Genomic DNA, 55,670 nt, shown 5'->3' with positions numbered 1-55,670 from the left:
ACCACAGCGCCAGCCGGTTGGACGCCCGCGCACGCATCAGCGACAACGTGAACTGGCGGACCGTCCAGTTCCTGCTGGAGAACGGGGTCTTCCTGCTGATCGGCCTCGAAGTGCGGAGCCTGCTCCAGAACATCGACGAGTCCCTGCTGACGGTCGAGCAGACCATCCTCATCGGGCTCCTCACCACCCTCGCCCTGATCGTGCTGCGCTTCCTCTGGGTCTTCCCGCTCGTGCTGCTCATGCGCCGCCTCCCGAGCCGGGCCGAGCGCCGCGCCGGGCAGCTGCGCCGCGGGCTCGGCCGGCTCCGGCAGGTGAAACCCCTCGATGCGCGGCAGGAACGGCGCAGGCGCGTCCTCACCCGGCTCTACCGGCGGCGGACGGCGGACCTCGAACTCGAACGACGGGAGGGGTTCGGCTGGAAGGGTGCCACCGTGCTGGGCTGGTCCGGTATGCGCGGCGTGGTGACGCTGGCGGCGGCGCAGTCCCTGCCGGAGTCCTTCGCCTATCGGGAGCAGCTCGTCCTGATCGCCTTCACCGTCGCCGTCGTCACCCTGCTGGTGCAGGGCGGCACCCTGCCCCTGCTCATCCGGGTCCTGAAGATCGAGGGGGTCGACGCCGACACCGACCGCAAGGAGTCGGCCACCCTCTTCGACGAACTGCGCACCGAGGGACTGCTCGTGCTCGACGATCCGCAGGCGATCCTCGGCGGGGACGCCCCGGTGAGCGAGGACGTACTGGACCGCGTCCGGGCGGACACCGGGAGGCGCTCGGAGGTCGAGTGGGAGAGGGCCCGGCTGCCCGAGCAGAAGCTCGCGCGCTCACCGCACCGCCAGTACCGCGATCTGCGGCTGGCCGTGCTGGCTGCCGAACGGCAGGCGCTGCTCACGGCCAGGGCGCGCGGCACCTACTCCTCACGGGTGCTGGCGAGGGCCCAGCGCGTGCTCGACGTCGAGGAGACACGTCTGCGCCCGCGGGGCGCCACGTCCTGACCCGGGGCGCCGGGACGCGCGGTGCGGGTGCTCCGCTCCGACGGTGACGCAAGCGGCACCGGCACGACGGCGGTAGCCGCGCGCCCGTCAGCCGCGGCCCAGGAGCTGCGCCTCCATGGCCGCGGTCGACCGCCGGAGGGCGCCGACGACGGCGGCGATCGCCGGCTGCCGCAGCGCGTCCGCCCGCACCACGAGCCAGTAGTCGAGCTCCTCCGCGACTTCGTGGGGGAGGAGCCGCACGAGGTCGGCGTGCCGGTCGGCCATGAAGCAGGGCAGCAGGCCGAGCCCGGCACCGGCCCGGGTGGCCTCGACGTGGACGAAGACGTTGGTGGAGCTCAGGGCGTCGCGCATGGCGGGCAGGAGCCGCCGGGGCGCGTCGAGGCTGTCCACCTGCAGCATCGCGTCGATGAAGTACACGAGCTGGTGCTGCGTGGCCTCCTCGAGTGTGGCCGGCGCCCCGTACGCCTCGAGGTAGTCGCGGGACGCGTACAGCCCGAGGACGTAGGCGCCCAGCCGCTCCGCCTCCGCCCGGTGCACCTGCGGCTCGCCGACCACCACCTCGAAGTCCAGGCCCGTCCGGGTCTGCGAGGCGCGGCGTGTGGCCGTGACGATCTCGATGCGCAGCAGGGGGTTCGCGGCCCGGAGCCGCGCGAAGGCGGGAGCGGCGATGAACGCACTGAACCCGTCCGTGGCACTCATCCGCACCACGCCCGAGAGCGCGCCGTCGTCGTCGCCCAGCCGCGCGACCGCCTCCGCGACCGCGGCTGCCGCGTCCGCCGCACGCCGGCCCAGGTCCGTCAGCTCCCAGCCGCCGCTGCCGCGGGAGAGGACGCGCCCACCGAGTGCCTTCTCGAGGGCCGCGATCCGCCGGGACACCGTGGTGTGGTTCAGTCCCAGCGACTCACCGGCCGTGGTGAAGCGCCCGCTCTGGGCAACGGCGAGCAGGACCACGAGATCCTGGGCGTTGGGCTCCGGCATATCTGCAGTATTGCAGAGCACCGGTGCCGATCTGGTCATTGGCGGGCAGGAAAGCCGCAGGGATACTCGAGAAGAACCAGCCCGGGCCCGCAGTGGGCCGACACCCGTGTCAGCGTCGACAGAGGAGAACCCATGAGCGTCAATCAGCGCGCGAATCCGCCCCGGACCGAGAAGCCCGACGAGGAATCCGGCCTCAAACGGATCGTCGCCGCCGCCATGGTCGGCACCGTCGTGGAGTGGTACGAGTTCTTCCTGTACGCCACGGCGGCGAGCCTGGTCTTCGGGACGTTCTTCTTCCCCAACGCCGGCTCCGAACTCGACGGCATCATCGCGGCGTTCCTCACGTACGCCGTCGGCTTCGTGGCCCGACCGCTCGGCGGGATCGTCTTCGGGCAGATCGGCGACAAGCTCGGACGCAAGCACACGCTCCAGCTCACGATCATCCTCGTGGGCGTCGCCACCTTCCTCATGGGCTGCCTCCCCGGGTTCAACAGCATCGGCTACTGGGCCCCGGCACTGCTGGTGATCCTGCGCTTCATCCAGGGCTTCGCGGTCGGCGGGGAGTGGGGCGGCGCCGTGCTCCTCGTCGCCGAGCACAGCCCCAACCGGTCCCGCGGATTCTGGTCCAGCTGGCCCCAGGCGGCCGTCCCGGTGGGCAATCTCCTGGCCACGCTCGTCCTGCTCGGCATGAGCTGGATCCTGCCGCAGGACGAGTTCCTCAGCTGGGGCTGGCGCGTGGCCTTCTGGGTGTCCGCGATCATCGTGGTGATCGGATACTACATCCGGACGCACGTCAGCGAGGCGCCCATCTTCCTCGAGGCCCGCGAGAAGATCGAGTCCGAGAAGGCGGTCAGCTACGGCGTCCTCGAAGTGGTCAAGCGCTACCCGAAGGGTGTCCTCGGGGCCATGGGCCTGCGGTTCGCGGAGAACATCCTCTACTACATCATCGTCAGCTTCACGATCGTCTACCTCAAGACCGTGCACCAGTACGACACCTCGCAGCTCCTCCTGGCGCTCCTGATCGCACACGTGGTCCACTTCGCCGTCATCCCGCAGGTCGGCCGGCTCTCGGATTCGATCGGCCGCAAGCCGGTCTATCTCATCGGGGTGGTCCTCGGTGCCACGTGGGCGTTCTTCGCCTTCCCCATGTTCGACACCCTGAACCCCGTCCTGATCATCCTGGCGGTCACGATCGGCCTCGTGTTCCACGCCTTCATGTACGCGGGCCAGCCGGCCATCATGGCGGAGATGTTCCCCACCCGGATGCGCTACTCCGGCGTCTCCCTCGGCTACCAGGTCACCTCGATCCTCGCGGGATCCCTCGCGCCGATCATCGCGACGGCCCTCCTGCAGGAGTACGGCAGCTGGGTGCCCGTGGCCATCTATCTCGTGATCGCCTGCGGCATCACCCTCGTCGCGGTCCTGACCCTGAAGGAGACGCGCGGGGTGTCCCTGCGCGACATCGATGCCGCGGACGCGCGCCGGCACGGACTGGACGAGCCGGTCGCCGGGCAGGCCGCGAAATGAGCACGACGGAGGCGCAGCCGGCCCCCGTCCTGGCGGCCGGGCCCTTGTCCGGCCGTCGGGCCGTGGTGACGGGCGGGGCGGGCGGCATCGGCGCGGCCTGCGCCCGCGCGCTCGCCGGACGGGGAGCGCACGTGGTGGTCGCGGACCGGGACGAGGCCGGCGCCGGAGACCTCGCCGCCGATCTCGGCGGCGACGCCTGGGCGGTCGACCTCCTCGACACGCGGGCGCTCGAGACGCTGACCCTCGAGGCGGACATCCTCGTGAACAACGCCGGGATCCAGACCGTCAGCCCCCTCGAGGAGTTCGACCCGGAGGACTTCCGCCGGATCCAGCGGCTGATGGTCGAGGCACCGTTCCTGTTGATCCGCGCAGCCCTCCCGGGCATGTACGCGCGGGGCTTCGGCCGGATCATCAACGTCTCGTCCGTCCATGGGCTGCGCGCCTCACCGTTCAAGGCCGCCTACGTCACGGCCAAGCACGGCCTCGAGGGCCTCTCCAAGGTCACGGCCCTGGAGGGCGGCGCCCGCGGCGTCACGAGCAACTGCGTGAACCCCGGCTACGTCCGCACGCCGCTGGTCGAGCACCAGCTCGCGGACCAGGCGCGCGTCCACGGCATCAGCGAGGAGGAGGTCCTCGGGCAGATCATGCTCACCGAGTCCGCGATCAAGCGGCTCGTGGAACCGGAGGAGGTCGCCTCGCTCGTCGCGTGGCTGGCGGGCGACGACGCCGGGATGGTCACCGGGTCCTCCTACGTCATGGACGGCGGCTGGTCCGCCCGCTGACACCCGGTCCACAGAACGGCGACGACGGCGGTCCCCCGACCGCCGTCGTCGCTCGTGCCCTGTGGCTGCACCCGTCCGGTGGGCATGTCCGATCACGCCCACTGAACCGGTGCGCCCCGTGGGCGCATCGGTAGCAGGCGGGACCGGGGGTCAGACGCCGAGGATCTCCTCGATCGGGCCGATGCCGAAGAACACCACGAACGCCGCGGCCACGGCCCACATCAGCGGGTGTACCTCGCGGCCGCGGCCCTGGATGGCGCGGATCAGCACGAACGCGATGAAGCCCGCGCCGAGACCGTTCGCGATCGAGTACGTGAACGGCATCAGGGTGAAGGTGAGGAACGCCGGGATGGCGATGCCCCAGTCGTCGAAGTCGATGCGTCCCACCTGGGCGACCATCATGAAGCCCACCACCACGAGGGCCGGTGCCACGGCCTCGAACGGCACCAGGCTGATGAGCGGCGTGAAGAACATCGCGAGGAGGAACAGCAGGCCGGTCACGACGTTCGCGAGGCCCGTCCGCGCCCCCTCGCCGATGCCCGCGCCGGACTCGACGTAGATCTGGTTGGACGAGACGGACCCGGCGCCGCCGGCCACGGCCCCGAGGGCATCGATCACGAGGACGCGGTTCACGCCGGGGATGTCGCCCTTGGCGTCGACGAGCTTCGCCTCGTTCGCCAGGCCCACCATGGTCCCCATCGCGTCGAAGAAGATGCTCAGGAGGATGGTGAAGGTCAGCAGCACCGCGGCGGTCGCGCCGAGATGCGTGAAGGCGCCGAAGAGGCTCACATTGCCGACGAGGCTGAGGTCGGGGATGCCGACCCACGAGCCGGACGGGAGTTCCGGGACCACGAGCGACCAGCCGGCCGGGTTCGGCTCCGCGCCCGGCGTGAAGCTGGCGCCGACGTCGAAGACGGCTTCGAGGACGACGGCGAGTATCGTCGCGGCGAGCACGCCGATGAGGATGGCCCCGCGGACCTTCCGGACCACCAGGGCGATCGTGAGGATCAGGCCGAAGACGAACACGAGGGTGGGCCACCCGATGAGGACGCCGCCGAAGCCGAGGCCCACGGGCACGGTGGTGTTCGCGACGTCGGGGATGCGGCGCACGAAGCCCGCGTTGACGAGGCCGATCAGCGCGATGAACAGGCCGATGCCCACCACGATCGCAGTCTTCAGGCTCCCGGGGACGGCGTTGAAGACGGCCGTCCGGAAGCCGGTCAGGACCAGCACCAGCATGGTGAGGCCCGCGAGCATGACCAGGCCCATGATGTCCGGCCAGGTCAGGCCGGGGTTCGTGGCCACGGTGATGGCCACGAACGCGTTGACGCCGAGCCCGGTGGCGAGCGCGAAGGGGTACTTCGCCCAGGCGCCCATGACGATGGTCAGGATGCCGGCGACGAGCGCGGTCACCGCGGCGACGCGCTCCACGCCGAGCTCGGTGCCCGACGAATCGGCGCCGGCGAGGATGAGCGGGTTGAGCACCACGATGTAACTCATGGCGAAGAAGGTGGCGAGTCCTCCCCGGATCTCACGGGAGGCGGACGACCCCCGCTCGCTGATATGGAAATAGCGGTCCAGCACGGAACCGGTTTTGAGCATGGGAGGTCCTAGGGGGAAGGAGTGGGTCGGGAAGATTCTATCCCGGGGGTCCCGTCGGGTCCCGATCGTGACGGACGGCGGCGGCGTTCCGGGCCCCAGCGCACCATCAGGGACTCGACGTAGGGTGGACGCATGGCTGCCTACCTCCCCCCGACGCCCCGATCCTCGGCGCCCGCCCGCGGTCGCCGCCGTCGTGCCGACCGGACCCTCCGCGCGCTCCTGCCGACGCTCCTGCTTGCGCTCGCCGTGCTCCTGGGTGCCGGCGGTGCCGCGAGCGCCCACGACGAACTGACCGGGACCAATCCCGCCGAGGGGGCGACGGTGGACGTGCTGCCGCCGAGCCTGGAACTCGCCTTCTCGAGCGTCCCGTCCGGGATCGGCGCGCAGATCCAGGTCCTGGACGAATCCGGGGTGGACTGGGCGGACGGCCCTGCGGAGATCGTCGACCGGTCGGCCAGCCAGCCGCTGCGCGCGGGCGCCCCGGCCGGCGAGTACACCGTCAACTGGCGCGTGGTCAGCTCGGACTCCCACCCCATCGAGGGTTCCTTCGCCTTCACCACGCAGGAGGGCGGGACGACGGCCCCGGACAGCGCGAGCACGGCCGGTCCCCTCGAGGTCCAGGACGATCAGGCCGTCGAGACGCAGCAGGCCGGCGTGAGCGACTTCCCCTGGAGCATCGTCGGCATGATCGCCGCGCTCGTGGTCATCGCCGTCGTGCTCGCGCTTACGGCGCGGAAGCGGCTCGGCGCCGGCCGGTAGGCGCTCCCGCCACCGGCGGGGACGCGGTCAACAGCGGGGAGGCCGCCGCGCGCGGCGCGACGCGATCCAGGGCGGGCGACCCCTGCTCCCCGATGGCGTCACCGACCAGCTTCGCCTGGCGGACGATCTCCCGCGTGGAGGGCGTCAGGAGTTCGCCGACCCCCACGAGGTGCAGCCCGATCGCGCGCAGCGTGTCCTTGACGTCGCGGCCGATCGCGATGTCCATCGAGCGGAGGAACCGGCGCAGCTCGTTCTGCGGGAACTTCGTGAGGACCACGTGGTCGGCCAGGAGGACCCCGTCCGCCGTCTGGACCGCCCACTTCTTGCGTTCCGCCGGAGCCTTGATGAGCTGGGGGTGGCCGATGATGCAAAGCTGCTCGGCCACGGTGCTCTGGCGGACGTCGATGCGGTGGGCGGTGGCGTAGCCGCGCAGGAGCCGCATCAGCTCGGTGCGCTCCGAGAGCGACGCGGCGTCCGCCATGACAGTGCGCATGGGCCCGGAGTCGGAGCACTCGAGGCTTTCCACGACGATCGCGTCGATGCCGCGGCGGCTGAGTTCGCTGGCGACGGCGAGGCCCGGCAGTCCGGAGCCGATGACCACCGTGCTCGTCCGCTCGGCCGCGGCGGGCGCGGACGCAGGCCGGGCCGGGTCGGGCGGCATGGAATCCACCGGGGTCACCTCCACACGAAGCAGGAATTCCGTACGCCTCGTCCGGGCCGTACGGACTCCCGGCCGCCAACGGGTCGGCCAGGAGCACTGCGTGCGGGGCGTGCTGCCAGGCAGGGCCCCGCGACGAATCATCGCAGCCTATATAACATTTGGGGCCGTGAATAGACCGATCATCGGTGGTGCGCTACAAATGGGGGACCGGCCGCTTTCGGCGGTCCGAGGCGCGACCGATGGAGGCCTGCCGTGAACAGTGAGAACACAGAAGGCCCGGAGCACGGGCTGGTCCGGCACGGGATCGTCGTCGGTGTGGACGGCTCCGACCAGAGCATCTGCGCGCTGCTGTGGGCCGCGCGCGAGGCCGGGCGGCGCAGCGCACCGCTGTACGTGGTGACTGCCTACACGGTGCCGGTCTTCGCGGCGTCGAGCATGGACGCCGGGTATGCCACCGTGGACGACGAGGTCATCCGCGAGAGCGCGCAGGCCGTCCTCGACGAGGCCCTGACCCGACTGGAGGGCATGGCGCTGGAGGTCTACCCGCGCATCGAGACCGGTGACGCCGCCGGCGTGCTCCTCGATCTCTCCGAGGAGGCCGAGCTGATGGTGGTGGGCTCGCGCGGCCGGGGCGGGTTCGTCGGCCGGCTGCTCGGCTCCGTGAGCAGCGCCCTTCCGGCGCACGCCAAATGCCCGACGGCGGTCATCCCCGTCCGCACCGGTGCCCGCCTCGGCCACCCGGAGCTCGGCAGGAAGCCGGGACGGGACAGGGACAGGGACAGGGACGCTCCGGCCGCCGTGGAGCCCGTGGTGGTGGTCGGTGTGGACGGATCGGAGCAGGCGCGTACGGCCTCGCTCGCCGCCGCCGAGGAAGCCCGGTCCCGCGGACTGCCCCTGCGCGTCATCTGCTCCGTGGCGCCGTTCAACGGCTCACTCGCCTGGGTTCCGGCGCCGGTGGACCGGAAGGCGCTGCACGCGGACCTCGCCGTGCAGCTGGCCGCCGGTCGTGACTGGCTGCAGAGCCACTACCCGGACGTCGTCATCACGGTGGACCTCGTGGACGGGCCGCCCGCCGAGGTGCTCATCGAGGCGTCGGCCACCTCGGAACTGCTGGTGGTGGGCACGCGCGGCAGGGGAGGCTTCGCCGGCATGCTCCTGGGCTCCACGAGCCAGGGCGTCCTGCACCACGCCCGCGGACCCGTGCTGGTCGTCCCCGACCGGGCGGACCCGCGGCTCGAGGACCGCAGTTCCTTCGGCCCGATGGTCCCGCAGGCCGGCTGACCGGCCTTTCCCGCCCGTTCGGCGCGTCAGCCCCACCCGAGCTGGTGGAGCCGGTCGTCGTCGATCCCGAAGTGGTGGGCGATCTCGTGGACGACGGTCACCAGGATCTCCTCGACGAGCTCCTCACGGGAGTCGCACAGGCGCATCAGGGGGCCGCGGAAGATGCTGATGCGGTCGGGCAGCGACCCCGCGTCCCACCAGGAGTCCCGTTCGGTGAGCGGCGTGCCCTCGTACAGGCCCAGCAGCTCGGTGTCCGAGGGCTCGCCCGGGTGCGGCTCGTACTCCTCCACCACGAAGATCACCACGTTGGTCATGGCGCGCGCGAGGTCGTCGGGGATGCGGTCGATGGCGTCGTCGACGGCGTCCTCGAAGTCCTCACGCGAGATCTCGAACGGCACGCCCCGATCGTACCCACTCCGTCGGGTGCCGGTGATTTTGTGGAAACGGGATGGAGCATCTATAGTTCTATAGGTCCACGGCAGGGAATGATCCACCGGAAATGCTCGCTCTCCGGGGGGTCGCAGGAACCCGGGTCGTAGTTCAGGCCCCCATCGTCTAGTGGCCTAGGACACCGCCCTTTCACGGCGGCGACACGGGTTCGAATCCCGTTGGGGGTACGCAGGAGATGCCCTCACGGGCGGTCAACCGGGACGAAAAGTGCTGGTAGGCTGGAACTCTTGCAAAAGCAGCAAGGAAAGTTAGCAAGGCCCTGTAGCGCAGTTGGTTAGCGCGCCGCCCTGTCACGGCGGAGGTCGCGGGTTCAAGTCCCGTCAGGGTCGCTCAGGCGGCCGGATCCCCCCGGGGAAGCCGGCCGGGCTGGAGACGGTGATCATCCGCAGGATGGTTCCAAGGCTCTGTAGCTCAGTTGGTAGAGCGTTCGACTGAAAATCGAAAGGTCACCGGATCGACGCCGGTCGGAGCCACCGCTGAAACCCCGCAGTTCCCCACGGAACGCGGGGTTTTCTCGTCTGTGCTCCTCCCAGCCAACGCCGGGGTTCCGCCCGTAGCATTGCGGCGGGTCGGATCGCCCGGGTCACCGCGGTGGACCTCCGGCATCGCATCGAGACGAAAGGGCGCCCGTGAGATTCCTGCCTCCCGCTGCCGGGCTGTGCATCATCGCGCTGGCCCTCGCCGGGTGCGGTCAGGGCGCGCCGGCACCCACCGAGACGATGCTCACGATGCCCGCCCGGCCTTCCCCGCCGGACGCCACCGGCGCCTCCCCCGACGGCCTGGCCGGAGCCCGGCAGGAGACGGCGGCCCCCGGGGCCTCCCACCACTGCGTCGTCGTCGCCGGCGGCATGACCACGGCCATGCTCGCGCCGCTGACGCTGCTCGACGGATCGGAGCCGGGCGAGTTGCAGGCCCTCGAGCAACAGATCCTCGACCTCCGCGACAAGGTGCCCGAGGATCTGCGCGACGACTTCACCACGCTCGCGCTCTCCGTCGAAGCGCCGCCCCGGGGATCGGGTACCTTCGACGAGGAGGCGTTCCGGCATGCCATGATCCCGGTCCAGGACTGGCTCGGGCAGCACTGCACGGAGTCCTGACGGGGCGGTCCGAGCGGGCGATCGAGGCAGGCCGGCCGGGCCGTGGCTTAGGCTGGGGCAGAAGCGAAAGGGGCGTTCCTGCGATGATCGACCAACCCATGGGCGGGCCACTGGCCGTCCCACAGAATGCGCCGGCCGGAAGGACCGTGATCGGCGACGCCGCGGCGGTGAAGATCGCCGCGATCGCGGCCCGGGCGGTCCCGGGCGTCCACGCGCTGGGTGCCGGCAGCGGACGCGCCCTGGGGGCCATCCGCGACGCCGTCGGCGCCAACGATCTCTCCCACGGCGTCAAGGTGGAGGTCGGGCAGACGCAGCTCGCCGTCGACATCAGCCTCGTCGCCTCCTACGGGTTCGCCCTGAACGCGCTCGCCGACGCCGTCCGCGCCGCCGTGTACGAGGCCCTGACCGAGCTCGTCGGCCTCGAGGTCATCGAGGTGAACGTCGAGATCCTGGACGTTCACCTGCCGCTGCCGACGGAGTCGAAGACCGCGGGGCGCGTCGACCCCACGGGTTCCACCCAGATCCAGCCGATGGCCGAGTGAGGCACCCATGAAACCCACTGTCGTCGGTATGGCCGTCGGAGCCGTGCTCGCCTTCGCCGCGCTCATCTTCGGCTTCTGGGGCTTCCTCCTCACATTCGTCCTGGTGCTCTGCGGCGCCGTCGTGGGGCGGGTCATCGAGGGCAAGCTCGATCTGCGCGGCGTCCTCGACGCCCTGTCCGGCCGCCGCTCCTCGTCGTGACCGCCGAGCCCGTTCCCGGGCGCCTCCCGACGCACATCCAGCCGAAGGTTCCCGGGCGTCCTCCCGCAGGCTTCGTCGCCGGCCACAACCGGATCACCACGGAGGCCCTCACCAGCACTGCGCGGGCTGTTGCCGGCGAGGTGTTCGGGGTTCCACCGGCCCAGGTCCGGGCGTCCTTCTCGGACGACCGGGGCCTCCTCGCACTCCTCCTCGCCCTGCCCCTACCCGTGCCGCCGCTGACCCGCGTGGTGCGGGAGCCCGACGTCGTCGGCACCTTCGGCGGCCCGCTGTGGGCACGCGCGGACGCCGCGCGGTCCCCGATCCTCGAGCGGGTCCAGGAGCTCACGGGGACCCGGCTGAGCCGCGTCGACCTCCGCATCATCGGCAGCACCGTCACCAGGGGGGCGAGGGTCCTGTGAGCGTCGACCTGCCCGACCGCCCGACGCCGTCGAGCACGGCGCGCCTCGTGCGCCGGGAGCTGCACTCCTCCCGCGCCGCGGCGTCGGTGTTGACCGCTGCCGTGCTGATCGTGGGCTGCCTCGTCCTGCTGTTCGAGGCCGTCCTGCAGGCCGTGGGGGACGAGCCGTTCCTGCTCGACCTGGACGCCGCGGCGGCATGGCTCGGGGCCCTGCCCGCCGGCGTGCCCGCCTCGCTGCTCGGGGCGGGCTCCGTGCTGCTGCTCGTCGTCGGTCTGCTGCTGGTCCTGCTCGCGGTCCTGCCGGGCAGGCGGGCCCGCTACGCGATCCCCGACGGGCGCGCGGCCGTCGTCGTCGACGCCGAGGTCGTGGCCTCCTCCCTCGCCCGCCGGGCGCGGATCGCCGCGGGGGTGGGGGCCGAGCAGGTCCTCGTCACGGTGGGCCGCACCTCGGTCAGGGTCCAGGTCCGCCCGACGTCCGGCATCCCGGTCGACGCCGACGCCGTCCGCGCGGCGGTCGCGGACGATCTCCACCGCTCGGGTGTGACCCCCGAACCGCGGATCGCCGTCGTCGTCACGGACTCCGGGGTGATCGGGCAGTGAACACGACACCGCGGTGGCTCAACCGCATGGTGCTCGCCGTCGTCGGGCTCCTCGCCGCTGCGGCGGGGGCCGCCGGGCTCGCACTCCTGACCCTGCCCGCCGTCGCCTCCTGGTGGGCCGCCACGGCGCCGGGAGTCGGCGAGGCGCTCGACGGCGCCCGGACGCGCACCACGCTCGAGGGCCAGGCGGACACCTGGCTGTGGCTGGCGCTGGCGGCGGTCCTGCTGCTGCTGATCGTGCTCCTCGTCCTCTGGATCACGGCCCAGGGCAGGGGGCGCACGGGCATCTTCGCGTCCACGGCGGACGTCCGCCGCCCCGGGACGGGTGACGCCGGCGCCGATGCCACCGGCGCCGCCGGGACGGTGACGATCACCGCCGCCGCCGCCGAGCAGACGCTCAAGGCCGCGCTCCTGGAGCGGCCCGATCTCGCAGCCGCCTCCGTCAGCACCTGGCTGGTGCGGGGCGTACCGGGCCTGCATGTCCGGGTGTTCCCCCGCAAGGGCGTCCCCGCGTACGCTGTCGCCGCGGACCTCTCCCGTCTCGTGGAGGCCCTCGACGCGGTCACCGGATACCGCACGCCGGTGCTCATCAGCATTCGATCCGGTGCGCGGGTCCGGATCACGCGAGCGGACCGCGTCGCGTGAAGCAGGTCACATTTCTGTATCAGAACCCCCTGAGGCGCCCGGGATGCTTGTGGCGCATGATGTAAGCGCTTACTGTTGCGATACCAATCAGTGAGGCGGAACATCCTCGGGCCCGGCGCGTCCAGCTGCAAGCCCGCACGTAGACGTACCGCCAGACAAAGGAGTCTGTTTCAATGGCGAATATTCGCTCACGGAAATTCGTGCTGCCCGTTGCAGCACTCAGTGTTTCCCTCCTCGCGCTCGCCGGCTGTGGTTCGGAAGGGTCGGACAGCGCGGGAGGATCGGGTGACGCGGACTGCGCCGCCTACGAGTCCTACGGGACCTTCGACAACGCCGAGGTGAGTGTCTACGCGACGATCGTCGACATCGAGGCGGAGCGGCTCGAGAACTCCTGGGCGGATTTCGCCGAGTGCACCGGCATCGAGGTGGCGTACGAGGGCTCCAAGGAGTTCGAGACGCAGGTCGGCGTCAGGGCCCAGGGCGGTACCGCCCCCGACCTCGCGATCTTCCCGCAGCCCGGACTGCTCGCAGCCCAGGCGCAGGGCGGATTCCTCAAGCCTGCGCCCCAGGAGGTCTCGGACCTCGTCGACGAGGGATGGTCCGAGGACTGGAAGAACTACGGCACGGTGGACGGCACCTTCTACGCAGCCCCCATGCTCGCCAACGTGAAGGGCTACGTCTGGTACGTGCCGGCCACGTTCGAGGAGAAGGGCTGGGAAGTCCCCACCACCTGGGACGAGATGACCGAGCTGTCCGAGAAGATCGCCGGCGAGGGGGACATGAAGCCCTGGTGTGCCGGGTTCGAGTCCGGTGAGGCCACCGGTTGGCCGGGCACCGACTGGGTCGAGGACGCCGTCCTGCGCGAACACGGCCCCGAGGTGTACGACCAGTGGGTCGCGCACGAGATCCCGTTCAACGATCCCAGGATCGTCGACTCCTTCGACCGCGTCGGGGACATCCTGAAGAACGACAAGTACGTCAACGGCGGCTTCGGCGATGTCCGCTCCATCCTCTCGACACCGTTCGCCGAGGCCGGCCAGCCCGTGCTCGATGGCACGTGCGCGATGCACCACCAGGCGTCCTTCCAGGCCGTGAACTGGCCCGAAGGGACCAACGTCGCCGAGGACGGCGACGTCTGGGCCTTCATGACCCCACCGATCGACGCGTCCCAGGGCACGGCCATCACCGGTGGCGGGGAACTGATCGGCGCGTACGCCGACCGGCCCGAGGTGCAGGCCCTGCAGACGTACCTGGCGAGCGCCGAGTTCGCCAACGCCCGCGTCTCCCAGGGTGGTGCGATCAGCGCGAACAAGGGACTGGATCCCGAGGTCGCGCAGTCGGACCTGGACCGCCAGTCCATCGAACTGCTGCAGGACCCCGAGACGGTGTTCCGCTTCGACGCATCCGACCTGATGCCGGGTGCCGTCGGCGCCAACTCCTTCTGGAGCGGCATCGTGAACTGGATCAACGGTTCCTCCACCGAGGAAGTCACGCAGACCGTCGAGGACAGCTGGCCCTCCTCCTAGGCAGGTAGCCGCGGGCACCCCGGACAGCCGGGTGCCCGCGGACCGTCGACGGAACGGGAGGACCGCCCCACGGTCCTCCCGTTCCGCCGCCTCCCCATTCACTTACAAAAGGCACGCCAGGAGGCTGGGCTGTGGAAGATATTGCAGACAAAGGTTTACAGGTGGTGGTGGGCCTCGCCGTCTTCGCCGCCATCATCGGGCTCATCATGCTGGTGGTGGACCGGGCGCCCAAGTCCGGACGCGAGAAGATCCAGATCGCCGGCTTCCTCGCGCCGGCCCTGCTCCTGCTCGCCGTCGGGCTCGTGTTCCCCGCCCTCCAGACGTCCTACCTCTCCCTGACCGGCCGCAACGGCGAATTCGTCGGCCTCGACAACTTCGTGTGGATGTTCACCCAGCCGGAGGCCCTGGTCACGCTGCGCAACACCGTCATCTGGGTGATCCTCGTCCCTCTGCTCGCCTCCGCGATCGGCCTCGCCTACGCGGTCTTCATCGACCGGGCCCGCGGGGAGAGGGCGCTCAAGGCACTCGTGTTCATGCCCATGGCGATCTCCTTCGTCGGGGCCGGCATCATCTGGCGGTTCGTCTACGCCTACAAGGGCCCGGAGCAGGATCAGATCGGCCTGTTCAACCAGATCCTGGTGTGGTTCGGCCAGGAGCCGAAGCAGTTCCTCCTCGATGCTCCGACGAACACGTTCTTCCTGATCGCTGTCATGATCTGGATCCAGACCGGCTTCGCCATGGTGGTGCTCTCGGCCGCCATCAAGGGCATCCCGACGGAGATCGTCGAAGCCGCCCGGCTCGACGGCGCCAGCGCGTGGCAGCAGTTCCGCAACGTCACCATCCCCACCATCCGCGGCTCGCTGATCGTCGTCGTCACGACCATCACCATCGGGACGCTGAAGGTCTTCGACATCGTGCGGACGATGACCGCGGGGCAGTACGAGACCTCCGTGGTCGCCAACGAGATGTACACCCAGGCATTCCGGGCGGGTGAGCCGGGCCGCGGCGCCGCTCTGGCCCTGATCCTCTTCCTGATGGTGCTGCCGGTGGTCGTCTACAACGCCCGGCTTCTCCGCAAGCAGAAGGAAATCCGATGAGCACTGTCCCCCTCGAGAACAAGGACCTCCTCCCGGACGTCAAGGACGACGCCACCCAGGGCCGCCCCACCATGCAGAAGCGCGTCAAGCAGAAGCTGACGTCGAGGCGTGCCACGGCCGCGGCCGTCATCATCGCCGTGCTCTGGACCATCCCCACCTTCGGCCTGCTCATCTCGTCGTTCCGGCCCGAGGACAACATCAAGGGCAACGGCTGGTGGAACGTCTTCTCGGACCGCCAGTTCACGCTGGAGAACTACGCGGATGTCCTGAGCCCCGGCGGCAGCCAGTCGCCCAACCTGCTGTCCTACTTCGTCAACTCGCTCGCGATCGTGATCCCCGGGACCATCTTCACGCTGGTCCTCGGCTCCATGGCGGCCTACATGTTCGCCTGGGGGCGTTTCCGCGGCAAGGACTCCCTCTTCATCTTCGTGTTCGCCCTGCAGATCGTCCCGCTCCAGATGGCGCTCATCCCGCTGCTGCAGCTCTTCACGAAGGTCCTGACGATCGGCGACTTCCAGCTGCTGCCCAGCGGAACCTACGCCCAGCTGTGGGTCGCCCACACGATCTTCGGACTGCCCCTGGCGATCTTCCTCCTGCACAACTTCATCGCGGAGATCCCCGGCGAGGTCATCGAGGCCGCGCGGGTGGACGGCGCCGGGCACAGCACCATCTTCTGGCGCATCATCATCCCCCTCGCGACCCCCGCCCTGGCCTCCTTCGGCATCTTCCAGTTCCTCTGGCTGTGGAACGACCTTCTGGTGGCCCTCGTCTTCTCCGGCGGCGGCGCGGACGTGGCCCCGATCACGCAGCGTCTCGCCGAGCTCCAGGGCTCCCGCGGCGGCGAATGGCAGCGACTGACGGCCGGGGCGTTCGTCTCGATGATCATCCCCCTCGCCGTGTTCTTCGGGCTCCAGCGGTACTTCGTGCGGGGCCTGCTCGCCGGTGGCCTGAAGGGCTGACCGTGACGAGCATCGACGACGTCGCGGCGTCCCTCGGGGTCTCGACGGCGACGGTCTCCCGTGCGCTGCGCGGGCTGCCGGGCGTCGCCGAGGACACCCGGGCGCGGGTCACCTCGGCGGCGAAGCGGCTCGGCTACGTCCCGTCGTCGGCCGCCTCCGGCCTCGCGTCGGGCCGCACCATGGCCATGGGCGTCCTCGTCCCCGTGATCGACCGCTGGTACTTCTCGGCCGTGCTCGAGGGCGTGGACCGTCAGCTGCGCGCCGCGGGGTACGACCTCATCCTCTTCAGCCTCGGCGGTGCGGGCGTGAACCGGGACCGGGTGTTCCACCGCTCCATCCTCCGCAAGCGCATCGACGCCCTGCTGGTCATGTGCATGCACCTCACCGAGGAGGAGCGCACCGCCGTCCAGGAGCTGGACTACCCGAACATCGTGGTGGGCGGCGCGGTCGAGGGTGTCCGGCATGTAGGGATCGACGACGCCCGTGCCGTCCGCGACGCCGTGGAGCACCTGATCGGGCTCGGCCATACGCGCATCGCCCACATGCGGGGCGGCGGGTCCTTCGACATCGACTTCGAGGTGCCGCGCCTCCGCGAGCAGGCCTTCCAGCAGACCATGACGGACCACGGGCTGAGTGTGCGCGAGGACTGGTCCGCGTTCGGCGACTTCCGCTTCGCCACGTCCCGGGCGTCGGCGCTGGAGCTGCTCGCCGATCCGGCGGACCGGCCGACGGCGGTGTTCTGCTCCTCCGACGAGATGGCGTTCGGTGTGCTGAAGGCTGCGGCGGAGCTCGGCGTCTCCGTACCGGGGGAGCTGTCCGTGATCGGCATCGACGACCACGAGTTCTCCGAACCCATGGGCCTGACGACCATCCGGCAGGATCCCGAGGATCAGGGCGCGTTCGCGGCGGACCTCCTGCTCGGGGAGCTGCTGCGCAACGAGCCGGCGGACTACCCGCCGTCGCGGCCCCACGCGCTCGTGGAGCGGGCGACGACCGCGCCGGTCAGGGCCTGAGGCGCCCCGACCACTCTGTGGAGCGGGGCTTCCGGCACGCGTTTCGCCGCGGAAGGGCGTGTTGCAGCAGAACACGCCGCGTCAGAGGCCCCTTCGACGCGAAACGCACGCACGACGCCGCACGCGCATCGCCCGCGCGGTCAGGAGGCGCGGGCGAGCTGGCGGATCGGGATCCACCGTGATGCGAGGCGCCGGTACGAGGCGGCGGCACCCATCATGTCGGCTTCGGCCAGGCTCTCGATCCCGAGGCGCACGTCCATCGGGGAGTCGTCCGGGAACACGCGGTCGGCGACCGGCCCGTAGTCGACCTCGACGACGGCGTCCCGCCGGAAGATCTCCAGCCATTCGACGATCTCCGTGAGTTCGTCCAGCAGGTCCATCTCCGGGGCACCGACCGCCAGCTGGGCGATCGAGCGGCGCCCGCGGTCGATGCAGTCCCCGATCCGCGCCGTGATCCGCACGGTGCTGACCCGCCCGTCGTCCTCGACGACCTCCGTGAGGTCGTCCTCGTGGATCAGGGCGAACCAGGCGAAGGGCACGCCCCAGGTGGCCGACCGCGTGTAGAGCCTCGCGACGGAGTCCGCGAAGGTGTCCGGGTCCAGCCGGGCCTGGTGCGCCTCACGGGCGATCTCCGGCACGAGGACGTCGATCAGGGGCCCGCGCAGGCTCTGGTCCAGGGACTCCGCGGCGAGCGTGGTCCGGACGGCCAGCTGGTTGGGGCAGTAGTAGGGCGTCGTCGTGCCGTTCAGGCTCGGGAAGTGGGTGACGCGCACGAGGTCCGCCTCGTGATGCGGGAAGGGGTCCGAGACGGTGCGCAGGATGCGCCGGAGCGACTGCTCGTGCTCGAGCTCCTCCGTCAGTTCCCGTTCGCGGGCCCGCTGTTCGAGGATCGCGAGCTGCTGGGCGTCCGAGAAGGCGTCGAGGGGTTCGTAGACCCGCAGGTAGGAGACGTACGGGAACGGCCGGAGGACCTGGCCCAGTCGGCTCACGGTCCGCTGAGTTCCACGATCACGGGCGCGTGATCGGAGGCGCCCTTGCCCTTGCGCTCCTCCCGGTCCACGAAGGCGTCCGTCGTGCGGGCGGCCAGGGCGGGGGAGCCGAGCACGAAGTCGATGCGCATGCCCTCCTTCTTCGGGAAGCGGAGCTGCTTGTAGTCCCAGTAGGTGTACAGGCCGGGCCCGGGGGTGAAGGGCCGGGCGAGGTCGGCGAAGCCGGAGTCGAGGAACGCCTGGAACGCGGCGCGCTCGGCCGGGCTGACGTGGGTGTAGCCGCCGTCGACGAACAGGTCGATGTCCCAGACGTCGTCGTCCTGGGGTGCGATGTTCCAGTCGCCCATCAGGGCGATCTGCGCATCGGGGTCCTCGGTGATCCACTGCTGCGCGTGGCCGCGGAGCGTGTTCAGCCAGTCGATCTTGTACGGCATGTGCGGGTCGTCGAGGGCGCGACCGTTCGGGACGTACAGGCTCCAGACCCGCACCCCACCGCACGTCGCCGCGATCGCACGGGCCTCCTGCACCTCGTCCGCGCCGGGTTTGCCGAAGGCGGGCTGGCCGGGGAAGGTGCGTTCGACGTCGTCGAGCCCCACGCGGGAGGCGATCGCGACGCCGTTCCACTGGCTGATGCCGAAGTGCGCCACCTCGAAGCCGCTGTTCTCGAACAACTCCCAGGGGAAGTTCTCGTCCTTGCACTTCGTCTCCTGGATGGCCAGGACGTCGACGTCGGACCTGTCCAGCCAGGCTTCGACGCGGTCGGCGCGGGCACGGAGGGAGTTGACGTTCCAGGTGGCGATCTTCACGCCCCCTACGTTACCAACGGTGCTGTTTACTCACGCCACCACGAGTCGAACAGGGTGACCGGCACCGTCCGCTTGTGCCGCGTGGTCCAGTAGCGGTGCTCGATCGCCTTCGCGGCGTCGGCGTCGATCTCGCGGCCCTCGAGGTAGTCGTCGATCTGCTCGTAGGTGAGGCCGAGTTCGTGCTCGTCGGTCTGGCCGGGCACCTCGTCCAGCAGATCCGCCGTCGGGATCTTGTCGTAGAGCGCGGCCGGTGCTCCGAGTTCCCTGAGGAGGGCGCGGTTCTGGCGCTTGTTCAGCCCGAAGAGCGGGAGGACGTCGGCTCCGCCGTCGCCGAACTTGGTGAAGAAGCCCGTGACCGACTCCGCGCCATGATCGGTGCCGATGACGAGCAGGTTGTGCTGCCCGGCGACGGCGTACTGGGCCACCATGCGGGCGCGGGCCTTCGTGTTGCCCTTGGTGTAGTCCGTGATGCGCTCGCCGGTGGTCGCCGCGTACTCCTGCTGGATGCCGTCCACGGCGGGGGCCACGTTGAACACCTTCGAGGTGCGCGGCTGGATGAAGGCGAGGGCCGCCTGGGCGTCCTCCTCGTCCTTCTGGACGTTGTAGGGCAGCCGCAGGGCGATGAAATCGGCGTCCGCGCCTTCGGACCGCAGTTCGTCGACGGCGAGCTGGGCGAGTTTGCCGGCCAGGGTGGAGTCGAGTCCGCCGCTGATGCCGAGGACGAACCCGCGTGTGCCTGTGGACCTGACGTAGTCCTTCAGGAAGCCGACCCGGCTGCGGACTTCCGCCGCGGGGTCGATGGTGGGCCTGACGCCCATTTCCTCGATGATCCGTGCCTGGAGTTCATGCATGCTCCAAGGCTACTCCGCGTCCATTTCTACGAGGTTACGAAAATGACCGGAATCACACCTCCGGGACTGGTCCGCCGCGGCGGGTGTTCAGACCCGGGGCGGCGTTCCCCCGGGTACGGGTGTCCGCCGCGGCGGCCCCGACGGCCACAACCGGGGCGGGCGGCGTGCCGCGATGTCCTCGACCCAGCCGACGGTCAGGATCGCGATCCCGACCATCAGCCAGACCAGCGCGAGCTGGAGCCCATGGCTGTCGAGCAGCCCCGGGACCGACGTCTCGAGGGCGGGGACGGCCCACAACTGGTCGATCACCGGGACCGTCAGGATGAGGGCCGGGAGGTGCCAGAGGTAGATGGTGATGGCCCGGTTGTTGATGAGGGTGATCGCGCCGTCGAAGAGCCGCAGCGGCCCGGGGAACGTGGACCACGAGGGGGAGATGCGCAGCAGCAGCACGCAGAAACCGAAGGACCAGAGTGCCTGCGCGAGGGGTATCTCCCCGAGGTCCCACCCTTCCTCGGTGGGGTGTCCTGACGCCCACCAGAGACCGGCCGCCATGAGCAGTACCGCCACCAGTGGAGTGGCGATCCGGGGGAGTGCCTGCAGGAACCCCCGCTGGTACGCGAACCCCAGCACCCAGCAGGACCCGAAGGTCGCGAAGTCCTCGATCACGGAGGCGACGGCGTCGGGGACCGGCATCTCGCCGGTGGCGAGGACGCCGCAGAGGACGAGGGGCGCGAACAACGTCACCCAGGGCAGGCGACGGAACGCCCTCAGCAGCAACGGGGACAGCAGGACGAACCAGAAGTACGCACGGATGTACCAGAGCGCGATCACCGCGAGTTCCGCCCATGCGAACGGAGCCCCGTCGATGCCCGACGATGCCTCCTGGGGGATCGGGAATTCGCCGATCGGCACGAACCACAGCATCAGGCGCAGCCACCAGCCGACGGCATCGCCTTCGGGGGGCCGCCAGCCCTGGAGGGCCAGCAGGCCCAGGATGGCGAGGGCATAGACCCAGAGGGGCAGCAGCAGCCGCCGGGCCCGGTTCCTCAGCACCTCGAAGGTGGGCCGGTCCAGCGACCGCGCCATCAGCGCTCCGGCCAGGGCGAACATGATGCCCAGGGAGGGGAAGACGACGGTCAGCCAGACGGCCTCGAAGTAGGTGTGCAGTGTCACGACGCGCACCAGTGCGATGGCGCGGAGCAGATCGAGGTAGCGGTCGCGGCCGGGGACGAGCGTCGCCGCCCGTCCCCAGACCGCCGTGCCGGTGGCTCCCGCCCGAGTGTCTGTCATGTCGCATCGTCCCCCGGAAATGAGGCACCCCGCACGAAGACCCGGCTGCCCGTCGTCGCCCGGGCCGGATGGCACGGGCGAGGACCACGCTAGGCGGGTGCGGCGGACGGGTCACGCGTAACGGGTACTCGGAAGGGCCTGCCTCCTACTGACCGGGACTACTGGCTGAACGCCGCGTCGAAGGACGTCTCCGACGGCGCGAAGTCGAACCGCTTCAGGAAGGCGAGGGCCTCGGGTGCTCCCTGCAGCCGGTCCATGCCGGCGTCCTCCCACTCCACGGAGATGGGGCCCGTGTAGCCGATGGCCGTCAGCGCCCGGAAGCTGTCCTCCCAGGGCACGTCGCCCCGGCCCGTGGACACGAAGTCCCAGCCGCGCCGCGGGTCCCCCCACGGCAGGTGCGAGGACATGATCCCGTTGCGCCCCCCGCCCATGCGCATCTTCGTGTCCTTGCAGTCCACGTGGTAGATGCGGTCCTTGAAGTCCGAGATGAACGCCACCGGGTCGATCTGCTGCCACAGGAAGTGGCTCGGGTCCCAGTTGAGGCCGAAGGCCGGGCGATGGCCGATGGCGTCGAGCGTGCGCTGCGTGGACCAGTAGTCGTAGGCGATCTCCGAGGGGTGGACCTCGTGCGCGAAGCGGACGCCGCACTCGTCGAAGACGTCCAGGATGGGGTTCCAGCGGTCCGCGAAGTCCTGGTACCCGGCCTCGATGACCGTCGCGGGCACGGGCGGGAACATGGCCACGTACTGCCAGATCGAGGAGCCGGTGAAGCCGACGACGGTGTCCACGCCGAGCTTCCTCGCGAGGCGCGCGGTCAGCTTCATCTCCTCCGCCGCCCGCCGGCGCACGCCCTCGGGGTCGCCGTCGCCCCACACCGTCGGGCCCACGATCGCCTCGTGGCGGAAGTCGATGGGGTCGTCGCACACGGCCTGCCCCTTGAGGTGGTTCGAGATGGCCCAGACTTTCAGCCCGTTGCGTTCGAGGATGTCGAGCCGGTCCTGGACGTAGGCGTCGTCGTCCCACCGCCAGGCGTCGAGGTGGTCCCCCGAGACGGCGATCTCGAGGCCGTCGTAGCCCCACTGGCCGGCGAGCTCGGCGACCTTCTCGAAGGGGAGATCGGCCCACTGGCCGGTGAACAGGGTGTAGTTGCGGGTCATGCGGTCTCCTGGGGTGAGTGGACGGGCAATGAAGTGCAGCTTCCGGGCCCGGCGACCAACCCTGCGAACGAGCACGCCGTCGAGCGCTGGGATTTATGTTGTCCTGGTCCAGAGGCTGTCCGCGCCGGCGCTCCGCTCCACGCCGTCGAGCACTCTCTGAACCTGGAGGCCGTCAGCGAAGGAAGGCTCGGGCTGGCGTCTCTCCACGATGGCTTCGACGAAGTCCTTCGCCTGGTGCACGAAGCCGTGCTCGTATCCGAGGGAGTGGCCGGCAGGCCACCATGCGGACAGATAGGGGTGGTCGGGCTCTGTCACCATGATGTCGGTGAATCCCCGGCGGGTGTCGGGGGCGGTCGCATCGTAGAAACCGAGGGAGTTCATCTTCTCGAGGTCGAAGTAGACCGCGCCGGATGAACCCGACACCTCGAGGCGGAGGGCGTTCTTGCGACCGGTCGACATGCGAGTCGCTTCGAAGGACCCGATGGCTCCACCGTCGAAACGGCCTGTGAACAGGGCGACATCGTCCACCGTGACAGCGCCCCTCTCCTGTGTTGCGGTTCCTGCCAATCCCCTCGTTTCCGCGAGGAGGGGACGCTCGTGGACGAACGTGTTGAGCAACCCGCTCACGCCGGTCACCCTTTGGCCGGTGATGAACTGGGCGAGATCGACGGCGTGGGCGCCGAGGTCGCCGAGTGCGCCGGAGCCCGCGTGGTCCTTCTGTAGGCGCCACGTCAACGGGGCCTCGGGATCCACGAGCCAGTCCTGCAGGTACGTTGCCCGGATCTGGCGTACCTCGCCGATGGACCCGGACTGGACGAGGCCGCGGGCGAAGGCGGCCGCAGGGACGCGGCGGTAGGTGAAACCGACCATCGCGAAAACGTCCTTGCCGGCCCGGTCGGCCGCCTCGGTCATTGCGATGGCCTCTTCCAGGGTGTTGGCGAGCGGCTTCTCGCACAGGACGTGTTTGCCCGCTTCCAGTGCAGCGATGGCGATTTCAGCATGTGAACCGCCGGGGGTGACGATGTCGATGGCGTCGATGTCGTCGCGTTGCACCGCGACCCGCCAGTCGGTTGTGGTCTCCTTCCAGCCCCACTTCTCGGCCGCGGTCTCGACCCCCGGGGAAGTGCGTCCCACGAGCAGAGCCATCTCCGGTCGGGCAGGCAGATCGAAGAACCGCGGTGCCACCCGCCATCCCTGGGAGTGGGCGGCGCCCATGAAACCATGACCGACCATGGCGATCTTCAGTAGTGGTACGTCGTTGTGCATGTTTCCTCTTGTTCGGCGGCGATGGGAAGACTGTCCGATGGGTGGGTGCCGCCTCCACGACGGGCACCCACCTCATCCTTCACTAGGACTCGAAAGCCGTCGGCAGGTACTGATCTACGTTCTCGCCCGTCACCACGGGCGCGTTCAGGACGACACGCTTGGGAACCTTCACCTCGACGAGGTCGCTCATGGCCTTCTCCTGGACGATGAGCCGAGCGAGCCGGATGCCGTCCGCCGCCTGGGTCGACGGGTAGATGACAGTAGCCTTGAGGACGCCCTCGCCCGCCTGGATCTCACGCATCGCATTCGCCGAACCGGCACCCCCGACCATGATGAACTCGTCGCGGCCTGCGTTGTCGATGGCGGCCAGGACGCCGATGCCTTGATCATCGTCGTGGTTCCATATGGCGTCGATCTTGGGTGCTGCTGACAGGAGCTGGGATGTCGCCGCCTCGCCGCCCTGGACGGTGAAGTCTGCTGCGACCCGATTGTCGACGTCGAGCCCGCATGCCTCCAGCGCATCGGTGAAGCCGCGGCTGCGGTCCTGCGTCAGTGGCAGTGAATCTATCCCCGCGATCTCGGCCACGACCGCGCTGTCGTCACCTCCGAGCTCCTTGCAGATGTACTCACCGGCGCTGACGCCCATTCCGTAGTTGTCCCCCAGGACGGTGGTACGCGCCGCAGCGGGGCTGGAGAATTCACGGTCCACATTGATGACCGGGATGCCGGCCTCCATGGCCTGGATGGCGACGGGCGTCAGGGCCGCACCGTCCGTGGGCAGCAGGACGATCGCGTCGACCTTGTCATTGATGAACTGCTCGACCTGGCTGATCTGGAGATTCGCGTCATTGGTGCCCTCCGCCACGCGGAGGTCGATGTCGCCGTACTTCTCCGCCTCTGCCGTGGCGGCCGTATTGATGGCGCCGAGCCAGCCGTGGTCGGCGGCAGGTCCGGAGAAACCGATGACCACCTTGTCGCCCTCGGCCTGGTTGCCCTCGACGGATGCGTTGGTCGGCTGAGCATTGGAGTTCTCCGCTTCCGGTGTGCACCCGGTGACAAGGGCTCCGACGGACAGGAAGGCGCCGAGGGTCACGAGCGATTTCCGGCCGGTTCGAACTGTAAGCATGGGGTCTCCTCATTGAGTCGGTGCGTCTCCGCATGGTGCGGCATGCTCTCTTCGCGCCCGCAAGTCTGCGTGACAGGCGTCACAGTAACAGAAGGAAGCGGAGAATCGGCAGTCTTATATCGAGTGACGACATAATGTGTTAGGTTCCTCACATGTTCGCCGACGATCATGCCCAGCCGTTGCTCGAGGTACGCGGAATCACCAAGCGATTCGCCGGTGTGCAAGCGCTGAAAGGGGTCGACCTGCAGGTCGTCCCGGGGGAAGTCCACTGTGTCATGGGGCAGAACGGCGCTGGAAAATCCACGCTCATCAAGACGCTCTCCGGTGTTCACCTACCCGACAGCGGGAGCATCCACTGGGAGGGCAGGGAGATCATCATCGGGGGGCCGACGGCCGCGCTCGATCTCGGCATCGCGACCATGTACCAGGAGCTCGACGTCGTCGACGGACTGACCGTGGCAGAGAACATCTTCCTCGGGCACGAGCGCGCAACGGGCGGCGTGCTCCACGTGAAGCAGTCCAACGCAGTGGCCCGCACGCTCCTCGAGCGGCTCGGGCACGGCAGGCTGTCACCGACAACCGAGGTGGGCTCGCTCTCCGCGGCCAACAAGCAGATCGTCAGCCTGGCGCGGGCGCTGTCGCGCGACACCCGCCTGATCATCATGGACGAGCCGAGCGCCATCCTCGACTCGGGAGAGGTCTCCAACCTCTTCCGGGTGGTGCGCGAACTCACGGCGCAGGGCATCGCGGTGGTGTACATCTCCCACCGGCTCGAGGAGATCCGACAGATCGGCGACCGCATCTCGGTGATCAAGGACGGCCGCAGCACGGCAAGCGGACTGAGCGCGCTGGACACCCCGAAGGCGGAGCTCATCCGGCTCATGACGGGCAGGGATATCGAGAACGTCTTCCCGGAGCGGAAGCCCGTACCCGCTGATGCGTCCGTGGTCCTCGAGGTCGAGGACCTGGAGTTGTACGGGCAGTTCGAAAGGGTGAGCTTCTCCGTCCGGGCGGGGGAGATCCTCGGCTTCGCCGGGCTCGTGGGGTCCAAGCGGTCCGAGATCTTGGAGACCATCTACGGGGCTCGGAAGGCGTCCTCCGGATCCGTGACCGTCCAGGGCCGCTCCCTCAGGGCGGGGTCCGTCAGCTCCGCCGTCGATGCGGGGATCGGCCTGTCCCCCGAGGAGCGCAAGGTCCAGGGGCTCATCCTCGACGAACCGATCTTCAAGAACGTGACCCTCTCGACGTTCGAGCGGTTCGCCCGTGCCGGGTACCTCGACGAGCGCGCCGAACGTGACGCCGCCCGCCAGCAGATCGCCGCGCTCGAGCTGCGTCCGGCCGACCCGGACCGTCCGGCCAGGACCCTCTCCGGAGGGAACCAGCAGAAGATCCTGCTGGCCCGCTGGTTGGTCCACGGAACCCCGGTGCTGCTGCTGGACGAACCCACACGCGGCGTCGACGTCGGCGCTCGGACGGAGATCTACGCGCTCATTCGTCGGCTCGCCGCGGACGGCACGGCCATCATCGTGGTCTCCAGCGAGATCGAGGAAGTCCTGGGCCTCGCCGACACCGTGCTCGTCATCGATGACGGCAGGGTACTCACTCAATCCGAAGCAAGCGACCTCGACGAGCACGCCGTGCTCGACCTCGTCATGAAGGGAAGTGCCGCGTGAGCGATCAGAATACGAAGGTGGCGGCACAGCGTCCCGCAGTGGCGGACGACCACGGTGCGCCCGGGGCAGGCGCGTTCCGGAACTTCCTGCGGGGCTCAGCGGGACGGAACCTGGGGCTGGTCATCGCGCTTGCACTGCTCCTGGTCGTGGGGGTTATCACCAGCGGGGACCGGTTCCTCAATGTGGAGAACATGCTCACGATCCTGCGCTACGCCTCGATCATCGGCGTGGTGAGCATCGGCGTCACCTTTGTCATCACGGCGGGCGGCATCGATCTCTCCGTGGGCTCGGTCCTCGGCCTGACGACCGTGGTTGCCAGCCTCACCAGCGTGCAACTGGCAGCGACGCAGTCCTCCTGGGTCCTCATCGTGCTCGTCGCGCTCGCGGTCGGAGCCGGCGCTGGACTGATCAACGGAGTGGTGATCGCCTACGGGAACGTGGTCGCGTTCATCGCCACCCTCGCCATGCTCGTCGGCGCACGCGGTCTTGCCGAACTCATCTCCGGCCGCAGCACTCAGATCGTCAGCAACCGCGAGTTCCTGCAGGTCATGCGCTCTGACTTCCTAGGGGTCCCCACCCTTATCTGGATCTTCGTCGTCGTCGCAGCCGCCGGATGGTTTCTTCTGAACCGCACCACGTTCGGCCGCCGGACCGTTGCGATCGGTGGGAACCTCGAGGCATCGCGCCTGGCCGGCATCAAGGTGAAGCGGCACCTCGTCTACCTGTACGTGCTCACCGGCCTCACGGCGGGCATCGGCGGCGTCATGTTCCTCGGCCGGACCACGGCCGGTACGTCCACCCATGGTCTGCTCCTCGAACTCGACGTGATCGCCGCCGTCGTTGTGGGTGGAACGCTGCTCGTCGGTGGGCGCGGCACCATCATGGGCACTGTCCTGGGTGTGCTGATCTTCAGCACCCTGACCAACGTGTTCACTCAGAACAACCTGGACACCTCCGTGCAGGCGCTGGCCAGAGGCCTGATTCTCGTCATTGCAGTCCTCCTGCAGCAGCGCTTCGCCGCCCGTGATGTCCGCGGAGCGAAGTCGGTCAAGGTCTGACCAGGTTCGGGGAGGCGGACCTGTCTTCCGTCGATCGCTGTGCTGTAATTGATCGATGAGCGACATAACCAGTTTCGGCGGCCTGGCTGCGTCGGGCGCGAGCGAACTCTTCCAGATCCTGCGGGACGGGCGCCCGCGGACGCGGACCGAACTCGCGGACCTGATGGGTCTGGCCCGATCGACGGTGACGCTGCGCATCGAAGCCCTCAGGGAACTGGGTCTCGTAGGTTTCGTCGACGACGTGGTCTCCACCGGAGGGCGGCCTTCGTCGCGGATCGCGCTGAAGTCCGGCAGCAAGGTGGTCCTCGGTGTCGACATCGGAGCATCCCATCTCAGGGTCGCCGTCACCGACCTCACCGGGCACGGCCTTCACAGCACGACGCGCGCCATCGAGATCACCCGGGGGCCGGAGGCGGTACTGGGCGCCGTCGTCGAACTCGGAGCCGAGCTCCTCCGGGAATCCGGACGCGCGGCAACCGATCTGCTGGCGATCGGGGTCGGGGTGCCGGGTCCCGTGGAGCACCGGACCGGCCGGCCGATCAACCCCCCGATCATGCCGGGCTGGAACGGGTACGACGTCCCCGGCTACCTGGAGGGGCACTTCGATGTTCCCGTGCTCGTGGACAACGACGTCAACATCATGGCTCTCGGCGAGCGCAATGCGGCCTGGCAGAACGTGGATGACCTCCTCTTCGTCAAGGTCGCGACCGGGATCGGCGCTGGGATCGTGTCGGGCGGACGACTGCAGCGGGGCTCGGACGGTGTCGCCGGCGACATCGGCCACATCCGCGTCCACGGCGGAATGCAGGCGCCCTGCCGCTGCGGCAACTTCGACTGCCTCGAGGCCGTCGCGTCGGGGCCGGCCGTCGCAGCCAGGCTCCGCGCGCTCGGACTCGACGCGCGGACCGGGGAAGACGTCGTCAGGCTGGTCGAATCGGGCGACCGGGATGCTGTCCTTGCCGTGCGCCAGGCGGGACGCGACGTGGGCGAGGTGCTGTCCGCCTGCATCAGCCTCGTCAACCCCGCCGTGATCGTCATCGGAGGATCGATGGCGCTGACAGGGGAGCACTTCATCGCCGGCATCCGTGAGGTGGTGTACTCGCGCACCCTTCCGCTGGCCACCCAGCACCTCCAGATCACGCAGTCCAGCTCAGGGCTCGACGCCGGGGTGCTCGGGGCCAGCATCCTGGCGATCCATCACGCGATGTCTCCCCAGCGGATCGACGCGATGGTCCTGGGTCTGGCCGCATCGGTGGCAGGCTGACCGAAGCCCCCGGCGTCGGCACGGGCGCGAACCAAGCCCCATGGGCAGGGCTCGCCCTCGATAGACTTGGCGCATGACTGCCCAGACCACGCCGACCACCGACCGCACCCGGCTCCTCGAGCTCATCCGGGAACTCGCCGTGGTCCACGAGCGCGTCACGCTCTCCAGCGGCGTCGAGGCCGACTACTACATCGACCTCCGCCGCATCACCCTGCACCACGAGGCGTCCGTGCTCGTGGGACGGGTCATGCTGCAACTGCTCGACGACGCCGGCATCGCCTTCGAGGCGGCGGGCGGCCTGACGATGGGCGCCGATCCGGTCGGCACCGCCGTGATGCACGCCGCCGCCCGGGCAGGTCGCCCGATCGACGCCTTCGTGGTCCGCAAGACCCAGAAGACCCACGGCATGGGCCGTCAGGTGGAGGGCCCGGACGTGTCCGGCCGCCCCGTCGTCGTGCTGGAGGACACCTCGACCACGGGCGGCTCCGCCCTCGCCGCCGTCGAGGGTGTCCGCCGTGCGGGAGGCGACGTGCGCGCCGTCGCCGTCATCGTGGACCGCGACACCGGGTCGAAGGAGCGCATCGAGTCCGAGGCGGGGGTGCCCTACCTCTTCGCCTTCGGCAAGGACGAGCTGGGCCTGGCCTGACCGGCGGACCCGCAGACGGGCACGGTCCGGAGATCCACGTGCACGACGACGGCGAGGCGCTGCAGCGGGCGTACGACTTCCGGGAGTCCTCCCGCCGGTCCTTCCTGATCGGGTCCGCCGCAACCGCCCTGGTGGCCGCCGACCTCGTCACCACCCGGGTCATCCAGGGCCGGCGCGAGGCGACGCGCATCCTCCCGCTCGACGACGAGGAGGCCCGCGCGCGCTTCCCCAACGACCGCTGGGTCCTCTTCCCGGGCTACAAGACGAGCTGGGAGGAGGGGCTCTGGATCCTGAACTCGCTGCGTCCGGCCCTGTCCCGGCGGGCGCAGATGGCGGTGATGGGCTACTCCAACCGCGGCCTGGACATCAACAACGTCGTCGCCACGATGAACCGCTACGTGGAGAACTTCCGACTCGAGAGGCTCTACTTCTACGGCCACAGCTTCGGCGGCATGGTGGCGGTGGAGGTCGCGGCGCGCCTGCGTGACCGCGGCATCCCCGTGGAACTCATCCTCCTCGACTCCTCGCCGTCCAGCCGCTACGACGTCCGCGACCAGCGCATGTTCGACGGCGTGGTGCGGCTCTACGAGGCGGGAGTGCGCGTGCCGATCAGCGTGCGTGGGACGTACGAGCTCGGCGAGCGGATCGTGCACAAGAACGAGCGCACCTGGAGCCAGATCGTCGACCAGACGCTCGAGCAGCTCTCACCGCTCGCGCCCAGCAGCGAACTCATCCAGACCCAGTCCTCGTACATCTACCACTTCGACGTCGCGCGGTTCCGGCTCTCCCTCGGGGACACGAAGGTGGTCTTCGCGGGCAACCCGGACGACGGCGTCGTCGACTACGCGACAGCGCGCTCCGGCTGGGCGCGCTCGCTGCCCGACAACGTGGTCTCGGTGGACCTCCGGACGGAGGGCGCCCTGCCCGCGCACGCCAGCCCGCAGTGGAACCCGCTGGTCTACCAGGGCGTCGTCTCGGCCGTTCAGCGTGAGTACATCCCGGTCCCGCGCGGTGGCGGGTGGAAGCGCTTCTTCTGAGCCTGCCGGACGGTCGGCTAGACCTGGTCGATCAGCTCCGCGACCGACGCGCAGATCTGCGCGGGCCGGAACGGGTAGGCGTCGATGTCCTCGGGCTGCGTGATGCCGCTGAGTACCAGGACCGTGTGCAGGCCGGCCTCCATGCCGGCGATGATGTCGGTGTCCATGCGGTCACCGATCATCGCGGTCGTCTCGGAGTGGGCGTCGATCTGGTTCATCGCGGAGCGGAACATCATCGGGTTGGGCTTGCCGACGATGTACGGGGCGCGGTTCGTCGCGGCCGTGATCATGGCCGCGATGGCGCCCGTCGCGGGCAGCGGGCCCTCCTTCGACGGGCCGGTGACGTCCGGGTTGGTGGCGATGAACCGCGCGCCGTCGAGGATGAGGCGGACCGCCTTGGTGATGGCCTCGAACGAGTAGGTGCGCGTCTCGCCGAGCACCACGTAGTCGGGGTTCGTGTCGGTGAGGACGAAGCCGGCCTCGTGCAGCGCCGTCGTCAGGCCCGCCTCGCCGATCACGTAGGCCCGCCCGCCCGGCAGCTGGTCCCGCAGGAACTGGGCCGTGGCCAGCGCCGACGTCCACAGGTTCTCCTCCGGGATCTCGAGCCCGGAGGCCTTGAGGCGGGCGGCGAGGTCGCGCGGTGTGTAGATCGAGTTGTTCGTCAGGACGAGGAAGCGCTTCGAGGTGGCCACCCACCGTTCGATCAGTTCGGCAGCGCCGGGGATGGCCTGGTTCTCGTGCACCAGGACGCCGTCCATGTCCGTGAGCCAGCACTCGATGTGTTCGTTCTCGCGCATGGGCGTCCTTTCCAGGGTGTGGGAGCTGCCACCGCCAGTCTCCCACCTTCCGTGCCGTCTACGCTTGGACGGTGAAGAAACCCCTGCCGGAGCTGCCCGACCCCACCGATGCGACCGACCCGCACGGGACGCCGGGCCCGACCGTCGGCGTCGGCCCGTGGGAGGGTGAGGCGCCCGACGGCGAGCACTGGGACCGCGAGCTGCTGGCAGCCGGCGACACCCGCAACGTCGTCGACGCGTACCGGTACTGGACGCACGAGGCGATCGTGGCGGACCTCGACGAGCGGCGGCACGGTTTCCACGTGGCCATCGAGAACTGGCAGCACGACCTCAACATCGGCTCCGTGGTGCGGACGGCGAACGCCTTCCTCGCCCGGGAGGTCCACATCATCGGACGACGCCGGTGGAACCGGCGCGGCGCGATGGTCACCGACCGCTACCAGCACGTCCGCCACCACCCCACGGTCGCGGACTTCACGGCATGGGCTGCTGCCGAGGGGTTGGCCGTTATCGGGATCGACAACTTCCCGGACTCCGTGCCCCTGGAGACCTACGACCTCCCGGAGAAGTGCGTGCTCGTCTTCGGGCAGGAGGGCCCCGGCCTCACCCCGGAGGTCCACGAGGTGGCGGAGGCGACCCTCTCGATCGCGCAGTTCGGCTCCACCCGGTCCATCAACGCGTCCGCGGCCGCTGCGATCGCCATGCACGGCTGGGTGCGCCGGCACGTGTTCGGCCAGCCCGTCTGAACCCTGCCGTCATCCTGCCGGCGGCCCCTGCACCGGGCAGGTCCGCTCGCTAGGATGAAGCGAAGCACTCACCACCACGAAGGAGTCCTCAGCATGCCTATTGCAACCCCTGATGTTTACGCCGAGATGATCGACCGCGCGAAGGCGGGCGGCTTCGCGTTCCCGGCCGTGAACGTGACCTCCTCGCAGACCCTCAACGCAGCGATGCGCGGCTTCGCCGAGGCGGGCTCCGACGGCATCGTGCAGGTCTCCACGGGCGGTGCGGCGTACTGGTCCGGCGCGAGCGTCAAGGACATGGTTGCCGGCTCGCTCGGCTTCGCCGCCTTCGCCCGCGAGGTCGCGAAGAACTACGACGTCAACATCGCCCTCCACACCGACCACTGCCCGAAGGACAAGCTCGACGACTTCGTGCTGCCCCTCCTCGCAGCCTCGGAGGAGGCCGTGAAGAACGGCCGCGACCCCATCTTCAACTCGCACATGTGGGACGGTTCGGCGGAGACCCTCGAGGAGAACCTTCGGATCGCCCGCGACATCCTGCCCCGCGCGGCGGCCGCGAAGATCATCCTCGAGGTCGAGATCGGCACCGTGGGCGGCGAGGAGGACGGCGTGGATAACGCCATCAACGACAAGCTCTACACCACGGTCGAGGACGCCCTCGCGACCATCGACGCCCTCGGCGCCGGCGAGCACGGCCGCTACATCACCGCCCTGACCTTCGGGAACGTGCACGGCGTGTACAAGCCCGGTGGCGTGAAGCTGCGCCCGGAGATCCTCAAGGAGATCCAGGACAAGGTGGGCCAGAAGATCGGCAAGGACAAGCCGTTCGACCTCGTCTTCCACGGCGGCTCCGGCTCCTCGGACCAGGAGATCGCGGATGCAGTCTCCTACGGCGTCATCAAGATGAACATCGACACGGACACCCAGTACGCGTTCACGCGCCCGGTCGCGGACCACATGCTCCGCAACTACGACGGCGTCCTGAAGGTCGACGGCGAGGTCGGCAACAAGAAGACCTACGATCCCCGTGTCTGGGGCGCCGCGGCCGAGGCGGGCCTCGCCGCGCGCGTCGTCGAAGCCGCCGCGTCCCTCGGCTCCGCCGGCAAGAAGCTCTAGCGCCGTGTCGGACGAGTTCCGCAAGAACCTGCTGGGCCCCGAGCCCACCCTCCTGCCCGAGGAACCCGACGTCGTCGGGCGCCTCGCTGCAGGCGACGAGGCCGTCGATCTGGCCGCCGCCCACCCGACGTCGTCGCTCGTGTGGGCGATCCTCGCGGACGAGGCGTACGCCGAGGGCCGGACCATCGAGTCCTACGCCTACGCGCGCACCGGCTACCACCGGGGCCTCGACGCGCTGCGGCGCAGCGGCTGGCGCGGGGCCGGGCCCATCCCGTACTCGCACGAGCCGAACCGGGGCTTCCTGCGGGCCCTCTTCGCCCTCGGCCGGGCCGCGGCCTCCATCGGCGAGATCGAGGAGGCCGAGCGGATCGCGGTGTTCCTCAGGGAATCGGACCCGGAAGCCAGCGCACAGCTCGCCGGCTGAGGTCCTCGTGACCTGAGGGAGAGGGCGGGTCCGCTGGGGCGGACCCGCCCTCTTCGAGCGACGTGCAGCGTAGCCCTACTCGGACCCGAGGAGCATAAACAAGTAGTTCTGCTCCTTGTGCCGTTGTTACCAGCGCGACCACTGTTAAAGGACCACTCAATGTGGTGAGGCGGATGGGAGCAGTGGTAAGCATGGCGACGAATGTGCATACGAGTGACCTGTACACGGTGGCGGAGGTCGCGAGCATGATGCGGGTATCGAAAATGACCGTCTACCGGCTGGTCCAGGCCGGGACGATCCACAGCATCCGGTTCGGGCGCTCCTACCGGGTGCCGCAGAGCGCGGTACGGGAGTACATCGCCTCGACGAACCCGGGGTCCGACTACTCGATCTGAACCACGGCAGACAGGACGGCATGCGGGGCACTGCCCGGTTCTTCCCTCCCGCGCCCGGGCCCGGGGCCGCCGGGGATGCCGGGCTCTTCGGGCCGGGCTCGACGGCGTGGCGCGTCGCCCGGGAGCGGCTGATCGTGGCGGGCGGACCGGCGGCGCTCCTGCTCCAGGTGGCACACCCGCTGGTCGGCGAGGGCGTGCGCGCCCACAGCGACTTCGCCACCGACCCCCTCCAGCGACTGCGCGGAACCCTCGACGCCGTCCTCATGGTCACGTTCGGGGACCGGGCCCAGGTGCGTGCGGCCGCCGGGCACGTGGCACGCAAGCACCGACCGGTCACCGGGACGCTGCCCCGGGACGCCGCCTCCCTGCCGGCCGGCACGGCCTACAGTGCCACCGATCCCGGCCTCGCCCTCTGGGTCCTCGCGACGCTCGTGTGGACGGCCCTGCAGGTGACGGAACGCTTCCTGCGCCCGACGACGCCGGCGGAACGCGACGCCTACTACCGGGACATGCGGCAGCTGGCCCACTTCTTCGGGGTGACGGACGCGGTGCTGCCGGAGGACTACCGTGCCCTGGAACGCTACGTCACCGAGCAGCTCCAGGACACGCTCGACGTCGGGCCGACGGCGCGCCTGATCGCCCGGCAGATCCTCGCGCCGGACCCACCGCTCCTCCCGGCGCCCCTCAGGCCGCTGCCTTCCATCCTCGCGGCGGGGATCCTGCCCGCACGGCTGCGGGACGGGTACGGCCTGCCGTGGCGGCGCCGCGAACGCGTGGTGTTCGCCGTCGTCCGGCGGTCCACCCGGCTCGTCGTTCCCCTGCTGCCCGGGAGCGTGCGCTACTGGCCGCACTACCGGGTGGCCCGGGACCGGCTGGCCGCCGACGGGTAGGTCCGGGCGGTCACTCCTCGGGGCGGCGGATCGTCGTCGTCACCGTCACCAGCTGCGGGCGGGGCGGCGCTGAGCTGAAGCCGAACCGGACCGGCGGGCTCACGGGGGCGAGGGTGCCGAGGTCCGCGCCACGCCACGTGGCGGTCGCGCCGAGGACGGCACGGGCCGAGGTGACCCCGTAGTACTCGGTGCGGCCCTGCCCGGCGGAACCGGCCGTCGCGACGCCCTTCACGAGCAGCGATGCCACCGGGTTGATCAGCGCGAGCCACCGCGGGTGCGTGGCCAGGCGCCGCGGGAGCACGCCGAGGAGCCGCCCCAGCAGCGTGACGCCGCCCAGTTCGGCGAGGACCTGCAGATCCCCGGCGTCGACGACGAGCCGGCCGCCCGCCAGGGCCGAGGTGATCGGGGTGAGCACGACGTCGTCGAACGTGTACGTGGCACCCACGTAGTCCGCGATCTGGGCGGTGGGGGCGAGCAGCGTCCGCCGGCCCGCGGCGTCCTCCATCATGACGTCGGTGAAGGAGCCGAAGGGCGAGGTGTCCCACCGCCCGATCACCAGGCGCGTACCCGAGGCGGTGCCGATGCCGGCGATGTGTCCTTCGAAGCGGTCCATGCCCCCATTGTGCCCGGGCCTGCTCGACGGCGTCCCTGCGGCGTCCCGTCGTCCCGGCCGCTCGGAGGGGCAGTCGCAACGGAACCGCAACCGTCACGGCCGGAGCTTTTTCCGCGCTCCCCCGGCACCTCGGCTAAACTCGGACGGTAAGAGCCCCAGTGGCCGCGCCCCGTGCGCGACCGGTTGGGGCGTTCTGATGCACGGCTTGCTTCCCGCGTCGCGCGGGAGGAACCCGTACCGAATGGGGGAGGATCCCATGCCAGCAATCGTCATTGTCGGAGCCCAGTGGGGCGACGAGGGTAAGGGCAAGGCCACTGACCTGCTGGGCGGCCGGGTCGACTACGTCGTGAAGCCGAACGGCGGCAACAACGCCGGGCACACCGTGGTGGTCAACGGCGAGAAGTACGAGCTGAAGCTCCTTCCCGCCGGCATCCTCAGCCCTAACGCCGTGCCGGTCATCGGCAACGGCTGCGTCATCAACCTCGAGGCGCTCTTCGAGGAGATCGACGGCCTCGAGGCCCGCGGCGCGGACACCTCGAAGCTGCGCGTCTCCGCCAACGCCCACCTCGTGGCCCCCTACCACCAGGTCCTCGACAAGGTCACCGAGCGTTTCCTCGGCAAGCGCGCGATCGGCACCACGGGCCGCGGCATCGGCCCCGCCTACATGGACAAGGTGGCGCGCCTCGGCATCCGGGTCCAGGACGTCTTCGACGAGTCGATCCTGCGGCAGAAGGTCGAGGGCTCCCTCAAGCAGAAGAACGAGCTGCTGGTCAAGGTCTACAACCGCCGCGACGTCGAGGTCGAGGAGGTCGTCTCGTACTTCCTCTCCTTCGCCGAGCGGCTGCGGCCCCTCGTCATCGACTCCACGTTCGTGCTCAACGAGGCACTCGACGCCGGCAAGGTGGTCCTCATGGAGGGCGGCCAGGCGACCTTCCTCGACGTCGACCACGGCACCTACCCGTTCGTGACGTCGTCCAACCCCACAGCGGGCGGCGCGTCCGTCGGCTCGGGTATCGGTCCCACGCGCATCTCCCGCTCGATCGGCATCATCAAGGCGTACACCACCCGCGTGGGCGCCGGGCCCTTCCCCACCGAGCTCTTCGACGAGATGGGCCTGCACCTGCAGAAGACCGGCGGCGAGTTCGGCGTCAACACCGGCCGCCCGCGCCGGTGCGGCTGGTACGACGCCGTGCTGGCGCGCCACGCGTCGCGCGTCAACGGCTTCACCGACTACTTCGTGACGAAGCTCGACGTCCTCACGGGGATCGAGAGCATCCCGGTGTGCGTCGCGTACGACGTCGACGGCGTGCGGCACGACGAGATGCCCATGACGCAGACCGACTTCCACCACGCGAAGCCGATCTTCGAGTACTTCGACGGCTGGACCGAGGACATCACGGGTGCCCGGACCATCGAGGACCTGCCCGACAACGCGCAGACCTACGTGCGGGCCCTCGAGAAGCTCTCCGGGACCCGGTTCTCGGCCATCGGCGTCGGCCCGGACCGCGACCAGACGATCGTGGTCAACGACCTCATCAGCTGACCCGTCGACCACACGGCAGCGGCCCCCTTCGTCCGGCGAAGGGGGCCGCTGCCGTCCGGGTAGTACCGGTACCGGGGTTACAGGTTGACGGTGATGTCCGCGTCCTCGCGCAGCTTCGCGATCAGGGACTGGGCGGCCTCGGACGTCTCGCCGCCCTCGAGCTGCTTCACGATCTCGTCCCGCACCTCGTCCAGCGGGGGCAGCGGCGACGCCGTGGCCCCACTCGCCTCCTGCTGGGCCGTCGCGGCGTCGTACGCCTCCTGGATCTCCTTGTCGCTGGGCGTCGTGTCGCCGGCCTCGTCCGCGATCAGCGCATCGAGCGCCACCTGGTCGGAGAGCTGGGCGTCGAACTCGGCGTCGTCGAGCCCCTGCTCGGCGAAGGCCGCCCGCAGTTCATCCTCGGAGCCCAGCTGGCTCGATGCCAGCAGCTCGTCGATCGCCGCGGCGCGTGCCTCGGGCGTCGCCTTGATGTCCCGCTTCTCCGCTTCCTGGCGGAGCAGCTCGGTGCTCACCAGGTTGTCCGCCACGGTCGTCCTCAGGAGCTCCTGGTCCACCTCCTGGCCGCCGGCCTGCGCCTGGGCGGCCGCCTGCGGGAACTGGCTCTCGTACGCCGTGGTGAACTCGTCCTTCCTGATCTCGGTGCCGTTGACGACGGCGACGACGTCGGGCAGGCCCTCGAGATCCGGCTCCGGCTGGGCGGCAGCCGACTCGCCCGGCGCGGGCGCCGCGCTCGACGACGCCGTGTCCTCGGGCTCGTCCCCCGCGGCTCCGCAGCCGCCCAGGACCGCGATGGAGCCGACGAACGCGGCTGCGAGCAGCCGCCGGCCCAGATGTGTTCCCTTGATGCTCATGCCGAGCCCGTCCTTGCCTTGCGTGCGATGGTCAGCCTGCGACGATAGCGCAGCGACCTGATTGTCCGCTGGACGGATGCTCCACGCCGTCGGGCTACCAGCCCCAGGTCCCCGCCCCGCCCTTGAACGGTCCGACGATCGCCGCGGTGATCCACCCGCCGTAGAAATCGCCCTCCTGCGCCTGCACCCGCTCGCCGTCCACGGTGCACTCGTCCATCCGCGAGGGATAGAGGGCGGCACGCGTGGACAGGTCCTCGTAGCCGCGCACCGGGGTGGGGTAGGTCCAGGCGCCGCGCGGGCTGCGGGCGGACCCGGCGACGACGTCGAAATAGCTCGCGGCGCCCTTGAACTCGCAGTGCGTGGACCCGTCGACCGGGACCAGGACGCCGGGCGCGAAGGCGTCGATCGGCAGGTAGTAGACCGGCGGGTGACTCGTCTCCAGGACCCGGACGGCGTCGTCCGTGCTGACGATCAGCCGGCCGCCGAACCGCACCTCGATCCTGGCCGAGGTCCGCTCCACGCGCGGCGGCCTCGGGTAGTCCCATACCGACTCCCGGCCGGGGCCGGGATCCACGCGCTGCTTCTTTCCCGGGTTCCTCATGGGACGAAGGCTACCCCCGCGTGCTGGACGGGGTCTGTACGCTTGACGCAGGGTGTCATCCACACGTGAGGGCGGGAACATGTTGGTCAGCGTTGGTCAGTTCAGGCCGGATGGTGATGCCGCGGCGAACCTCGCCGTCATGCGGGACCTCGCGGCGGAGGCCGCCGCCGAGGGGTCCGACCTCATCGTCTTCCCCGAGGAGTCGATGTTCACGGTCGGACGGGTCGAGGGTTCGTTCCGGCATGCCGTGGAGGCCACCTGGACCTCCTTCGTCCAGCAGCTGTCCTTCATCGCGGCCGAGCACTCCATCGCCGTCGTCGCCGGGGGCTACGAGCCCAGCGGCGAGGAACGGCCCTTCAACACGCTCGTCCTCGTGGACGCGACCGGCCGGATCGTGGACACGTACCGGAAGCTGCACCTGTACGACGCCTTCAGCTACTCCGAGTCCACGCGCATCAAACCGGGCGACGGCGGCCTCACCGTGGCCCGGATCGGCGAACTCTCGGTGGGACTCATGACCTGCTACGACCTCCGGTTCCCCGAGCAGGCGCGGGCGCTCGCGGATGCCGGGGCGGACCTCATCTGCGTGCCGGCCGCATGGTTCAAGGGCGACCACAAGATCGAGCACTGGGAGACCCTGCTCAGGGCGAGGGCCATCGAGAACACCGTGTGGGTGGCGGCCGCCGGGACCTCCAGCAGCCACACCATCGGCCACTCCGCCGTGATCGACCCCATGGGGGTCGCGCAGGCCCACCTCGAGGACGAGGAGCGCGGCGTCGCCACCACCGGGGTGACGCGGCGCAGGGTCGACGACGTCCGCGAGTTCCTGCCCGTCCTGCGGAACAGGCGCTTCGCGCGGAACGAGACCATTGTCGACGCCCACTGACGCGGAGCCCTCCCGTCCGGCGGCGTTCTCCCGCCCCGCGGAGGGGGCGCGGTCCCCGGACCAGGGCCGTGCCGCCAACATCCGGGACGTGGCCCGGCGCGCCGGGGTCTCGCACCAGACCGTCTCCCGCGTGCTCAACGGCCACCCGAGCCTCCGCGCCGCGACGCGCGACCGCGTGCTGGCCGCCATGGACGAGCTCAGCTTCAGGCCCAACCGGGCGGCCCGTGCGCTCGTGACCAGCCGGTCCACCACCATCGGGGTGCTCGTCAGCAAGGGCTTCGAGTACGGGCCCGCGGCGAGCCTGCAGGCCATCGACAGCGCGGCGCGCGAGGCCGGGTACGCCGTGGACATCGCGCACCTCGACGACGTCGACGGCGGATCGATCCGCTCCGCCCTGGACCGGCTGCTCGCGCACGGCGTGGACGGCCTCATCATCCTGGCACCGCAGGCGCAGACCCTCGGGGAGATCGAGCGGCTGTCCATCACGCTGCCGTTCGTGACGGTGCACTCCGCCCGGGAACGCGACGACCACCGGCTGTCCGTGGACCAGTCCGGCGGAGCAGTTCTCGCCACCCGCCACCTGCTCGAGCTGGGCCATCGGCGCATCGCGCACATCGCGGGTCCGGACGGCTGGTTCGAGACGGACGCCCGCGTGCGCGGCTACCGCGGCGAGATGCAGGCGTGGGGCCTGGAGCCCGAACCCCTCCTCTCCGGCACGTGGACGGCGGAGTCCGGCTACCGCGCCGGGCTCGCGCTGGTCGAAGACCCCGGGGTCACCGCCGTCTTCTCCTCGAACGACCAAATGGCCCTCGGGCTGATGCACGCCTTCCGCGAGCGCGGGCGCCGACTGCCCGAGGACCTCAGTGTGGTGGGGTTCGACGACGTCCCCGAGGCCGCCCACTACTGGCCGCCGCTCACCACGGTGCGGCAGGACTTCCCCGAACTCGGCCGGCGTTGCGTCGCGCGGCTGCTCGGGCTGATCGGCGCGCCGGGCTCGGCCGCCCCCGCACCGGACGGGACGGCCGACGACGTGCGGCCCGAGCTCGTCGTCCGCTCCTCCGCAGCCCGCATCCCGGACTGACGCCCCGGACTGACGCCCCGGGCGGGCCCGATCATTGACACATCCCGCAGGAGGCTGCACACTGGTGACCGCTGATGTGAACGGTCACATGACCGGTCACACCACTCCGATCCATCAGGGCACTGCCAGCAGTCCCGAGAAGAACAACGAGGTCCTTCCCTTGAGCGACTCCACCCCGCGCGCCTCCGCGCCGACCCGGGATGCCGGCAGGCCCGGCTACGTCATCGGCGTCGATTACGGCACGCTGTCCGGGCGCGCCGTCGTCGTCCGCGTCTCCGACGGCGCCGAACTCGGCACCGCCACGCTCGCGTACCCGCACGCCGTCATGGACTCGACGCTCGCGGCGACGGGGGAGCAGCTTCCCCCCGAGTGGGCCCTGCAGGTTCCCTCCGACTACGTGGACGTCCTGCGCACCGCCGTCCCCGCCGCCGTGCGGGACGCGGGCATCGACCCACAGGACGTCATCGGCATCGCCACGGACTTCACGGCCTGCACCATGGTGCCCACGCTCGCCGACGGCACGCCCCTCAACGAGGTGCCCGGCTACGAGGGCCGCCCCCACGCGTACGTGAAGCTGTGGAAGCACCACGCCGCCCAGGGCCAGGCGAACCGTATCAACGAGCTCGCGGCCGAGCGGGGCGAGGTCTGGCTGCCGCGCTACGGCGGACTGATCTCCAGCGAGTGGGAGTTCGCGAAGGGCCTGCAGCTGCTCGAGGAGGATCCCGAGCTGTACGGGCGCATGGACCACTGGGTGGAAGCGGCCGACTGGATCGTCTGGCAGCTCACCGGGGAGTACGTGCGCAACGCCTGCACCGCCGGGTACAAGGGCATCTACCAGGACGGCGCCTATCCGTCCGAGGAGTTCCTCGCCGCACTCAATCCCGACTTCGCCGGCTTCGCCCGCGAGAAGGTGGAGCACACCATCGGCGCCCTCGCCTCGAAGGCCGGGACGCTGTCCGAGGAGGCCGCCGGCTGGACAGGGCTGCCCGCCGGTATCGCGGTCGCCGTCGGGAACGTCGACGCTCATGTCACCTCCCCGGCTGCGCAGGCCACCGACCCCGGCCAGATGGTCGCCATCATGGGGACCTCCACCTGCCACGTCATGAACTCCGACAAGCTGGCCGAGGTGCCGGGCATGTGCGGCGTCGTCGACGGCGGGATCGTCGAGGGGTTCTACGGCTACGAGGCCGGCCAGTCCGGCGTCGGCGACATCTTCGCCTGGTTCGTCGCCCACCAGGTGCCGGGAGACATCCGCGACGCCGCCGCGGCGGAGGGCCAGAGCGTCCACGAGTACCTGACGGAGCAGGCGCAGGCGGAGCCGGTCGGCGCCCACGGCCTCGTCGCGCTCGACTGGCACTCCGGTAACCGCTCGGTCCTCGTCGACCACGAACTCTCCGGCACCATCGTGGGCCTCACGCTCGCCACGCGGCCGCACGAGATCTACCGCGCGCTGCTGGAATCCACGGCGTTCGGGACCCGGAAGATCGTCGAGACCTTCAACACGGCCGGCGTGCCCGTCACGGAATTCGTCGCGGCCGGCGGACTCATCCGGAACCCCTTCCTCATGCAGGTCTACGCCGACGTGCTGAACATGCCCATCTCCGTGATCGGCAGCTCGCAGGGCCCGGCCCTCGGTTCGGCCATCCACGCCGCCGTCGCGGCAGGCGCGTACGAGGACATCCACGCCGCAGCCGCCGCCATGGGCCGCCTGCACCGCGCGGCCTACACACCCGACGCGGACCGCGCGGCGGCCTACGACGCGCTGTACCGCGAATACACGGAGCTGCACGACTACTTCGGCCGCGGCACCAACGACGTCATGCACCGCCTGAAGGCGCTCCGCCGTTCGGCGCACAACCGGCAGGAGGTCCCGGTATGAGCAGCTTCACCCCTGAGATCGAGGCCGCAATCGACGCCGTCCGTCAGGACGTCGCCGCCCTGCACGCCGAACTCGTGCGCTACGGGCTCGTCGTCTGGACCGGCGGCAACGTCTCAGGTCGCGTCCCCGGAGCGGACCTCTTCGTCATCAAGCCCTCCGGGGTCGGCTACGACGAGCTGACGCCCGAGAACCAGATCCTGTGCAACCTCGACGGCACCGTCGTCGACGGCACCCCGGGGTCGGAGCGCTCGCCGTCGAGCGACACCGCGGCGCACGCCTACGTCTACCGGCACATGCCCGACGTCGGCGGCGTGGTGCATACGCACTCCACCTACGCCGTCGCCTGGGCGGCCCGCGGCGAGCCGATCCCCTGCGTCCTCACGGCCATGGCCGACGAGTTCGGCGGGGAGATCCCCGTGGGACCGTTCGCGGTCATCGGGGACGACTCCATCGGGCGCGGCATCGTCGAGACCCTCACCGACCACCGCTCCCGCGGCGTGTTGATGAAGAACCACGGCCCGTTCACCATCGGCCGCGACGCGAAGGACGCCGTGAAGGCCGCCGTCATGCTCGAGGACGTGGCCCGGACCGTCCACATCTCCCGGCAGCTCGGCGCCCCGGCCGCCATCGGCGCCGCACACATCGACTCACTCTTCGACCGCTACCAGAACGTGTACGGTCAACCCGTCCCAGGAGCCCCCGCATGAGCGCCCTCAGTACCACCCTCGACGCCTACGAAGTCTGGTTCCTCACCGGCAGCCAGGATCTCTACGGGGAGGAGACGCTGCAGCAGGTCGCCGAGCAGTCCCAGGAGATCGTCCGCCTGCTCGGGGAGGCCGGACTGCCCGTGCGAGTGGTCTGGAAGCCCACGCTGAAGGACTCCGCCTCGATCCGGCGCATGGCGCTCGAGGCCAACGCCGCGGATCACGCGATCGGCGTGATCGCCTGGATGCACACCTTCAGTCCCGCGAAGATGTGGATCGCCGGCCTCGACGCCCTCCGCAAGCCGCTGCTGCACCTGCACACGCAGATCAACGTGGCCCTGCCCTGGGGTGAGATCGACTTCGACTTCATGAATCTCAACCAGGCCGCGCACGGTGATCGCGAGTTCGGCTACATCCAGTCGCGCCTCGGGGTGCCGCGCAAGACCGTCGTCGGGCACGTCTCCAGCCCCGACGTGTGCGCGGGGATCGCGTCCTGGCAGCGGGCGGCCGCCGGCTGGGCCGCCGTCCACGGACTCAAGGTCGCCCGGTTCGGCGACAACATGCGTAACGTCGCCGTCACCGAGGGGGACAAGACCGAGGCCGAGCTGCGCTTCGGTGTCTCCATCAACACGTGGGGCGTCAACGACCTCGTCGCCGCCGTCGAGTCACAGTCGGAGGCCGACGTCGACGCCCTCGTCGCCGAGTACGAGCAGACGTACGACGTCGCACCGGAGCTCCGCCGCGGCGGGGACCGGCACGAGTCCCTGCGCTACGGCGCCCGTCAGGAACTCGGGCTGCTCTCCTTCCTCGAGGACGGCGGCTTCGGGGCCTTCACCACCAACTTCGAGGACCTCGGCGCGCTCCGGCAGCTGCCCGGTCTCGCGGTGCAGCGCCTCATGGCGCGCGGCTACGGCTTCGGCGCGGAGGGCGACTGGAAGACCGCCGTCCTGGTCAGGGCCGCCAAGGTGATGGGCGCGGGGCTCCCGGGCGGTGCCTCCCTCATGGAGGACTACACGTACCACCTGGTGCCGGGGGAGGAGAAGATCCTCGGCGCGCACATGCTCGAGATCTGCCCCACCCTGACCACCGCGACGCCGTCCCTCGAGGTGCACCCGCTGGGGATCGGCGGCAAGGAGGACCCCGTGCGCCTCGTGTTCGACACGGATCCCGGCGCGGGCGTCGTCGTCGCGATGTCCGACATGCGCGACCGCTTCCGCCTCACCGCGAACGCCGTCGAGGTGGTCCCGCCGGACGCCCCGCTGCCCAACCTGCCGGTGGCCCGCGCGGTGTGGCAGCCGGAGCCGAGCCTCGCGGTCTCCGCGGCGGCGTGGCTCAGTGCCGGGGCCGCGCACCACACCGTCCTCAGCACCGCGGTGGGCCTCGAGGTCTTCGAGGACTTCGCGGACATCGCCCAGGTGGAACTGCTCCGCATCGACGCCGACACGACGCTGCGGGACTTCCAGCGTGAACTGCGCTGGAACGCCGCCTACTACCGGCTGGCCCAGAAGCTCTGAGTCCTTTCCCCGAAAGCCGGCTCTCTCTGCCGGAAACCCCTCACAAGAAAGATCCACCATGAATCGGAAATACCTGGCCGGCATCGCGGCCGCCAGCATCCTGACCCTCAGCCTCAGCGCGTGCGGCGGAAGCCGCGGCGGTGGCGACGACGCCGCAGCGGGGGGCGGTTCCAACGAGGGCGCGAAGATCGGCGTCGCCATGCCCACGCAGCAGTCCGAGCGCTGGATCGCCGACGGCGAGAACGTCAAGAGCCAGCTCGAGGACCTCGGCTACGAGGTGGACCTGCAGTTCGCCAACGACGACATCCCCACGCAGGTCTCCCAGATCGAGAACATGATCAACGGCGGCGTCAAGGCCCTCGTCATCGCCTCGATCGACGGCACCACCCTCACCAGCGTCCTCGACCAGGCCGAGTCCCAGGACATCCCGGTGATCGCCTACGACCGTCTGATCAACGGTTCGGACACCGTGGACTACTACACGACGTTCGACAACGAGGAGGTCGGCGTCCAGCAGGCCACGTCGCTGCTCACCGGCCTCGGCGTCCTCGACGCCGACGGCAAGGAGACGGGCGAGAAGGGCCCCTTCGACGTCGAACTCTTCGCCGGCAGCCCGGACGACAACAACGCCACGTTCTTCTGGAACGGCGCCATGGAGACCCTGCAGCCCTACCTGGACAGCGGTGTGCTGCGCGTGCCCAGCAAGCAGACCGACTTCGAGCAGGCGGCGATCCTCCGCTGGCTCCCCGACACCGCGCAGGACCGCATGGAGGACCTCCTCACCGTCGGCGGTGGCGAGCGCCTCGAGGGCGTCCTCTCGCCGTACGACGGCCTGTCCATCGGCATCATCTCGGCCCTGACCTCCGGCGGGTACTCCGCGGACGAGCTGCCGGTCGTCACGGGCCAGGACGCCGAGGTCGGCTCGGTGAAGTCCATCATCGCCGGCGAGCAGTACTCGACGATCTTCAAGGACGTCCGTGAGCTGGGCAAGCAGGCCGTCACGATGGTCGACGCCCTGATGAAGGGCGAGGAGCCCGAGGTGAACGACACCGAGACGTACGACAACGGCGTGAAGGTGATCCCGTCCTACCTCCTCGAATCGGAGATCGTCACGGTCGACAACTACGAGGCGTCCCTCGTGGAGACCGGCTACTACACCGAGGACGAGCTCAAGTAGTCCTGCCGCACCCCCGACGCCGGTGGCCCCGGACCTTCCCGGTCCGGGGCCACCGGCGCCCTACCTCGCCCGGCCGCTGCCGGGACATCCACCGACGTAAGCGAGGCTCGACCATGGCGGAGAACATCCTCAGGATGCGCCGCATCACCAAGACCTTCCCGGGCGTGAAGGCCCTGCAGGACGTCAACCTCGACGTCGTGCGCGGCGAGGTCCACGCGATCTGCGGGGAGAACGGGGCCGGGAAATCGACCCTCATGAAGGTGCTGTCCGGTGTGTACCCGCACGGCACGTACGACGGCGACATCGAGTTCGAAGGCAGCATCGCGGAGTTCCGGGACATCCGGGACAGCGAGCGCGCCGGCGTCGTCATCATCCACCAGGAGCTCGCCCTCTCACCCTTCCTGTCCGTGGCGGAGAACATCTTCCTCGGCAACGAACGCGAGAAGCGCGGCTTCATCAACTGGAACGAGACCAACGTCGAGGCGGCCAAGCTGCTCCGACGCGTGGGCCTGGACCTGAACCCGGTGGTGCGGGCCCGCGACATCGGCGTGGGCAAGCAGCAGCTCGTCGAGATCGCGAAGGCCCTGTCGAAGAACGTGAAACTGCTGATCCTCGACGAGCCCACCGCGGCGCTGAACGACGAGGACTCCGCGCACCTCCTCGGGCTCGTCAAGGGCCTCCGCGAGGAGGGCATCACCTGCATCATCATCAGCCACAAGCTCAACGAGATCCGGGAGATCGCGGACTCGGTGACCATCCTGCGTGACGGGCGCACCATCGAGACACTCAGCCTGCACGACGGGTCCGTCACGGAGGAGCGCATCATCCGGGGCATGGTGGGGCGCGACATGGAGAGCCGCTACCCCGACCGCACGCCGTCGATCGGCGAGGAGGTGCTCCGGGTCGAGGACTGGACCGTCCATCACCCGCAGGAGAGCACCAGGGTGATCGTCGACGCCGCGAACCTCTCCGTCCGTGCCGGCGAGGTGGTCGGCGTCGCCGGGCTCATGGGCGCGGGACGCACCGAACTCGCGATGAGCATCTTCGGCCGGAGCTACGGCTCGAACATCACGGGCACGCTCTACAAGAACGGGACGCCGATCACCGCGAAGACCGTCGGCGACGCCATCCGGCACGGCATCGCGTACGCGACGGAGGACCGGAAGCGCTACGGCCTGAACCTGATCGACGACATCAAGCGCAACATCTCCGGCGCCGCCCTCGGCAAGCTCGCGAAGCGCGGCTGGGTGGACGGCGGCCGGGAGACCGTGGTCGCCGGTGACTACCGGCGCTCCATGAACATCAAGGCGCCGTCCGTCACCTCCATCACCGGGAAGCTCTCCGGCGGGAACCAGCAGAAGGTGGTGCTCTCCAAGTGGATGTTCTCGGACCCCGACGTCCTGATCCTGGATGAGCCCACCCGCGGGATCGACGTCGGCGCGAAGTACGAGATCTACACGATCATCAACCGCCTCGCCGGGGAGGGGAAAGCGGTGATCGTCATCTCCTCCGAACTCCCCGAGCTCCTCGGCATCTGCGACCGCATCTACACCCTCGCGGAGGGGCGCATCACCGCCGAGGTGCCCATCGCCGAGGCGACACCGGAACTCCTCATGCACTACATGACCAAGGAAAAGGACTGATTCCATGGCAACCACCGTCAAGGACCCCGTCGTCTCGACGCCGCCCCCCACCGTGAAGGACGGGGTGTCCTTCCTCGCGGGGAGGCTCCGTCAGATCGGCATCTTCGTGGCGCTCCTCGTGATCGTCACCCTGTTCCAGGTACTGACCGGCGGCGCGCTGCTGCAGCCGGACAACGTCTCGAACATCATCGTGCAGAACAGCTACATCCTCCTGCTCGCCATCGGCATGGTCATGATCATCGTGGCCGGGCACATCGACCTGTCGGTCGGCTCGGTGGCGGCGTTCGTGGGCGCCATGTCCGGCATCATGGTGCAGGACTGGAACTTCCCCTGGTGGGCGGCGTTCGTCGCCTCGATGGTCATCGGCGGGCTGGTGGGTGCCTGGCAGGGCTTCTGGGTGGCCTACGTGGGGATCCCGGCGTTCATCGTCACCCTCGCCGGCATGCTCGTGTTCCGCGGTCTCACGCAGATCGTGCTCGGGAACCAGCGCATCACCGGCTTCCCCGAGGAATACCGCCAGCTCGGCGGAGGCTTCCTGTTCCCCGGATTGTTCCCGGCCGAGACGAACCTGCTCGACTGGACCACCGTGGGCCTCGGCGTCATCGCCGTCGTGCTCCTCGTCGTGACCCAGCTCCGCGGGCGCGCCACCCGGGCCCGCCTGCAGCTCGAGGACGAGCCGCAGGCCTGGTTCGTCACGAAGCTCGCGTTCATCGTGGCGATCATCCTCGGCCTGACCTATCTGCTCGCGAGCTCACGCAGCGGGACGCCGATCGTGCTGGTGGTCCTGGGTGTGCTGATCGTCGGCTACAGCGCCGTGATGAACAACTCCGTCTTCGGCCGCCACATCTACGCCCTCGGCGGCAACCTGCAGGCAGCTCAGCTCTCCGGCATCAACACCAGGCGCATCGACTTCATGCTCTTCGTCAACATGGGTGTGCTGGCCGCGCTGGCCGGGCTCATCTTCACCGGCCGCCTCAACTCGGCCGGCCCGGGGGCGGGCAACCTGTTCGAGCTCGACGCCATCGCGGCCGCGTTCATCGGCGGAGCAGCGGTGACCGGCGGCGTGGGAACCGTGATCGGGGCCATCACCGGTGGTCTGATCATGGGCGTGCTCAACAACGGGATGTCGCTGCTCGGGGTGGGGATCGACGTCCAGCAGTTCATCAAGGGCATGGTGCTCCTGCTCGCCGTCGGGTTCGACGTGTTCAACAAGCGACGCGCCTCGAACGCCCTGAAGTAGGGCTCCACAGAAAGATCTTGGAAAAGAACGGGTCGGGCGTAACCTTTCCCGATCCCCGGTCGATTACCTGACTGAAAGCGCCGCACCGAGGCTTATCCCCCAACGGGCCTCGGTGCGGCCTTTTTTGCACCTGCACGGCGGGCTCCCGGCCCGGTCGGGAGGCGACGGTTACGATGGTGACGCCGTCCCGCTCGAACAAGGAATAGATGAAACGTGGTCTCGACGCTGCCTGACGATGCGCTCTCCCGCGCTCAGACAGGCGAACCCGCGGCCCTGTCCCTGATCTACCAATCACTGAGTCCCGCCGTCCTGGGGTACTTCGTGGGACGCGGGTCCGCGGACCCGGAGGCTCTTACCCAGGAAGTCTTCCTCGCGGTCTTCTCCAGGCTGGAGTCGGTCACGGGAGGGCTGCCGGGGCTGCGCACGTTCACCTTCTCCGTCGCCCACGCGCGCCTCGTGGACGAGGTGCGGAAGAGAACACGGGCGCCCGTCCTGGTGGGCTACGAGGTCGACGGCGATCCCCGGACCGCCGACTCCGCGGAGGCGGTCGCGCTCCGCGACCTGGACCTCGGCGGGGCCGGTGGACTGCTCGAGCAGCTCAGCCCGGACCAGCGCGAGGTCATCCTCCTGCGGATCGTGGCGGAGCTGCCGATCGACCAGGTCGCGGAGATCCTCGGGAAATCGGCAGGATCAGTGAAGCAGCTGCAACGGCGGGGACTGCTCAGGCTGAAGGAACTCGTTCACCTCGATGAATCGGAAGCGCAATGACTGGACGTGAGACGCCGCCGGACGCCGTGCTGCATCTCCTCGACGAGGCCGGCATCGCCGAGGACCCCGCCCTCGTGCGCGCCGTGAAGACCATCGGCGCCCTCGGGGCAGGGCCTGCACCCGAGGTGACCGCCGAACTCGCCCAGCTGATGGCCGCCGGCGGCAAGGCACCACCGGCCCGCCGCAACAAACGGCGGATCACGTTCATCGGAGGAGCCCTGGCCGTATCCATGGGGGTCGGCATGTCCGGCGTTGCCGCCGGCACGTTCCATCTCACAGACGGCCTCACCGAGGCCGTCGAATCGATCGCCCGCTTCACCATCCGGGACAGTGCCGATCGGGCGCAGCCTCTTCCCGGCGCGATGGCGGGGCCGGACGACGGCGGACGCGGCGTCGTCACCCCAGCGGAAATCCCGGCGCCGTCGCACGCGACCGCTGTCCCGGCACCGTCGCGGTCGGTCACCGAGCCATCTACGGTTCCGTCGCCGTCGGTCGCGGACCCCTCGCGTCCGGCCCCGTCGGTCGCGGTGGGCCGGGCCGCCGACGCCCCTCCGTCCGCAGCCGGCGCCCGTCCGTCCGCAGTGGAGGCAGGGCCGTCCGCGGCGCCTGCGACGCGCCGTCCGGTGCACACCGCGCCACGGGCTCCAGGGGACACCGTGCAGCGCGCGGACCCGCCGCCTGCTGTGGTGCCCCCTGCCGCCGTCCCTGCCCGCCAGGCGCCGCCCGTCGCGGACCCCGTCGCTGGCCCGGCCGCGGCTCCTCACGCCGTCCCACGGGCGGCAGCGTCCCCCGTCGCCCCGGCAGGATCTGCGCCGGCGCCCGGGCGTGAGCGTCGCTCGGCGCCGGCGCCTCACAGCCCGGCGCCCGAGAGCCGTGCGCCCGAGAGCCGTGCGCCCGAGAGCCCCGCGCCCGGAAGCCACACTCCGGGGGCGCCGGTTCCCGGGAGCGGGAAGGCGCCTCACAGCCCGGCGTCCGGGAACGGCAAAGCGGACAAGTCGGGTCACGAGGTCCGGCAGATGAGGCAGCCTGGGCAGGAACAGTCGGGCGGCCTGGATGCCGGGTCGCAGGGGGCGGGTGCATCGCCCGCGGAGAACACGCCTGCCGCGCCGGGCAGGGCCTGGCTCCTCGCGCCGGCCGGCGACCCCGGGAGCATCCCTTCCGCGCCCGAGGACCCCGATCGGCCTGCCTCGGGGGACCCCGGAGCCGGGGCGTCGACGTCGATGCCCGCACCGACCGCGGAGACCCGCGGTGCGGAGGAGCAGGCGCCCGCACCGGCCCCGGAGAACCCCGAGGCGGAGGAGCAGGCGCCCGTGCCCGCACCAGCCCCGGCCGCTGGTCCTGCGGGAGCGTCCGGCCTCCGCTAGGAGGTGATCTGCCGCTTCGAGGAGATGACGCCGGTGTTGAACCCGGCGAGGTTGAGCCCGCCGTGGAAGCGTGCGTGCTCGATCTTGATGCACCGGTCCATCACCACGTCCAGGCCCGCGGCCTCGGCGTCGCGTGCGACGCCCTCGTGCCACGACCCGAGCTGCAGCCAGAGTGTCTTCGCACCGACGTCGAGGGTTTCCTGCAGCACCGAAGGCAGGTCGTCGTGCCGGCGGAACACGTCGACGACGTCGGGCACCTCCGGCAGGTCCTTCAGCGACGCGTAGGCCGGCTGGCCGAGGATCTCCTTCGCCACCGGATTCACGAAGTACAGGCGGTAGGGGGAGGAGGACTGCAGGTAGGTCGCGACGAAGTAGGACGCACGCGAGGGTTTGTCCGACGCGCCGACGATCGCGACCGATCGCGCAGTCCTCAGCAGGTTCAGCCGTTCGGGTGCCGTCGGCCCCTCCCAGGTCCGGTCCTGTGTCGTATTGTCTGTGCCGCTCATGCTCCCACTCCCACTGCCCGTGACGCCGAGGCGTCGTCGTCGTCCTCTCCGGCCGCTTCCTGCGGTAGATCCTCGAACGCGGCGTCGGAGGCGTTCACCGCGATGTCCAGGGCCTGGTCCAGGTCCCAGAGGATGTCCTCGAGGTCCTCCAGGCCCACGGAGATGCGCACGAGGTCCTCGGGCACGCCCGCGGCGGCGAGCTGCTCGGCCGAGAGCTGCTGGTGCGTCGTCGAGCCCGGGTGGATCACGAGGGTGCGGGCGTCGCCCACGTTCGCGAGGTGCGAGGCCAGCTGCAGCGACTCGATGAACTTCTGCCCCGCCTTGCGCCCGCCCCTGATGCCGAAGCTGAACACGGAGCCGGGACCCTGCGGCAGGTAGGTCTTCGCCCGCTCGTGGTGCGCGTGAGTGGGGAGCCCGGCGTAGTTGACGTACTCCACCCGCGGATCGGCGTGCAGCCATTCCGCGACGGCCTGCGCGTTCTCGAGGTGCTCGTCCAGGCGCTGCGCGAGGGTCTCGACCCCCTGCAGGAGCTGGAAGGCGGACATCGGCGAGAGGGAGGGCCCGATGTCGCGGAGCTGTTCGGTGCGCAGCTTGGTCAGGAACCCGTACTCCCCGAAGTTCGCCCACCACTGGATGTTGCCGTAGGAGGGCACGGGTTCGGTCATCATGGGGAACTTGCCGTTGCCCCAGTCGAAGCGCCCGCTCTCCACGATCACGCCGCCGAGCGTGGTGCCGTGCCCGCCGATGAACTTGGTGGCCGAGTGGATGACGATGTCCGCGCCGTGCTCGATGGGGCGCACCAGGTAGGGCGTGCTGAGCGTGGAGTCCACGATGAAGGGGACGCCGGCGTCGTGGGCGACCTTCGCGAGGCCCGCGAGGTCCGCGATCTCGCCGGACGGGTTCGCGATCACCTCGGCGTAGACCGCCCGGGTGTTGTCCCGGATCGCGGCGGCGTAGTCCGCGGGGTCCGTCCCGGGGACGAAGGTGGTCTCGATCCCGAACCGGCGGAGCGTGACGTCGAGCTGGGTGACCGTGCCGCCGTACAGCTGCGACGCGGCGACTATGTGGTCCCCGGCCTGGCAGAGCGCCGCGAAGGTGATGAACTCCGCGCTCATGCCCGACGCCGTCGCCACCGCCCCGATCCCGCCCTCGAGGGACGCGATGCGCTCCTCGAACGCGGCGACCGTGGGGTTGCCGATCCGCGAGTAGATGTTGCCGTACTTCTGCAGCGCGAAGAGGTTCGCGGCGTCGTTGGTGTCCTTGAAGACGAACGACGTCGTCTGGTAGATCGGGACGGCCCGGGCCCCGTGGGTGGCGTCGGGGGTGCCGCCCGCGTGGAGTGCGCGCGTGCGGAAACCGAAGGAACGTTCTGCCATCAGGCACCTGCCTTGCTGGATCGGGGGAGTGCGAAGGATCGAGGATCGAGGCGGGAGCCGAAGGCGGCTGTGGCAATGCTCATGCTTCCCTCCATCGGTCTGGCAGTAGCACCCTCATGTCGCCGCGTGGACGCGGAGGCCAGGGTTGCTGCGGCGTCAGTGAGCCAGATCTCTCAGCCGCTCGGGATGGTCGGGTCGAGTCTGACACCGGGCCGGCACAGAACCAAACCATGTGTCCCCGTGTGAGGCGCGGGCGCGCGGACGGCGCCATACGGGGGTGGCATGGACCCGCGGTGCGGCGCCTAGGGTGGAGGGGTGGAGAACTGGAGATCGGCGAACCGGGCGCAGGACCGGAGGCTGTGGCACACCCTCTGGTGCGTCGGCGTCGCGCTGACGCTCACCCTGGCGAGCAGCATCCTCGTGGCCGTCGGCGGCCCCGGAGGGACGGGCGACGAAGGGTTCTACGTCCAGCAGGCCGTGCTGCTCGCGCTCAGTGCTGCCGGGACGGTTGTCGCGCTTCGTCGCTGGCGGGCCCTGCGCGGCTGAGGGGCACCCTACATCCCGTTATCTAAATGTGACAAATCGGCGAAGTGCTGGGTATTGTCAGCGAGTGCCTCCGCGACCGTGGGGCGCTCCTGGACGGATTGCCGAGCCCTGCCGTCGTCCGGGACTCGTTCGCAACCACGAAGGCAGGGACGGGGGAACCACCAGTTCCACCGGGCGCGCAGGGCAACCTGCAGGCGTCCTCGGGGTTAAGTCGTACCGCAGCACCCACGGGTGACGCACACGGCCGGGTGACTCCCATCCGAACCCGACAGCTCACCCCGCAGGCATGGGAGAGGTACAACACCATGTCACGTAAGACCACTTCACCGCGCCACCGTGCCGACGTCGAGGGCAACCTCGCACTTCAGGGCCTGTCCCGCGCAGCCAAGACCCACGCCGCCGCTGTCGGCCGTCCTGTCGCCATCGCCGCCGTCACCTCGGGCCTCGCCCTCACCGCCGTGGGCACCGCCAACGCCGGTGAGTACACCGCCCAGAGCACGACGCCGGCCCCCGCCGCTGTCGCAGCCCCGGCCGCCCCCGCCACCGTCGCAGCCCCGGCTGCCCCCGCCGCGAAGACCACGGTCGCAGCCTCGACGCACACCGTCGTCGCCGGCGACACCCTGGGCGCCGTCTCGGCACGCTACGGCGTCGACCTGAACGCCCTCCTCACGGCGAACGGCCTGTCCGTCTCGTCGATCATCTTCCCGGGCGACACCATCACCATCCCCACGGGCGGCGCTGCTGCGGCTTCCGTGAAGACGGTCTCGGTCACCGTGCCCGCCCCCCAGGCTGCACCGGCCGCATTCGTGGCTCCGGCCGCCCCCGCGGCGCCGGTCCAGCAGGCCGCAGCCATCGCTCCCGCCCAGGCGCCGGCACCGCAGGTGACCCTGCAGTCCGCCGGCATCAAGAAGATCGCGCCTGCTTCCGGCGTCGCCGGCACCCTGGTGGCCTCCGCCCAGTCGCAGATCGGCACCACCCAGGACTGCACCGCAATGGTCGAGAAGGCCCTGCGGTCGGCCGGTATCGCCGTCGGCGATCTCGGCCCCTCGCAGTTCTTCCAGTTCGGCTCGACCGTGGGAACCCCGGCACCGGGTGACCTCGTCATCACCGGCGGCCACGTGGCCATCTACGTCGGTGGCGGCCAGGTCATCAGCGGTGGCATGAACGGCGTCAACGGCACCATGCAGCACCCCCTCTCGGATCTTCCGGGAGCCTCCTTCGTCCGGGTTGCTGGCTAATACCTGAACGAACCACACGCGGGAAGCGGCAGGAGCTTGGACGGGGCTCCTGCCGCTTCCTTCTGTTAACGCCTCGTCCTCGGACGGGGCATCAGCGGCGGGCCAGCACGTCCTGGATCCCCGGGATGCATCCCTCATTCTGCAGGGACGTGGTGTCGCCGAGCGGCGACCCCTCGTAGAGCTGCGTCAGCAGGCGGCGCATGATCTTGCCGGAGCGTGTCTTCGGCACATCGGGGACGACGACGACGGCGGACGGCCGCGCGATCGGCCCGATGGCCTCCGCAACATGTGCGCGGAGCGTCGAGGTGACGTCCTCGTCCGGATCCGCGCCGGCCGCCAGCACCACGAACGCCGCGATGGCGTGACCCGTCAGCGGATCGGGGACCGGGCACGCGCCGGCCTCGGTGACGAGGGGGTGGGCGACGAGCGCCGATTCGATCTCGATCGTGGACAGCCGGTGGCCCGAGACGTTGATGACGTCGTCCACGCGGCCCAGGATCCAAGTGTCGCCGTCGTCGTCGTACCGTGCGCCGTCACCGGCCAGGAACCAGCCCTGCGCGGCGAACGTCCGCCAGTACGAGTCCAGATACCGCTGGGGATTTCCCCACACGGTGCGCGCCATGGCCGGGCCGTGACGGTCCACGACGATCAGACCCTGGACGCCCGGCGGGACGGCCCTGCCCTCCTCGTCGACGATGCGCGTACTGACCCCGGGCAGGGCCCGGGCCGCGCACCCCGGCTTGAAGGCCGCGTCGGTGGGGCTCGGGGAGAGCACGGTGGCGCCGGTCTCGGACTGCCACCAGGTGTCGACGACGGGCACCTCGTCGCGGCCGAGGTTCCGGCGGAACCAGCGCCACGCCTCGGGGTTGACCGCCTCGCCGACCGTGCCGAGCACCCGGATGCTCGAGAGGTCGTAGGAGGCAGGGACGCCGTCCGGGAACCAGCCCATGAGTGAACGCACCAGCGTGGGTGCGGTGTAGTAGCTCGTGACGCCGTAGCGTTCGATGACCTCGAGGTGGCGCCCGGGATGGGGTGTGTTCGGCGTGCCCTCGTAGAGCACCTGCGTGGCCCCGTTGGAGAGCGGCCCGTACAGCTCGTAGGTGTGGGCGGTGACCCAGGCGAGGTCCGCGGTGCACCAGTGGACGTCACGGTCGCGCAGCGCCGGGTCCGGGTGGCTGAAGAGGTGCTCGAAACTCCACGACGCCTGGGTGAGGTAGCCGCCCGAGGTGTGGACCAGGCCCTTCGGCTTCCCGGTGGTCCCCGACGTGTACATGATGAACAGCGGGGTCTCGGCGTCGAACGCCTCCGGTGCGTGGTCCGGGGAGGCGGTGTCGACGACGTCGTGCCACCACACGTCGCGACCCTCGGTCCAGCGGATGTCGCTCCCCGTACGGCGCACCACGAGGACGTGCTCGATGCTGTCCGCCCCGGCCACGGCGGCGTCGGCGTTGTCCTTCACCGGGACGGCGGTGCCCCGCCGGAACTGGC

General features: G+C 69.9%; 56 protein-coding genes, 3 tRNA genes and 2 riboswitches (2 of these 61 cut by a window edge). Of the genes, 41 read left to right on the top strand and 18 right to left on the bottom strand.

All coding sequences use genetic code 11. The annotated features are described in order from the left end of the window. Positions 1-989: the 3' portion of a cation:proton antiporter gene (locus tag C4K88_RS15035; RefSeq protein ID WP_104122435.1), read on the top strand. The gene continues 742 nt to the left of window position 1, outside the view; 989 of the gene's 1,731 nt are visible here — the last part of the coding sequence; its start codon lies beyond the left edge, outside the window; its stop codon occupies positions 987-989. An 87-nt stretch (positions 990-1,076) separates the two neighbouring features. On the opposite strand, the gene C4K88_RS15030 is transcribed toward C4K88_RS15035, so the two are convergent. After that, on the bottom strand, positions 1,077-1,967 hold the full coding sequence (locus C4K88_RS15030; RefSeq protein ID WP_241521995.1) for a LysR family transcriptional regulator: 891 nt from the start codon (positions 1,965-1,967) through the stop codon (positions 1,077-1,079). A gap of 132 nt (positions 1,968-2,099) precedes the next feature. On the opposite strand from C4K88_RS15030, the gene C4K88_RS15025 reads away from it, so the two are divergent. After that, a complete protein-coding gene (locus C4K88_RS15025; RefSeq protein WP_104122433.1) occupies positions 2,100-3,494 on the top strand; it encodes an MFS transporter in 1,395 nt (464 codons plus the stop codon). Then, positions 3,491-4,276 carry a 3-hydroxybutyrate dehydrogenase gene (locus C4K88_RS15020; protein ID WP_104122431.1) on the top strand — a complete coding sequence of 262 codons (786 nt, stop codon included), beginning with the start codon at positions 3,491-3,493 and terminating at the stop codon, positions 4,274-4,276. Before C4K88_RS15025 ends, C4K88_RS15020 begins: the two co-directional genes overlap by 4 nt. A gap of 150 nt (positions 4,277-4,426) precedes the next feature. Here C4K88_RS15020 and C4K88_RS15015 read toward each other — a convergent pair whose 3' ends face one another. Beyond that, the gene (locus C4K88_RS15015) at positions 4,427-5,878 is read right to left on the bottom strand and encodes an NCS2 family permease (RefSeq protein ID WP_104122430.1); all 1,452 of its coding nucleotides are present in this window, start codon (positions 5,876-5,878) and stop codon (positions 4,427-4,429) included. 132 nt (positions 5,879-6,010) lie between these two features. On the opposite strand from C4K88_RS15015, the gene C4K88_RS15010 reads away from it, so the two are divergent. Then, the gene (locus tag C4K88_RS15010) at positions 6,011-6,637 is read left to right on the top strand and encodes a copper resistance CopC family protein (protein ID WP_104122429.1); all 627 of its coding nucleotides are present in this window, start codon (positions 6,011-6,013) and stop codon (positions 6,635-6,637) included. Here C4K88_RS15010 and C4K88_RS15005 read toward each other — a convergent pair. Beyond that, entirely contained in the window at positions 6,603-7,298 is a 696-nt protein-coding gene (locus tag C4K88_RS15005; RefSeq protein ID WP_104122555.1) for an FAD-dependent monooxygenase, read from the bottom strand. The genes C4K88_RS15010 and C4K88_RS15005 overlap by 35 nt on opposite strands. Before the next feature lie 252 nt (positions 7,299-7,550). On the opposite strand from C4K88_RS15005, the gene C4K88_RS15000 reads away from it, so the two are divergent. Continuing rightward, positions 7,551-8,579, top strand: a complete 1,029-nt coding sequence (locus tag C4K88_RS15000; protein WP_104122428.1) for a universal stress protein — start codon at positions 7,551-7,553, stop codon at positions 8,577-8,579. Positions 8,580-8,605: 26 nt separating this feature from the next. On the opposite strand, the gene C4K88_RS14995 is transcribed toward C4K88_RS15000, so the two are convergent. Further along, positions 8,606-8,977, bottom strand: a complete 372-nt coding sequence (locus tag C4K88_RS14995) for a metallopeptidase family protein (RefSeq protein WP_241521994.1) — start codon at positions 8,975-8,977, stop codon at positions 8,606-8,608. A gap of 146 nt (positions 8,978-9,123) precedes the next feature. On the opposite strand from C4K88_RS14995, the gene C4K88_RS14990 reads away from it, so the two are divergent. From C4K88_RS14990 to C4K88_RS14930, 13 genes are all read left to right on the top strand, one after another. Next, positions 9,124-9,196 (top strand) — tRNA-Glu (locus C4K88_RS14990). Positions 9,197-9,284: 88 nt separating this feature from the next. Continuing rightward, positions 9,285-9,358, top strand: a tRNA-Asp gene (locus C4K88_RS14985). A gap of 71 nt (positions 9,359-9,429) precedes the next feature. Further along, positions 9,430-9,502, top strand: a tRNA-Phe gene (locus C4K88_RS14980). 156 nt (positions 9,503-9,658) lie between these two features. Then, positions 9,659-10,126 carry a hypothetical protein gene (locus C4K88_RS14975; RefSeq protein WP_104122427.1) on the top strand — a complete coding sequence of 156 codons (468 nt, stop codon included), beginning with the start codon at positions 9,659-9,661 and terminating at the stop codon, positions 10,124-10,126. A gap of 83 nt (positions 10,127-10,209) precedes the next feature. Beyond that, positions 10,210-10,668: an Asp23/Gls24 family envelope stress response protein gene (locus tag C4K88_RS14970; protein WP_104122426.1), complete on the top strand. Its 459-nt coding sequence runs from the start codon at positions 10,210-10,212 to the stop codon at positions 10,666-10,668. A gap of 7 nt (positions 10,669-10,675) precedes the next feature. Further along, positions 10,676-10,867, top strand: a complete 192-nt coding sequence (locus tag C4K88_RS14965) for a DUF2273 domain-containing protein (protein WP_104122425.1) — start codon at positions 10,676-10,678, stop codon at positions 10,865-10,867. After that, positions 10,864-11,286, top strand: coding sequence for a hypothetical protein (locus tag C4K88_RS14960; protein ID WP_306418623.1), 423 nt, complete (start codon positions 10,864-10,866; stop codon positions 11,284-11,286). Before C4K88_RS14965 ends, C4K88_RS14960 begins: the two co-directional genes overlap by 4 nt. Next, positions 11,283-11,885 carry a DUF6286 domain-containing protein gene (locus C4K88_RS14955; RefSeq protein WP_241521993.1) on the top strand — a complete coding sequence of 201 codons (603 nt, stop codon included), beginning with the start codon at positions 11,283-11,285 and terminating at the stop codon, positions 11,883-11,885. The genes C4K88_RS14960 and C4K88_RS14955 overlap by 4 nt, the downstream gene beginning before the upstream one ends. Beyond that, complete coding sequence (locus C4K88_RS14950) at positions 11,882-12,529, top strand: hypothetical protein (RefSeq protein WP_104122424.1); 648 nt, start codon at positions 11,882-11,884, stop codon at positions 12,527-12,529. Before C4K88_RS14955 ends, C4K88_RS14950 begins: the two co-directional genes overlap by 4 nt. A 173-nt stretch (positions 12,530-12,702) precedes the next feature. Continuing rightward, positions 12,703-14,055: an ABC transporter substrate-binding protein gene (locus tag C4K88_RS14945; RefSeq protein WP_167399061.1), complete on the top strand. Its 1,353-nt coding sequence runs from the start codon at positions 12,703-12,705 to the stop codon at positions 14,053-14,055. Positions 14,056-14,186: 131 nt separating this feature from the next. Then, positions 14,187-15,152, top strand: a complete 966-nt coding sequence (locus C4K88_RS14940; protein WP_104122423.1) for a carbohydrate ABC transporter permease — start codon at positions 14,187-14,189, stop codon at positions 15,150-15,152. A 71-nt stretch (positions 15,153-15,223) separates the two neighbouring features. Continuing rightward, entirely contained in the window at positions 15,224-16,111 is an 888-nt protein-coding gene (locus tag C4K88_RS14935; protein WP_438502357.1) for a carbohydrate ABC transporter permease, read from the top strand. Positions 16,112-16,113: 2 nt separating this feature from the next. Next, positions 16,114-17,124, top strand: a complete 1,011-nt coding sequence (locus tag C4K88_RS14930) for a LacI family DNA-binding transcriptional regulator (protein WP_174705258.1) — start codon at positions 16,114-16,116, stop codon at positions 17,122-17,124. 140 nt (positions 17,125-17,264) lie between these two features. Here C4K88_RS14930 and C4K88_RS14925 read toward each other — a convergent pair whose 3' ends face one another. From C4K88_RS14925 to C4K88_RS14895, 7 genes are all read right to left on the bottom strand, one after another. After that, on the bottom strand, positions 17,265-18,113 hold the full coding sequence (locus C4K88_RS14925) for a DUF8083 family protein (protein ID WP_104122420.1): 849 nt from the start codon (positions 18,111-18,113) through the stop codon (positions 17,265-17,267). Then, on the bottom strand, positions 18,110-18,919 hold the full coding sequence (locus C4K88_RS14920) for an exodeoxyribonuclease III (RefSeq protein WP_104122419.1): 810 nt from the start codon (positions 18,917-18,919) through the stop codon (positions 18,110-18,112). Before C4K88_RS14920 ends, C4K88_RS14925 begins: the two co-directional genes overlap by 4 nt. 26 nt (positions 18,920-18,945) lie before the next feature. After that, positions 18,946-19,770, bottom strand: coding sequence for an NAD(+) synthase (nadE, locus tag C4K88_RS14915; protein ID WP_104122418.1), 825 nt, complete (start codon positions 19,768-19,770; stop codon positions 18,946-18,948). A gap of 87 nt (positions 19,771-19,857) precedes the next feature. Further along, on the bottom strand, positions 19,858-21,060 hold the full coding sequence (locus C4K88_RS14910) for an acyltransferase family protein (RefSeq protein WP_104122417.1): 1,203 nt from the start codon (positions 21,058-21,060) through the stop codon (positions 19,858-19,860). 158 nt (positions 21,061-21,218) lie between these two features. Continuing rightward, positions 21,219-22,217 carry a sugar phosphate isomerase/epimerase family protein gene (locus C4K88_RS14905; protein ID WP_104122416.1) on the bottom strand — a complete coding sequence of 333 codons (999 nt, stop codon included), beginning with the start codon at positions 22,215-22,217 and terminating at the stop codon, positions 21,219-21,221. 93 nt (positions 22,218-22,310) lie between these two features. Further along, complete coding sequence (locus C4K88_RS14900; RefSeq protein WP_104122549.1) at positions 22,311-23,450, bottom strand: Gfo/Idh/MocA family protein; 1,140 nt, start codon at positions 23,448-23,450, stop codon at positions 22,311-22,313. Between the two features lie 115 nt (positions 23,451-23,565). Next, positions 23,566-24,609, bottom strand: coding sequence for a substrate-binding domain-containing protein (locus C4K88_RS14895; RefSeq protein ID WP_104122415.1), 1,044 nt, complete (start codon positions 24,607-24,609; stop codon positions 23,566-23,568). Positions 24,610-24,761: 152 nt separating this feature from the next. Here C4K88_RS14895 and C4K88_RS14890 point away from each other — a divergent pair, with 152 nt between their 5' ends. From C4K88_RS14890 to C4K88_RS14870, 5 genes are all read left to right on the top strand, one after another. Beyond that, positions 24,762-26,282, top strand: a complete 1,521-nt coding sequence (locus C4K88_RS14890; RefSeq protein ID WP_174705257.1) for a sugar ABC transporter ATP-binding protein — start codon at positions 24,762-24,764, stop codon at positions 26,280-26,282. A 38-nt stretch (positions 26,283-26,320) separates the two neighbouring features. Beyond that, positions 26,321-27,340, top strand: coding sequence for an ABC transporter permease (locus C4K88_RS14885; RefSeq protein ID WP_241522006.1), 1,020 nt, complete (start codon positions 26,321-26,323; stop codon positions 27,338-27,340). A 55-nt stretch (positions 27,341-27,395) separates the two neighbouring features. Then, positions 27,396-28,604 carry an ROK family transcriptional regulator gene (locus tag C4K88_RS14880; protein WP_104122413.1) on the top strand — a complete coding sequence of 403 codons (1,209 nt, stop codon included), beginning with the start codon at positions 27,396-27,398 and terminating at the stop codon, positions 28,602-28,604. Between the two features lie 73 nt (positions 28,605-28,677). Next, positions 28,678-29,250 carry an orotate phosphoribosyltransferase gene (gene pyrE / locus C4K88_RS14875; protein WP_104122412.1) on the top strand — a complete coding sequence of 191 codons (573 nt, stop codon included), beginning with the start codon at positions 28,678-28,680 and terminating at the stop codon, positions 29,248-29,250. A 38-nt stretch (positions 29,251-29,288) separates the two neighbouring features. Next, entirely contained in the window at positions 29,289-30,287 is a 999-nt protein-coding gene (locus C4K88_RS14870; RefSeq protein WP_104122411.1) for a thioesterase domain-containing protein, read from the top strand. Between the two features lie 17 nt (positions 30,288-30,304). Here C4K88_RS14870 and C4K88_RS14865 read toward each other — a convergent pair whose 3' ends face one another. Next, entirely contained in the window at positions 30,305-31,084 is a 780-nt protein-coding gene (locus C4K88_RS14865; RefSeq protein WP_104122410.1) for an HAD-IIA family hydrolase, read from the bottom strand. An 83-nt stretch (positions 31,085-31,167) separates the two neighbouring features. Between C4K88_RS14865 and C4K88_RS14860 the strand changes: the two genes are divergently transcribed. From C4K88_RS14860 to C4K88_RS14840, 5 genes are all read left to right on the top strand, one after another. Beyond that, positions 31,168-31,830, top strand: coding sequence for a TrmH family RNA methyltransferase (locus C4K88_RS14860; RefSeq protein ID WP_174705260.1), 663 nt, complete (start codon positions 31,168-31,170; stop codon positions 31,828-31,830). A gap of 93 nt (positions 31,831-31,923) precedes the next feature. After that, on the top strand, positions 31,924-32,943 hold the full coding sequence (gene fbaA / locus C4K88_RS14855) for a class II fructose-bisphosphate aldolase (protein ID WP_104122408.1): 1,020 nt from the start codon (positions 31,924-31,926) through the stop codon (positions 32,941-32,943). Between the two features lie 4 nt (positions 32,944-32,947). Beyond that, complete coding sequence (locus C4K88_RS14850; RefSeq protein WP_104122407.1) at positions 32,948-33,367, top strand: DUF3151 domain-containing protein; 420 nt, start codon at positions 32,948-32,950, stop codon at positions 33,365-33,367. A 191-nt stretch (positions 33,368-33,558) separates the two neighbouring features. After that, positions 33,559-33,762 carry a helix-turn-helix domain-containing protein gene (locus C4K88_RS14845; protein WP_104122547.1) on the top strand — a complete coding sequence of 68 codons (204 nt, stop codon included), beginning with the start codon at positions 33,559-33,561 and terminating at the stop codon, positions 33,760-33,762. Positions 33,763-33,782: 20 nt separating this feature from the next. Further along, positions 33,783-34,652 carry an oxygenase MpaB family protein gene (locus C4K88_RS14840; protein ID WP_104122406.1) on the top strand — a complete coding sequence of 290 codons (870 nt, stop codon included), beginning with the start codon at positions 33,783-33,785 and terminating at the stop codon, positions 34,650-34,652. 10 nt (positions 34,653-34,662) lie between these two features. Here the strand turns inward: C4K88_RS14840 and C4K88_RS14835 are convergent, their stop codons facing one another. Next, positions 34,663-35,265 carry a hypothetical protein gene (locus C4K88_RS14835; RefSeq protein WP_104122405.1) on the bottom strand — a complete coding sequence of 201 codons (603 nt, stop codon included), beginning with the start codon at positions 35,263-35,265 and terminating at the stop codon, positions 34,663-34,665. A gap of 256 nt (positions 35,266-35,521) precedes the next feature. On the opposite strand from C4K88_RS14835, the gene C4K88_RS14830 reads away from it, so the two are divergent. Beyond that, positions 35,522-36,808 (top strand): adenylosuccinate synthase, encoded by a 1,287-nt coding sequence (locus C4K88_RS14830; protein WP_104122545.1) that lies wholly within the window; start codon positions 35,522-35,524, stop codon positions 36,806-36,808. A gap of 77 nt (positions 36,809-36,885) precedes the next feature. Here the strand turns inward: C4K88_RS14830 and C4K88_RS14825 are convergent, their stop codons facing one another. Together C4K88_RS14825 and C4K88_RS14820 are read right to left on the bottom strand one after the other, a co-directional pair. Next, on the bottom strand, positions 36,886-37,659 hold the full coding sequence (locus C4K88_RS14825; RefSeq protein WP_104122404.1) for a SurA N-terminal domain-containing protein: 774 nt from the start codon (positions 37,657-37,659) through the stop codon (positions 36,886-36,888). 94 nt (positions 37,660-37,753) lie between these two features. Continuing rightward, entirely contained in the window at positions 37,754-38,260 is a 507-nt protein-coding gene (locus C4K88_RS14820; RefSeq protein ID WP_174705256.1) for a DUF427 domain-containing protein, read from the bottom strand. Between the two features lie 79 nt (positions 38,261-38,339). Here C4K88_RS14820 and C4K88_RS14815 point away from each other — a divergent pair, with 79 nt between their 5' ends. From C4K88_RS14815 to C4K88_RS14770, 10 genes are all read left to right on the top strand, one after another. Further along, on the top strand, positions 38,340-39,146 hold the full coding sequence (locus tag C4K88_RS14815; RefSeq protein ID WP_104122402.1) for a carbon-nitrogen hydrolase family protein: 807 nt from the start codon (positions 38,340-38,342) through the stop codon (positions 39,144-39,146). Between the two features lie 79 nt (positions 39,147-39,225). Continuing rightward, on the top strand, positions 39,226-40,227 hold the full coding sequence (locus C4K88_RS14810; protein ID WP_438502356.1) for a LacI family DNA-binding transcriptional regulator: 1,002 nt from the start codon (positions 39,226-39,228) through the stop codon (positions 40,225-40,227). 64 nt (positions 40,228-40,291) lie between these two features. After that, entirely contained in the window at positions 40,292-42,106 is a 1,815-nt protein-coding gene (gene araB, locus C4K88_RS14805; protein ID WP_241521991.1) for a ribulokinase, read from the top strand. Further along, a complete protein-coding gene (locus C4K88_RS14800; RefSeq protein ID WP_104122400.1) occupies positions 42,103-42,813 on the top strand; it encodes an L-ribulose-5-phosphate 4-epimerase in 711 nt (236 codons plus the stop codon). Before araB ends, C4K88_RS14800 begins: the two co-directional genes overlap by 4 nt. Next, positions 42,810-44,324 (top strand): L-arabinose isomerase, encoded by a 1,515-nt coding sequence (araA, locus tag C4K88_RS14795; RefSeq protein WP_104122399.1) that lies wholly within the window; start codon positions 42,810-42,812, stop codon positions 44,322-44,324. The genes C4K88_RS14800 and araA overlap by 4 nt, the downstream gene beginning before the upstream one ends. A 58-nt stretch (positions 44,325-44,382) precedes the next feature. After that, positions 44,383-45,501, top strand: a complete 1,119-nt coding sequence (chvE, locus tag C4K88_RS14790; RefSeq protein WP_104122398.1) for a multiple monosaccharide ABC transporter substrate-binding protein — start codon at positions 44,383-44,385, stop codon at positions 45,499-45,501. 113 nt (positions 45,502-45,614) lie between these two features. After that, on the top strand, positions 45,615-47,144 hold the full coding sequence (gene mmsA / locus C4K88_RS14785) for a multiple monosaccharide ABC transporter ATP-binding protein (protein ID WP_104122397.1): 1,530 nt from the start codon (positions 45,615-45,617) through the stop codon (positions 47,142-47,144). Between the two features lie 4 nt (positions 47,145-47,148). Beyond that, on the top strand, positions 47,149-48,384 hold the full coding sequence (gene mmsB, locus C4K88_RS14780) for a multiple monosaccharide ABC transporter permease (protein WP_104122396.1): 1,236 nt from the start codon (positions 47,149-47,151) through the stop codon (positions 48,382-48,384). A 213-nt stretch (positions 48,385-48,597) separates the two neighbouring features. After that, on the top strand, positions 48,598-49,152 hold the full coding sequence (locus C4K88_RS14775) for an RNA polymerase sigma factor (RefSeq protein ID WP_104122395.1): 555 nt from the start codon (positions 48,598-48,600) through the stop codon (positions 49,150-49,152). Beyond that, positions 49,149-50,516 (top strand): hypothetical protein, encoded by a 1,368-nt coding sequence (locus tag C4K88_RS14770; protein WP_104122394.1) that lies wholly within the window; start codon positions 49,149-49,151, stop codon positions 50,514-50,516. The genes C4K88_RS14775 and C4K88_RS14770 overlap by 4 nt, the downstream gene beginning before the upstream one ends. Here C4K88_RS14770 and C4K88_RS14765 read toward each other — a convergent pair. Both C4K88_RS14765 and C4K88_RS14760 read right to left on the bottom strand, forming a co-directional pair. Continuing rightward, entirely contained in the window at positions 50,513-51,022 is a 510-nt protein-coding gene (locus tag C4K88_RS14765) for a CoA-binding protein (RefSeq protein ID WP_104122393.1), read from the bottom strand. The genes C4K88_RS14770 and C4K88_RS14765 overlap by 4 nt on opposite strands. Further along, on the bottom strand, positions 51,019-52,398 hold the full coding sequence (locus C4K88_RS14760; protein WP_104122392.1) for an O-acetylhomoserine aminocarboxypropyltransferase/cysteine synthase family protein: 1,380 nt from the start codon (positions 52,396-52,398) through the stop codon (positions 51,019-51,021). The genes C4K88_RS14765 and C4K88_RS14760 overlap by 4 nt, the downstream gene beginning before the upstream one ends. Before the next feature lie 88 nt (positions 52,399-52,486). Next, positions 52,487-52,591: riboswitch (SAM riboswitch) on the bottom strand. Between the two features lie 122 nt (positions 52,592-52,713). On the opposite strand from C4K88_RS14760, the gene C4K88_RS14755 reads away from it, so the two are divergent. Beyond that, positions 52,714-52,944: a hypothetical protein gene (locus tag C4K88_RS14755; RefSeq protein WP_104122391.1), complete on the top strand. Its 231-nt coding sequence runs from the start codon at positions 52,714-52,716 to the stop codon at positions 52,942-52,944. 123 nt (positions 52,945-53,067) lie between these two features. Continuing rightward, positions 53,068-53,244, top strand: a riboswitch (cyclic di-AMP (ydaO/yuaA leader). Positions 53,245-53,249: 5 nt separating this feature from the next. After that, positions 53,250-54,182, top strand: coding sequence for a LysM peptidoglycan-binding domain-containing protein (locus C4K88_RS14750; protein ID WP_104122390.1), 933 nt, complete (start codon positions 53,250-53,252; stop codon positions 54,180-54,182). Positions 54,183-54,273: 91 nt separating this feature from the next. Here C4K88_RS14750 and acs read toward each other — a convergent pair whose 3' ends face one another. Beyond that, positions 54,274-55,670, bottom strand: the 3' portion of a protein-coding gene (gene acs / locus C4K88_RS14745; RefSeq protein WP_104122543.1) for an acetate--CoA ligase. It continues 520 nt past the right edge of the window; only the last 1,397 of its 1,917 coding nucleotides appear in the window; the start codon falls outside the window, past its right edge — the gene reads right to left on this strand; its stop codon occupies positions 54,274-54,276.

Origin of the sequence: Arthrobacter pityocampae, from assembly GCF_002927275.1 — a bacterium.
GTDB lineage: Bacteria > Actinomycetota > Actinomycetes > Actinomycetales > Micrococcaceae > Arthrobacter_D > Arthrobacter_D pityocampae.
The sequence above is the reverse complement of the archived record's forward strand: the minus strand, read 5'-3'. Positions and strand labels throughout refer to the sequence as shown.

Excerpts from the sequence above, each read along its gene's own strand:
- C4K88_RS14800 (WP_104122400.1), top strand. The coding sequence starts at position 42,103 with ATGAGCAGCTTCACCCCTGAGATCGAGGCCGCAATCGACGCCGTCCGT.
- C4K88_RS14760 (WP_104122392.1), bottom strand. The coding sequence starts at position 52,398 with ATGGCAGAACGTTCCTTCGGTTTCCGCACGCGCGCACTCCACGCGGGC.
- C4K88_RS15010 (WP_104122429.1), top strand. The coding sequence starts at position 6,011 with ATGGCTGCCTACCTCCCCCCGACGCCCCGATCCTCGGCGCCCGCCCGC.
- C4K88_RS14945 (WP_167399061.1), top strand. The coding sequence starts at position 12,703 with ATGGCGAATATTCGCTCACGGAAATTCGTGCTGCCCGTTGCAGCACTC.
- pyrE (WP_104122412.1), top strand. The coding sequence starts at position 28,678 with ATGACTGCCCAGACCACGCCGACCACCGACCGCACCCGGCTCCTCGAG.
- nadE (WP_104122418.1), bottom strand. The coding sequence starts at position 19,770 with ATGCATGAACTCCAGGCACGGATCATCGAGGAAATGGGCGTCAGGCCC.
- C4K88_RS14905 (WP_104122416.1), bottom strand. The coding sequence starts at position 22,217 with ATGACCCGCAACTACACCCTGTTCACCGGCCAGTGGGCCGATCTCCCC.
- mmsA (WP_104122397.1), top strand. The coding sequence starts at position 45,615 with ATGGCGGAGAACATCCTCAGGATGCGCCGCATCACCAAGACCTTCCCG.
- C4K88_RS15020 (WP_104122431.1), top strand. The coding sequence starts at position 3,491 with ATGAGCACGACGGAGGCGCAGCCGGCCCCCGTCCTGGCGGCCGGGCCC.
- C4K88_RS14910 (WP_104122417.1), bottom strand. The coding sequence starts at position 21,060 with ATGACAGACACTCGGGCGGGAGCCACCGGCACGGCGGTCTGGGGACGG.
- C4K88_RS14820 (WP_174705256.1), bottom strand. The coding sequence starts at position 38,260 with ATGAGGAACCCGGGAAAGAAGCAGCGCGTGGATCCCGGCCCCGGCCGG.
- C4K88_RS14815 (WP_104122402.1), top strand. The coding sequence starts at position 38,340 with ATGTTGGTCAGCGTTGGTCAGTTCAGGCCGGATGGTGATGCCGCGGCG.
- C4K88_RS14935 (WP_438502357.1), top strand. The coding sequence starts at position 15,224 with ATGCAGAAGCGCGTCAAGCAGAAGCTGACGTCGAGGCGTGCCACGGCC.
- C4K88_RS14830 (WP_104122545.1), top strand. The coding sequence starts at position 35,522 with ATGCCAGCAATCGTCATTGTCGGAGCCCAGTGGGGCGACGAGGGTAAG.
- araA (WP_104122399.1), top strand. The coding sequence starts at position 42,810 with ATGAGCGCCCTCAGTACCACCCTCGACGCCTACGAAGTCTGGTTCCTC.
- C4K88_RS15025 (WP_104122433.1), top strand. The coding sequence starts at position 2,100 with ATGAGCGTCAATCAGCGCGCGAATCCGCCCCGGACCGAGAAGCCCGAC.
- C4K88_RS14895 (WP_104122415.1), bottom strand. The coding sequence starts at position 24,609 with ATGCTTACAGTTCGAACCGGCCGGAAATCGCTCGTGACCCTCGGCGCC.
- C4K88_RS14900 (WP_104122549.1), bottom strand. The coding sequence starts at position 23,450 with ATGGTCGGTCATGGTTTCATGGGCGCCGCCCACTCCCAGGGATGGCGG.
- C4K88_RS14840 (WP_104122406.1), top strand. The coding sequence starts at position 33,783 with ATGCGGGGCACTGCCCGGTTCTTCCCTCCCGCGCCCGGGCCCGGGGCC.
- C4K88_RS14750 (WP_104122390.1), top strand. The coding sequence starts at position 53,250 with ATGTCACGTAAGACCACTTCACCGCGCCACCGTGCCGACGTCGAGGGC.
- C4K88_RS14890 (WP_174705257.1), top strand. The coding sequence starts at position 24,762 with ATGTTCGCCGACGATCATGCCCAGCCGTTGCTCGAGGTACGCGGAATC.
- fbaA (WP_104122408.1), top strand. The coding sequence starts at position 31,924 with ATGCCTATTGCAACCCCTGATGTTTACGCCGAGATGATCGACCGCGCG.
- C4K88_RS14845 (WP_104122547.1), top strand. The coding sequence starts at position 33,559 with ATGGCGACGAATGTGCATACGAGTGACCTGTACACGGTGGCGGAGGTC.
- C4K88_RS14865 (WP_104122410.1), bottom strand. The coding sequence starts at position 31,084 with ATGCGCGAGAACGAACACATCGAGTGCTGGCTCACGGACATGGACGGC.
- C4K88_RS14970 (WP_104122426.1), top strand. The coding sequence starts at position 10,210 with ATGATCGACCAACCCATGGGCGGGCCACTGGCCGTCCCACAGAATGCG.
- C4K88_RS15005 (WP_104122555.1), bottom strand. The coding sequence starts at position 7,298 with ATGCCGCCCGACCCGGCCCGGCCTGCGTCCGCGCCCGCCGCGGCCGAG.
- C4K88_RS14825 (WP_104122404.1), bottom strand. The coding sequence starts at position 37,659 with ATGAGCATCAAGGGAACACATCTGGGCCGGCGGCTGCTCGCAGCCGCG.
- mmsB (WP_104122396.1), top strand. The coding sequence starts at position 47,149 with ATGGCAACCACCGTCAAGGACCCCGTCGTCTCGACGCCGCCCCCCACC.
- C4K88_RS14835 (WP_104122405.1), bottom strand. The coding sequence starts at position 35,265 with ATGGACCGCTTCGAAGGACACATCGCCGGCATCGGCACCGCCTCGGGT.
- C4K88_RS14765 (WP_104122393.1), bottom strand. The coding sequence starts at position 51,022 with ATGAGCGGCACAGACAATACGACACAGGACCGGACCTGGGAGGGGCCG.
- C4K88_RS14880 (WP_104122413.1), top strand. The coding sequence starts at position 27,396 with ATGAGCGACATAACCAGTTTCGGCGGCCTGGCTGCGTCGGGCGCGAGC.
- C4K88_RS14770 (WP_104122394.1), top strand. The coding sequence starts at position 49,149 with ATGACTGGACGTGAGACGCCGCCGGACGCCGTGCTGCATCTCCTCGAC.
- C4K88_RS14965 (WP_104122425.1), top strand. The coding sequence starts at position 10,676 with ATGAAACCCACTGTCGTCGGTATGGCCGTCGGAGCCGTGCTCGCCTTC.
- C4K88_RS15030 (WP_241521995.1), bottom strand. The coding sequence starts at position 1,967 with ATGCCGGAGCCCAACGCCCAGGATCTCGTGGTCCTGCTCGCCGTTGCC.
- C4K88_RS15015 (WP_104122430.1), bottom strand. The coding sequence starts at position 5,878 with ATGCTCAAAACCGGTTCCGTGCTGGACCGCTATTTCCATATCAGCGAG.
- chvE (WP_104122398.1), top strand. The coding sequence starts at position 44,383 with ATGAATCGGAAATACCTGGCCGGCATCGCGGCCGCCAGCATCCTGACC.